Below are 56,900 nucleotides of genomic sequence, written 5' to 3'. Positions count from 1 at the left end.
TATCATTTCTGTAGGTGGAAAGGGGGCCTCATTGGGCGAAATGACGGCCATCGGCCTGCCCGTGCCGAAGGCGTTTGTGGTGACCGCCCAGGCGTTCCGAAGGTTTCTTATTGAGACCGGGATCGAAGAAGAACTCTTCCGCAAACTGGAGCGTCTGGACGTAGACGACAACGGAGCGCTCGAATCGGTCGCGAAGGAAGTGCAGGAGATCGTCCTCAGCGTCGAGATGCCCGATCACCTCCGTCAGGATATCGTCGAGGCATACGACCGGATGGGTGCGAACGGAACGGTCGTCGCCGTCCGTTCGAGCGCTACCGCCGAAGACCTGCCGGATGCCAGTTTTGCCGGCCAGCAGGAGACGTTCCTCAATATCCTCGGGGAGATCGACCTCCTTGACGCGGTCCAGCGGTGCTGGGCCTCGCTGTACGGCGCGCGCGCCATCTACTACCGGGCAAAACAGGGGTTCGACGACCGGAGCGTGAACATCGCCGTCGTCGTGCAGGAACTCATCCGCTCGGAGAAGTCCGGCGTCATGTTTACCTCTCACCCCGTCACCGGCGAACCCCTGACGATCGTCGAAGGCTCCTGGGGTCTCGGGGAAGCCGTCGTCTCGGGGAGCGTCTCCCCCGACAATTACGTCTTTGACCTGCGCTCCGAGCGGGTCGTCGACCGCCTGATCGCCGAGAAGGAGATCATGATCGTGCCGGAGGGCAAGCACGGGACGAAGACCGTCAACCTCTCCGCGAAACAGCGCACCGCGCCGGTCCTCTCCGACGCAGAGGTGGCGCGCCTCGCCACGCTCGGGAAGATTGCCGAAGACCACTACGGCGTCCCGCAGGACGTCGAGTGGGCGATCGTCGGCGACGTCTTCTTCATCCTCCAGTCCCGGCCGATAACCACGATCAAGCGCCCCGATATCCCGCACGGCGGGGCCACAGGGCAGCCGAAAGGCCCCCTCGGCGTGGTGCTGGTCGAGGGCCAGGGGGCTTCACCCGGCGTCGCGAGCGGCCGGGTCGTCATCGTGCGCGACGTCAAGGACACGAGCGGCGTCAAGGACGGCGACATCCTGGTCACCAAGATGACCAACCCCGACATGGTGCCGGCGATGCGGCGGGTCAGCGCCATCGTCACCGACGAAGGCGGCATGACCTGCCACGCGGCCATCGTGAGCCGCGAGCTCGGGACGCCCGCGGTCGTCGGAACCAAGAAGGCAACCAAGTTGCTCAAGGACGGCCAGGTCGTCACCGTCGACGGCGAGAAGGGCATCATCTACGAGGGTGCGGTCGCCCCGGCCGCGGCGGCGGCACCGGCAGCCGCACCGGCGGCGGCAGCGGTCGCCCCGGTCATCACCGGAACGCTCGTCAAGGTGAACGTCTCCCTCCCCGAGGCCGCACAGCGTGCCGCCGCCACCGGCGCGGACGGCGTCGGCCTTCTCCGGATCGAGCACCTCATCCTCGGGCTGAACAAGACCCCCGGCTGGTACATCGAGAACAACGCGGAGGAAGAGTTCATCGCCGAACTCTACGGCGGCATCAAGACCGTCCTCGATGCCTTCCCCGGTAAGCCCGTCTGGGTCAGGACGCTGGACGCCCCGACCGACGAGTTCCGGAACATGGAGGGCGGAGAGGAAGAACCGTTCGAGCACAACCCGATGCTCGGCTGGCGCGGCATCCGCCGCGACCTCCGGAGCCCTGAGCAGTTCCGCCTGCAGGTGGAGGCGTTCAAGAGGCTCTGGGCGGCGGGCTACGACAACCTCGGCGTGATGTTCCCCATGGTCAACCACCCGAACGAGTTCACCCAGGCCCGGGCGATGATGAAGGAGTGGGGCGTCGACGTGGAGAACGCGACCCTCGGCGTCATGATCGAGGTCCCGGGCAGTGCCCTCATGGTCGAGGAGTTCATCCAGGCCGGGATCCGGTTCGCCTCGTTCGGGACGAACGACCTCATCCAGTATACGCTCGCGATCGACCGGAACAACGAGAACGTCGCCGATATGTACCAGCCCAAGCACCCTGCGGTGCTCCGGCTGATCGACTACGCGATCAGCGTCTGCCGGGAGAACGGCGTCGAGTGCTCCATATGCGGTCAGGCCGGCTCCGACCCCGAGATGGTCACGTGGCTCGTCGAGCACGGTATCTCCAGCGTTTCGGCGAACATCGATGCCGTCCCCCGCATCCGTGAGGCCGTAGCGCGGAAAGAGCGGCAGATTCTCCTTGATGCGGCGAGAAGAAATGCGTGAAGTAGGTTGCCCTGAGGAAGACCTTTTCTCCTTCCTCTCGTCAAAGCGGCGGGAGGATCTCGGCTACCGGAATATTTTAAGTTCGATGTGCACGCCGCCCCACCCGGTCGCGGCGCGGGCGCACGCGATCTTCCTCGAGACCAACCTCGGCGACCCCGGGCTCTTCCCGGGGACGGCCGCGCTCGAGGACCTCCTCGTCCGGAGGCTCGGTGCCCTGATGCACCATGCGGACGCCGGAGGCTACGCGACGAGCGGCGGGACGGAGTCGAACATCCAGGCGTTGCGGATTGCAAAACGGCAGAAGTCGGTGAAGTCCCCGAACATCGTCATTCCGGCGTCGAGCCATTTTTCGTTCACGAAGGCCTGCGACATCCTGGGGCTCGAGATGCGGACGGTGCCGCTTGATGCCGGGTTCCGGATGGACACGGAGGCGGTCGACGGCCTGGTGGACAACGATACGATCGCGATCGTCGGGGTCGTCGGGACGACGGAGTACGGCGTGGTCGATCCCATTGCCCGGCTCTCGGAGATCGCCCTCGACCGGGACGTCTTCCTCCACGTCGACGCCGCGTTCGGCGGGATGGTCGTCCCGTTCCTCGACAGCCCCGTCCCGTTCGACTTCAGCCTCCCCGGCGTCTCCTCCATCTCCGTCGACCCCCACAAAATGGGGATGAGCACCATCCCGGCGGGCTGCCTCCTCACGCGGAACCCGGAATGGTTCGCGTGCCTCAACGTCGACACCCCCTACCTGACGGTGAAGCGCGAGTGCACCCTCGCCGGAACCCGGCCGGGAGCGTCGGTGGCCGCGGCGGTCGCCGTCCTCGAGTACCTGGGGATGGACGGCATGCGGGCGGTGGTCGCCGGGTGCATGGAGAACACCCGGAGGCTGATCGAGGGGATGGAGACGCTCGGCTACCCGAGAGCCGTGACCCCGGACGTCAACGTGGCGACGTTCTCCTGCGACCGTGCGCCCCCCGGGTGGCGGGTCTCGACGACCCGGAACGGGCATATGCGGATCGTCTGCATGCCCCACGTCACCCGCGACGTGGTCGAGCGGTTCCTCATAGATATGGGTGATATAGATGCTTGAACGCCTGATTCATTCGCTGGAAGCCTCTCCCGTCATGAAGCGGGGAGAGTACAACTACTTCATCAACCCGATCACCGACGGGGTGCCGCTCCTCGAGCCCGCGCTCCTCCGCGAGATCGGGTGCGCCATGGTGCGGAACCTCGACCTCAACGACGTCGACAAGATCGTCGTCTGCGAGGCGATGGGCATCCACATCGGCGTTGCCTTCTCGATGATGACCGACATCCCTCTCGTGGTCGTCCGGAAACGCCCCTACGGCCTCCCCGGCGAGGTCGCGGTGCACCAGGCCACCGGCTACTCGAAGGGCGAGCTCTACCTGAACGGCGTTGCCGCGGGCGACCGGGTCGTGATCATCGACGACGTCTGCAGCACCGGCGGGACGCTCCGCGCCCTCATCAGCGCGATTGGGGTGACGGGCGCCGAGATCGCCGACATCTGTGTGGTCATCGGCCGGGGGGACGCGGATATCGGCCGGCCGCTCAAGACCCTGGTGAAGATCGAGGTCTCCGAGACGCAGGTGCGTGTCGTTGATACCTGTCTCTGATCTCATCGGAAAGCTCCGCAAGCGCGGGGCGCGGTCGGTCGCCCTCCAGTTCCCCGCCGGGCTCGCCCGGCAGGCACCGGGAACGGCCGCCGCCCTCCGCCGCGAGGGTTTCGAGGTGATCGTCAGCGGCGATCCCTGCTACGGAGCCTGCGACCTCGCGCTCGATGCCCTCGCGTATGCGGACGTCCTGGTGCACTTCGGCCACGCTCCGGTCGAGGAGCGATCTAATGTCATCTACGAGCCCGTCCGGTTCGACTTCGACGTAACCGTGCTTGAGAAGGCCCTTCCTCTTCTCACCGGCCGCCGCATCGGCCTCGTCACCACCATCCAGCACGTCCACCTCCTCGACGCGATGGCGGCGTATCTCCACGATCGCGGCATCGAGGCGATCGTCGCCCCCGGCGACGGCCGGACGCCGATCCCCGGGCAGGTGCTCGGGTGCAACTTCGCCGCCGCCCGGGCGACGGGAGCGGAGGAGATCCTCTTCGTGGGGACGGGGGTCTTCCACCCCATCGGGATCCGGCTCGCGACCCGGGCCCGCGTCGTCGCGCTCGACCCCTACACCGGCGAGGCGCAGGAGGTGGACGCCGACCGCCTGGTCCGCCGCCGCGCCGCGGTGATGGAGAAGGCGCGGGACGCCGCGAACTACGGGATCATTGTCAGCACCAAGAGCGGGCAGCAGCGGATGGCCCTCGCCCGAAGGCTCGCCGCCCTCTCCGACCGGGCGTTCCTGGTCGCGATGCGCGAGGTCTCGCCTGCCGAGATGCTCGACCTCGGGTTTGGGGCCTACGTGAACACCGCCTGCCCCCGGCTCGCCTACGACGACCAGGTCAGGTTCCCCGTCCCGGTGCTGACGCCGCCGGAGTTTGAGATCCTCTGCGGCGCCCGGGACTGGGACGACTATACCATCGACGAGTACCTTGCTCCATGAACCTGCGGCACCTTGAGATGCGGCTCGAACGCCTCGCGGGGTTCGAGCGGCCGACTGCCCGGCTCGAGCAGTACCAGACCCCGGCGCCGGTGGCGGCCCGCCTCCTTCACCATGCCGCGATGCAGGGGGCGATCGAGGGAAGAGCGGTCTCTGATCTCGGGTGCGGGACGGGGATCCTCGCCTGCGGCGCGGCACTCCTCGGCGCCTCTCCCGTGACCGGGCTCGAGATCGACCCGGCGGCGATCGAGATCGCCCGGCGGAACGCGGAGACGCTCGGCGTCTCCGTCGAGTTCCTGGTCGCCGACGTCCGCGACCCCGGTGTCGACTGGGGGAGTCTCGCCTGCGACACCGTCGTGATGAACCCGCCGTTCGGAGCGCAGAAGGCGCATGCCGACCGGCCGTTCATCGACCGGGCGCTCGAACTCGCGGGCGAGGTTTACGGCATCTTCAACGAAGGTTCGACCCCGTTCGTCGCCGCCTACACCGAGGGCCGTGCGACGATCGAGGAGGTTATCCGGTGCGCATTCCCGATGAAGCGGACGTTTGCGCACCACCGCAAAGACCGAGTGGATATTACCGTAGAGGTCATACACTTGAGGCGGATCTAATACCGTGACCTCCAATATCAAATCTGTCTGGGGGCTCTCCGCCGCCCACCTGGTGACCGACCTCTACTCGCCCGTCCTCCCTGCAATCCTCCCGCTCCTCATCGCGGAGCAGGGCTACTCGTTCTTCCTCGCGGGGCTGATCGTCACGGTCTACAACCTCACGTCGTCGTTCGTGCAGCCGCTCGTCGGCTGGGTCTTCGATACCCGGGGGTTTGCCGTCCACATCGGCACGAGCGTCGCCATCAGCGCGATCTTCATCTCCGTCATCGGGCTGCTCGACAACTACTACATCGTGCTCGCGTCCGTAGCCGTCGCGGCGCTCGGGCACGCCTTCTTTCACCCGAGCGCGCTCGGCACCGTCAGCCGCCTGACCCGGGACGCGAGCCGGGGCAGGATCACCTCCTACTTCGTCATCGGCGGCAACCTGGGCTACGCCATCGGCCCCATCTGTGCGGGCGTCGCCGTCGGGCTGATGGGCCTTCCGGGCCTCGCCATGCTTGCCGTCCCCGGCCTCGCGATGGCGGTGGTGCTCCGGCGCATCCTGCCCGCTCCCGATCGCACCTCCGTTCCGGAACCCGTCGCCCCGGCCGTTCGCCCCTCCTACCGGGCGATCGTCCTCCTGGTCGCGGCCTCCGGCCTCCGGGCATGGGCGATCTTCGGCTCGGTCGCCTTCCTCCCCACCATCCTCACGCTGCGGGGGTTCGACCTCGTGACCGCGAACATCCTGGTCTCGGGCATGCTGATTGCCGGGGTCGCGGGACAGGTCGTCGGCGGCGCGCTCTCCGACAGTTACGGCCGTAAAGAGTACACGATCCTGGGGCTTGTTGCCGCCATCCCGCCGTTTGTCGTATTCCTCACGACCGGCGGCATCGTCTCGCTCGTCGCGCTGATGATCTTCGGGTTCATCCTCTGGTCGACCTTCGCCGTCACCGTCGCCATGGCGCACGAGATAGCCCCCGGAAACGTGGGGCTCGTCTCCGGCCTGATGCTCGGGCTCGCGGTCGGCGTCGGCGGGATGGGAGTCGCGGTCACCGGGTGGATCGCCGATATGACGACGCTGACGCTCGGCCTCACCACGATCCCGCTCGCGATCGTCCTCGCCGTGCCGCTCTTCCTCCTCGTCCCCTACCCCTGGAAGTCCTTCCTGCGGGGCCGGCTCCCCTCCCGGGGATGAGCCGCCCTATCCCTTAAGTACCGGGAGTGCCGATTCATCCCCGATGGTCACCCGGTTCCAGCGCTACCGGCAGATCGCCGATGTGCTGGTCAAATACGGCTTCGGAATCCTCGTCGAGGAGATCGTTCCCGGCGGAGAACGGCTGCGGGGGCTCGGGAAAACCCGGAAAGACGAACGGTCGGTCTACGAGCGGATCCGGCTCGCCATCGAGGAACTGGGGCCCACCTACGTCAAGTTCGGTCAGATCGTAAGCACCCGCCGGGAACTCCTCCCCCCGGAGCTGGTCGAGGAACTGCAGAAACTCCAGGACCGGGTCGCCCCGGTCCCCTACAATGAGATCCGGCCGGTGATCGCGCAGCATTGCAGGAACCTCGAGGAATGTTTCGATGTCATCGAGGCGGAGCCGGTTGCGTCGGCCTCGCTCTCGCAGGTGCACCGAGCCGTGACGCGGGACGGCCGGGTCCTCGCCCTCAAGGTGCAGCGCCCGGGGATCGCCGAGCTGATCGAGATCGATATCACGATCCTGCGGTCGCTCGCGAAGCGGGCGAACTCGCTCTTCCCCGATCTCCGGGTCTACAACCCGGAGGGGGTGGTGGAGGAGTTCGTGACCCAGATCCGGCGCGAACTTGATTTCACCCAGGACGGGATGAACGCGGAGCGCCTCAAGCGGAACCTCGCGGGCCTGCCGTGCGTGAGGATCCCCCGGATCCACTGGGACCTCTCCGGCCCTGCCATGCTTGCGATGGACTACGTGGAGGGTGTACGCATCGACGACGTGGAGGCGATCCGGTCCCTCGGTCTCATCCCCGAGGAGATCGCCGCGACGGGGTTTGAGGCCTACGTCAAGCAGATCTTCGTCGACGGTTTCTTTCACGGCGACCCCCACCCGGGCAACCTTCTCGTGACACGCCGGGGCGAGGTCGTCTTTCTCGACTACGGCATTGTCGGCGTCCTCCGCCCGGAGCGGCGGCGGGTCTTCGTGGACCTCCTCCTCGCCATGAGCCGGACGGACGTCGCCGGGGTGATCTCGGCGCTCAAGAAACTCGACGTCCGGATCGACCCGGCGGTGCTCGATGCGGTGAAAGACGACCTTTATGTGGTCCTGCTCGACTACCGGGAGACGAAGATCGAGCAGGTGAACTTCGGGACGGCGATCCGGGGCCTGACCGAGACCCTTCGCAGGTACCGTATCCGGGTGCCGTCGACCCTGATGATCATGATGAAGGTGATCGTCATGGTGATGGATATCGGCACCCGGCTCGACCCCTCGTTCAACTTCGATCAGAGGGTCCGGCCGTACCTCCTCGATATCGCTGCGGCGCAACGGCTCTCCCCGGATAACGTGACGGGTGCGGTGCAGTCGATCATCGGTGCGGCCGAGGGCCTCCTTGCCATCCCCGGGAACGTGAACGAGACGCTGAAGACACTCTCTGAGGGCACCGTTAAGCTCGAACTCGAGGACCACGACCTCGACGAGATCGTCAGCGTCATCGACCGGACGAGCGACAAGATCATCGTGGGGGTGGTGGTTGCCGCGGTCGTCGTGGGCTCATCGCTGGTGCTCCGGGTTGCCGATACCCCCATACCCGGGTATGTCTCGGTTCTCGCCACGCTGGGCTACGTCTTCGCGGTGATCGTCGGATTCTACGCGGTCTATAGCGTCCTCAGGCACAGCCGGGGTCTCCGACGGTAAGTGGCAGGGTGAGTGCGACGGTTCGTAGCGCGATGGTTCGTAAGAACCGGAGCGTGAGCACCGTCGCACTCCCCGCGAGCCGCCACTCCCAATGGCGATAGCCACCACGCAAGCCGTATCCGGAATGCAACCGACGATTGCGTATGAGTAGTGCCGGCACGAGTGGTGACGATTTGGAACTCAAGCACCGCCAGGCCGGATTTGCGGAGTACGGCTGCCGGGACGGAAAAAAAGTTATTCGCCCTTCTTGAAGAACAACCGGCAGTGGCAGGTTCCCTGCTCCTCGATCTCGTTCTCGTGGTAGACGCAGGGGCAGACGATGATCCGGTCTTTCTCGGGGTCGCCGCTCCGGAGCCTGCAGGGGCAGTATGCCTCCCCGAACCGCTCCTTGTTCCGGGCAAGCCCGCGGAGGACGGCATCGAGCTGCTTCTCGTCGACGTTCAAGATGAACCCTTTCTCCTTCGCGTACACCTTTGCCCTGGCCCGCGCCTCTTCGGTCCCTTCTTTACTCATAACAAAACTCCAATTATCCAACTTACCGGCGCCTGTATTCTTCGATATAGGCTATCATCGAATAAAGATTTTGACTTCGTCATCCGGCCCGTTCGGGTAACTCCCGGGAGTCGCGTTGCCGTGTTCGTCGGAGAGCCGGAACCCGACCCGGCCTTCGCGATTCAGCCGTGCGAACACCTCGCCGGGGGCGATCTGCCGCCCCCCCGCAGTGGTGGCGGCTGCGATGCGCCTCATGCGAGCTCGCCCCAGGGTGGGGAGAGGATCCGCTTCGCGACGCCGGCGTAGGTCTCCATGACGTCCCCCTTGCCGAACCGGTAGACGTCTTTATCGAGGGACGTCCCGGTCTCTTTGTCCCAGAGGCGCATCGAGTCCATGCTGATCTCGTCGCCGAGGACGATCTCGCCGTTGTACTTGCCGAACTCCATCTTGAAATCGACCAGGGTGATGCCGCGCAGGTCGAGGTACTTGCTGAGCAGCTCGTTTGTCGCGAGCGCCATCGCCTTGATCTGGTCGAGTTCCTCGGGCGTGGCGAGACCGAGAGCGTAGATCAGGTCGTCGTTCAGCATCGGGTCGTGGTGTGCGTCGCTCTTGTAGTCGATGACGATCACCGGCGGATCGAGCGGTTCTCCTTCCCGGAACGGGTAGTTGCGCACGATCGAACCGGCCGCGACGTTTCTCACGATCACCTCGAGCGGGATCATCGTGAGGTTCCGCACGGCGATGACGCCGGGCTCGATGCTCGCGAGGTAATGCGTCCTGATCCCGTGCTCTTCCAGGTACCTGAAGATGAAGGTCGATACTTCTGCGTTATATCTCCCTTTGCCCTCCAGGGTATCTTTCTTCTCGCCGTCGAACGCCGTGATGTCGTCCCGGAACTTCATGATGTATACCTCCGGGTCGTCGGTGCGGTAGACGGATTTAGCCTTCCCCGTGTAGAGGAGGTCAGCCTGTTTCATGGTCGGGTCTCCTGGTATCTGTTGTCCGGGATTTGTCATGAGGTTATGCACCCGTGCCCTGGCCGGGTGCGGTAATTCTCTCCGCGAGCTGCCGGATGAGGGGTTCGAGCAGGGGGGAGTACCAGCCCTTCTCGATATACTGCGGGTAGATGCAGAGCCGTTCGCGGAGTTCGGCATTCCCGGCGATCCGCCGGAGTTCGTCGATCTGTGGCCAGGGGTGCTCCGGGTTGACGTAATCGATGGTGAGCGGGGAGACCCCGCCGAGGTCGTTGACGCCGCACCCGATGAGGCGGGATGCGTCCGCAAGGTTCGGGGGTATCTGCACCGCCACGTCCGGGGGAAGGATCTCGCGTGCGAGGCCGATCGCCGCGCCGATCTCGTCGGGGCCGGGGACCGCCGCCCTCTCCATCGCGGTCCCGGGTTTCGGACAGAAGTTCTGGACGATAACTTCCTGGATATGGCCGTAGCGCTGGTGGAGGTCGGCGATGACCCGGAGCGACTCCTCGCGGTCGTCTGCCGTCTCGCCGATCCCGAGCAGGATGCCGGTCGTGAACGGGATCGAGAGTCTCCCGGCGTTCTCGATCATCTCTATCCGCACCGCCGGATCCTTCCCCGGGGAGTTCCTGTGCGCCGGAATATCCGCGGTCGTCTCGAGCATCAGCCCCATGCTCGCGTTCACCTCGCGGAGCCAGCCGAGTTCCTCGTAGGTGAGGATGCCGGCGTTGGTGTGCGGGAGAAGGCCGTGTTCGATGGCCGCGAGAGAGAGGTCGTAGACGTAGTCGAGGATATCCGCGTAGCCGAGCCGCCCGAGCATTTCGCTAAAGCCCGGCACCGCACCGGGCCGCTCCCCGAAGGTGAAGAGCGCTTCGGTGCACCCGAGGGCCGCGCTCGCTTCCAGCGTCCGGATCGCCTCGTCGGGCGGCATGACGCACCCTTCCTCGACGGGGGTGCGGAAACAGCAGTAGCCGCAGCGGTTCTGGCAGACCGTCGTCAGGGGAAGAAACGCGTTCTTCGAGAAGGTGATCACGCGCCGGTGCATGGCTATATGTCGGCATTCCCGCACATGAACTTTCGGTCGTGAGGGCGACGTGGCCTCGCGCGAAGCCGTGAAGGACGACTTTCCCGAAGAGCGCGACGTTCCGTAGGAACGGAGTTCGAGCACCGGAGGTACGAGGTGCGGGAGAAGAGTTCGAGCATAGTCGGGTGCGATGAACGCGAAGGGAGTTTCAGGCAACTATACTGGACTTCGCGTCTTCGCGTCTTCGCGTGAGCAGATCATCGAGGTAGCCGGCAGGTGCGAAGGTGCGAAAACCGAAGCGTGAGCACCCGAATGGGTAGGGGCCGGAGTTTTCGATTTAGCCCGGGCTGCCTTTTCCCGTCGCAGGGGAAACGATGCCTTTTTGATACTGCCCCGACAACCGTTTCTCAATGTACTTCCACGCGCTCATTCCCTTTAAGCCGGTAAACCCCAAGACGCGCCTTTCCTGCATCCTCGACCAGGAAGAGCGGGAAGCGTTCGCCCGGGCGATGCTTGAAGACGTGATCGCCGCCGTGCAGAAGTCCGGGTGCAGCGCCACCCTCCTCTGCACCCACCCCTTCAAACACGAGAACGCCCTCGTCGCCGTCCGGACGGAGTCGCTCAACGACGCCATCAACTGGGCGCTCAAGCAGTTCCACTGCCCCGCGCTCATCATCATGGCCGATATCCCCCTGGTGACGGCCGGGGACATCCAGCGGCTGATCCGGACCGAGAAGGACATGTCCATCGTGCCGGGGCGGGGCGGCGGGACGAACATCATATTCCTCAAGAAACCGCGGTGTTTCCGCGCCGACTACTACGGCGCGAGTTTCCTCGACCACATGCGGATTGCCGAGGAGTGCGGCTTCTCCGTCGAGGTGATCGACTCGTTCAGGATGTCGACCGATATCGACGAGAAGGAGGACCTGGTCGAGATCCTCATCCACGGAAAAGGGAGAAAGAGCAGGGAGTTCCTGGAGAACTCAGGGTTCTCGATCGCCCTTGACGAGAAGGGCCGGGTCGGCGTGCAGCGCGACCCCCATGAAGAGGCACTCTGAAGCGTCGATCGTGGCGACCCCGGCATAATCGCCGACGGGAAGCCCGACTCCCCGCACCACGGCCGCGGGGACGCACTCCCCTGCCTCTCCCATCACGAGTTCTGCGGCGGACGCGATGCAGTCCGCGACCGCTCTCTTCGTGACCTCAAGTTCGCGGCCGAAGAGGTCTTTTCTCCCGCGTTCGTCGACCACCGAGGGGATGCCCGAACACCCGATCGCAACCCCGGAGCATCCGAGCCGCATCGCGTGCGTCCGGGAGTCGACGACGATGACCCCGACGTCGGCCCCCGACCGCCCGGCGATCGCGGCACGGATACCCGCCGCGGACGCGTCCGGGTCAAGGGGGAGGAGGACGAGCGTGCCCGCCGGGGTGTTCGAGGCGTCGATCCCGGCGTTCGGCAGAAGCGTCCCGTTCTTCATGCAGAGCAGGAACCCGGGAATACCCCCGACGATCCGGTCGCTCTCCCGGAGCACCACCTCGGCGTGCCGGGGATCCATCTCGTACTCTTCGGCGAGCTGGAGGGCTTCTCTTGACGGTTCGACATCGTCGAGCCTCACGACCCGCCCTTCGGCGGTGGCGAGAGCGGACTCCGCCACGACCACCACGTCGCCCGTCTCGAACTTCCGGGCGGCCGAGCGTTCGACGGACGAGAGGAGGTGCGCCCCGACGTCAGCGCCGGGGCGGAACAGGGGGGTCGCAAGACCGTATACCGAGAATGAAGGTGTCGTCATGTCTGCCTCATCTTTGCATGCACCCGCAGGAGGTCGGCGGTCTCGGGGACGTCGTGGCTCCGCACGACGGCCGCACCCGCGTCGACGAGCATCGTCGTGAGCGCGAGGGTGCCTGCGAGCCGGTCTTCGGGCCGGCGGCCGAGCAGGTCGCCGATGAACGTCTTCCGCGAGATCGCGGCAAGCACCGGGCGGCCGAACTCCCTGAACGAGGAGAAGTTCCGGCAGAGTTCCCAGTCGTCCTCGCTCGTCCGTCCCGGAACCCACCGGCCGACGGCGGGATCGAGGACGTACTCCTCGATCCCGAGGCGCGCGCACCGGCCGACGACCGCTTCGAGGGCTTTCTGTGTGGCGGCAACTCCGGCGGCGTCGCCGGGCTCCCGACAGCTCGCCATCGCGAAGACCGGCAGCCCGGAGTCGGCGACCGCCCGTGCGTACCGTTCTTCGGCAAGCCCGGAGATATCGTTCACCGCATGGACGTCGTGGCGGAGGCAGACCTCGAGCACCTCCGGGTAGCGGGTGTCCACCGAGAGGGTGATCCCGGTCCCGTCGAGTTCCGAGAGGGCCGCGTCCACCCGTGCCGCCTCCTCGGCGACGGTGATGGGAGAAGAGCCCGGGGCCGTGCTCCGCGCCCCGAGATCGATCATATCGGCGCCCGCCGCCGTCATGGCGAGGGCGCGGTCGTAGACCTCTCCGGCCGGGATATAGGAGCCCCGGTAGAACGACTCGGGGCTGCAGTTGATGACGCCCATCAGGCGAACCGGAGCGTCGCCGCCGATCCGGAGGCGGTTTACCAAACAGTGGTGTTGTCGCATGTCCTCATCTTGGCCGCCATGAACGTGTTCTCCATCAGCGTTGCGATGGTCATAGGGCCGACGCCTCCGGGGACCGGGGTTATCGCTCCCGCCCGGTCTTTCACTGCCTCGAAATCGACGTCGCCGCAGAGTTTGCCCTGCTCGTCCTGGTTGATCCCGACATCGATGACCGTCGCGCCTTCCTTCACCATCTCCGGCCCGACAAACTTCGCTTTTCCAATCGCGCTGACCAGGATATCGGCGTTTCGCATCTCAGCCTCGATATTCTCGGTCTTCGAGTGGCATACGGTGACGGTCGCGTCGGCGTTCAGGAGCAGAGCGGCCATGGGCCGGCCGACGTCGATGCTCCGGCCGACGACGACCGCCCGCTTCCCCCGGATCGGGACATCGTATTCTTCGAGGATTGTCATGATCCCCTGCGGGGTGCAGGGCGCAAAGACCGGGGTGCCGGAGAAGAGCCTGCCGAGGTTGCAGGGCTGGAACCCGTCCACGTCCTTATCGGGCGCGACCGCCTCGATGACGCGGGTGGTATCGACTCCGGCCGGGAGCGGGAGCTGGACCAGGATCCCGTTGATGTCGGGATCGTTGTTGAGGCGCGCGACCGCCTCAAGCACCCGCTCCGTCGTGGCGTCCGCCGGGAGCTCGATCCCGACCGACCCGATCCCGACGCGCTCGCACGCCCGGTGCTTCATGCGGACGTACATCTGCGACGCGGGGTCTTCGCCCACGATGACGGTCGCGAGGCGCGGGTAGAGCCCGGACTCTTCTATTCTCTCTTTGAGGATCTCGAGCCTCTTCTCCGAGACCGCTTTGCCGTCGAGTATCATGCTACTTCAGGGTAGAGGGGATACTTGCTCGCAAGGGCAATAACCTCTTCTCTCACTTCGGTGATCGCCTTCTTCGAGGTCTTGTCCTTCGCGATATCCTTCACGACCCGGGCGATCCAGTGAGCGATCTGCTTCATCTCCTCCTCTTTCATGCCGCGTGAGGTGACGGCAGGCGTGCCGATCCGGAGGCCGCTCGTCACGAAGGGGCTGAGCTGTTCGCGGGGGATGGTGTTCTTGTTCACGGTGATCCCCGCCTCGCCGAGCGCGGTCTCGGCCGCAAGACCCGTGAGGTGCTCGCCGTTCGTCGAGACCCCGGTCAGGTCGAGCAGGATGAGGTGGTTGTCGGTGCCGCCGGAGACGAGGTCGAGCCCTTCCTCTGCGAGGACGTCGGCCATCGTCTTTGCGTTCTTGACGACCTGCCCGCAGTAGTCCTTGTACGCCGGGGTCAGGGCTTCCTTGAAGCAGACCGCCTTGGCAGCGATGGTGTGCATCAGCGGGCCGCCCTGCATTCCCGGGAAGATCGACTTGTCGATAGCGGCCGCATCCTCCTTGCCGCACATGATGGCGCCGCCGCGGGGGCCCCGCAGGGTCTTGTGCGTCGTCGTCGTCACGATATCGACGACCCCGACCGGGGAGTTGTGGTATCCGGTCGCGCAGAGTCCGGCGATGTGGGCGATATCGGCCATGCACCTCGCGCCGACGGTATCGGCGACCTCCTGGAAGGCCTTGAAGTCGATCTCGCGCGGGTAGGCGCTCGCGCCGCAGACGATCATCTGCGGTTTCACTGTCCGCGCGATCTCCTCGATCGCCGCGTAGTCGAGCGTCTCGGTCTCGGGGTCGACGCCGTAGTGGAAGATGGAGTACCAGCGCCCGGTGATGTTGACCGGCGATCCGTGGGAGAGGTGGCCGCCCTGGGTGAGGCTCTGGCTCATGATCTTGTCCTTGTAGCCGAGGTAGGCGAAGTAGACAGCCTGGTTTGCCTGGCTCCCCGAGTGAGGCTGGACGTTCGCGTGTTCCGCGCCGAAGAGTTCGCACATCCGGTCGCGTGCCAGGTTCTCCACGGCATCATGGAACTCGCACCCCCCGTAGTAGCGCTTGCCGGGGTAGCCCTCGGCGTACTTATTGGTCATGATCGAACCCATCGCCTCGAGAACCGCCTTACTGACGACGTTTTCAGAAGCGATCAGTTCCAACCCATTGACCTGACGCAGGCGCTCTTCCTCGATGAGGCCTGCGATTTCTGGATCGAAGTTTGCCAGATTAGACATGCAGAAAAAGGGTTGCTCCGTTGAGGTAATATGCTTTCTTTTATACGGGGCTGGTTACAGTTGTCCGGGAGGCATTCTTTGTACGGCCTCCTGAGACGCGGGCATGGGCGCCCGGGGGATGCGGCTCCGGCGTCATCCGCGACGGCAGCCGGGATTTCCCCGACTGCGTCCCGGATTAAATGTAATACTTCTTCATTCGGGGGAATCTATAGTAATATTATTACGTAATTATTATCAAGGATTAGTTTGAGGGAGATAATGGCGCAGAAGGATGCGAGGATACGGTTTCTTGAGCGGGAACTTGCGGAGCGCGAGAAGGAGATGGAGACGATGAAAGAGCGAGAACAGCCGCCGGTATCGGCGGCGGGAGACGAGCGCCTGCACGACCTTGAGCGGAAAGTGCGGGAGTTCGAGGACGTGATGAGGGGCCTGGCGGAAGATCGCGGGCAGTCCCGGGCGCCGGAGACGGGAGACGAGCGCCTGCGCGACGCGGAACGGAAGGTGCGGGAACTGGAGGCCGTGGTGAAAGGCCTGACGGAAGAGGTTCTGGACATCAAATCGATCGTGATGAAACTCGCCCGGGACGCGGATGAGCGCCGGAAGGCACCTGTGCCGGTCGAGGAGAAGAAAGCCCCCGTCACGCTCCAGGCGGAACCACGCGCCGCCGCCGAGCCGCGCCCCGTGCGTGCCGTGGAGCGGAAGGCTCCCGCGCGCCAGGTGGAGCGGCGGCAGCCTGCGCCCGCTCCGGAGGACGACCGGGATCTCGAGCTCATCATGCAGAACGACGGGACGCTGAAACCGGAGCCGAGGAGATCCTCCGAGTACATCGTCGCCAGCACCGGGTCCGGGATCGCCGCGGCGAAGGGCCGGGGGAAAGGCGGCAAACCGGCCGAACGCAAGCTCTTCGTCGAGCAGAAGGCACGTCCGGTCAATGACGTCATCCAGGCCGACGAGGACGACACCGTCGACCTCGATCGATAGGTAAGGGAGTCCCGTCCTTGTACATCACGCAGCTTGAGATCGACAACTTCAAGTCTTTCGCCAGAAAGACGAAAATTCCTTTTTTCGAAGGATTTACTGTCATCTCAGGCCCGAACGGCTCCGGAAAGAGCAACATCATCGACAGCATCCTCTTCGTCCTGGCCCTCTCGGGTGCGCGGGGACTGCGGGCCGAGAAGCTGACCGATCTCATCAACGTCAATTCCGGGAAGAACACCGCCGAGGTGACGGTCACGTTCTCGGACGGCACGGTGATCCGCCGCCGGATCAAGCGGACGCCGGCGGGATACTATAGTTACAACTATCTCAACAACCGCCTCTGCAAGCAGAGCGACGTCATCGAGTTCCTCGCGAAGATCGGGATCAAGCCGGAGGGCTACAACGTCGTGATGCAGGGCGACATCACCCGCATCATGGAGATGACCGACGGCGAGCGGCGCAAGATCATCGACGAGATTGCGGGTGTCGCCGAGTTCGATCAGAAGCGCGGACAGGCGTTCTCGGAACTCGAGGTGGTGCGGGAGCGGCTCGAACGCGAGGAACTCCTCTTGAACGAACTCGTGGCGCGGCTTGACGCGCTCCAGCACGAGCGCGAGCAGGCGATGGAGTACCGGCGATGGCAGGAGGAGCTCGAGCACCTCGGGCAGTGCCGGGGGGCGGCGCTCGTCCGGCAGAAGGAGCAGGAGATCGGCACCCTTCACGATCTCATGCGCGATCAGCAGACGGCGGTCGCACGCACCGAGGGCGAGGTCGAGGTCGTCAAGAGAGAGATCGAGGAGGCGCACGGACGCCAGCAGGCCGTCGAAGAGGAGATACACCACAAGAGCGGTCCCGAGTATCTCGAACTCGTCGGACGGCTCGAAGAGGCGCGAAGCGCGATCAAACTCGGCGAGAAGAGCATCGAGCGGCTGAAGGTCAACCGAGAAGAGAATGCCGAGGCTGTCCAGCGGGTCTATCTCGACAGCAAACGCGCCGAGGCGAAAGTCGAGGAGTGCGCCGCGCAGATCCGCAACCTCTCGATCGACCGGGCGAACCTCGCCATGGAACTCGCGACGCAGCGCGACGAGATGGCAGGGATCGAGGAGCGTATCGCGAGCGGGAGCAAGGAGGTCGAAGGGGTAAAAGACCAGCTCTTCGCGAAGATGCAGGATCTCGAGAGCAAGAAGGAACTCCGGTCGAAGATCCTCCGCGAGCAGGACCTCTTCATCGAGAAGAGCCGGATGCGGACGTCGGAGCGGGAACGCCTGGACGCGCGCATGGCCCAGATCGACGAGGAACTCACGAACAAGCAGGAGCAGGTCGCGGAGTACTCCTCCTGCATGGCCGACTGCGAGGCACAGAAACGCCAGATCGAGCGGGATCTCTCCGAGGCGGAGAGCACGCTCTTTGGGCGGCGGTCGGCGCTCGATCGGCTGAAGAAGGAGATCCGGGAGAACGAGCAGAACCTGATGCGTTACGAGGCGCAGCAGCAGGCGCACGGCGATGCCGGCGGGAAGGCGATGGAGGTCGTGCTCGGCATGGACGGCGTCCACGGCGCGGTCGCGCAGCTCGGGCGGGCGCCGCCGGAGTACGCGACCGCGCTCGACGTGGCGGCGATGGGCCGGCTCAGGTGGGTCATCGTCGATACCGACACGGTGGCGTCCGATGCGATCCGTTACCTGAAGGAGAACCGGCTCGGCCGGGTCACGTTCCTGCCGCTCAACAAACTTCGGCCCCCGATCCTCTCGCCGCTTGAGGCCGATCCGGGCATCGTCGGCTACGCGGTCGATCTCCTGGAGTTCGACCCGGCGTTCGACCGCGCGTTCCGGGTCGTCTTCGGCGCGACGGTGGTGGTGGACACCCTCGACCGTGCGCGGCGGCTGATGGGCCGGTACAAGATGGTCACTCTCGATGGCGATTTCGTCGAGAGGAGCGGTGCCATGACCGGCGGTTCCCAGGGAAAGAAGGTCCGCGGGTTCGGGGTGGCGGTCGACGACGAGATCGCGCGGGTCCGTGCAAAGCTCGCCGAACTCGAGGCGGAGGCGGGCGAGATCGAGGCGTCCATCGGTCGCTTTGCCGTGGCCGCGGAGGCGAAACGAGCGGAGCGGAGTTCGATCGACGAGCAGGTTGCGCGCTACCGAATGCTGGTGGACGAGTTCCGGAAGCGGATCGAGGTGCTCTCCGGCGAGAAGCGGACGCTCGAAGAGAGCCTGCGGGAGATGCTCGATGCCGCGAAGAACGGCGGCGAGGAACTTGCGCGGCTCGAGGGCGATCTCGAACGGATAACCGGCGAGATCGCCCGGGTCTCGGCGGAGATCGACGGTCTCAAGAAGATACTCGACGACACCGAGGTCCCGGAGCTCAGCGAGCGGTACGAGAGCATCCGCAAAACCGTCGAGGATATCGAGCGGCGGCTCCGCAACAAGGATGCCGACATCACCGACGCGAAGCGCGAGCGCCAGCACTTCGCGAACCGGATCGAGGAGCTTGCCGCGGAGCGGAGCCGCCTGGAGGCGAAGAACCAGGAGATCGATGACGAGATCACGGCCACACAGGAGCAGATCGAGGAGCAGCGCCGCCTGATCGTGCAGTTCGAGGCGCGCCAGAAGGAGTTCTCCGACGAACTCGCGGGCCTGCACGAGAAGCGCGACCGGGTTCTCGCGGAGATCCGGGTGCTCGACCAGCGCTCGCTCGAACTCTCGGGTGCGATGGAGCGGATCCGGATGCAGATCGACGCTCTCAATGAGCGGGAACACTCGCTCCTCGCGGAACTTGCGGTGCTCAGGGAGCAGGCGGGCGACGTGGAGACGGATCTCGATCTCGCCGCCATCGACGCCGGGATCGCGGAGGCCGAGAAGGCGCTCAAGAAGATCGGCGCGGTGAACATGCTCGCGATCGAGGAGTGCGACCGGGTCTCTGCCCGTGTCGAGGAGCGGACGGAGAAGAAAGAGGTGCTCTCGCGGGAGCGGATGATGCTCCTCGAACGGATCGAGAAGTACGAGAAGATGAAGTACGACGCCTTCATGACTGCGTTTACTGCGATCGACACGAACTTCCGCGACATATTCGCGCGTCTGACTGACGGAAGCGGGAGGCTCGTCCTCGACAACGAGGAGGATCCCTTCGCAGGCGGGATGACGTTTGCGGTCCAGCCCCGGGACAAGAAGGTGCACCTCCTCTCCTCGCTCTCGGGGGGCGAGAAGTCGCTCACCACGCTCGCGTTCATCTTCTCCATCCAGCAGTTCATGCCCGCGCCGTTCTATGCGCTCGATGAAGTGGATATGTTCCTCGACGGGAACAACGTCGGCCGCATCGCCACCATGATGAGCGAGCTCTCGGGGAACGCGCAGTCGATCATCGTTTCGCTCCGAAAACCGATGATCGAGCGCGCCGACCGTATCGTGGGCGTGACGATCCGCGCGGACAAGAGCACCTACGTGACCGGTGTGCAGAACAATGGATGAGGAACCTGTCGAGATCCTGGCCGGCATGGCCGAGCGGGGAGAGGTCGATCCCTGGAACATCGATATCGTTGATGTGACGGACCGGTTCCTCGCCGAACTCGACCGCCGGAAGGAACTCGACCTGCGGATATCGGGGAGGACGCTCTTTTATGCCGCGTGCCTGCTGCGCCTGAAGTCGGATTACCTCGATGGCTGGGGCGAAGAAGAGGACGAGGATTCGTTTGATGATGACGAGGAGGAGTCGTTTGATGATCTCGGGTTCGACTTCGAGTCGGGCGGGGAGACCGAGCCGATAGGCCGCCTGGAGCGGGAGATCCAGCGTCGTCTGGGGCGAAAGAACCTGCGGAAACGCCCGCCGGTCACGCTCTACGAGCTCATCAAGCAGCTCAAAACGGCGGAGAAGGAGCAGCGGCGCAGGCAGCGCAAACGGGTCTCCGTGCCGCGCGAGCCGGACCTCGATCTCGATGCCCGGGATGTGGTGGCGGTGGCGCACGACGAGGGGTACCAGGGTGCGGTCGAGGTCGTCATGAAGGAGTTCCGGCGCGCTGCCCCGAATGGGGATGTCCTGACGCTCGGCGATCTCTCCGGCGCCATAGGGCGGAGCCGCCGCGATATCTACATCCCGCTCCTCTTCCTGATGCTCGAGGGCAAACTCGCGCTCTGGCAGGACGAGTTCTTCGGTGAGATCTATGTCGGCGAGCAGATCCCCGACAACGATGCCGCAGAGGCCGATCACACTACTTCGCCATAGCCCTGAGGAAACTCCCGTCAAACTTTCAACAGCCTTTCGCGCTCAACGCGTGAGGTCGTTCTCCTCTACTGAAAACTCACGCAAAGGGTGACGTTTCGCCCTGAGCGGAGTTGGCGCACCGGAGGCACGATGGGTCAAAGGGCGTTGTCTTTCGCACCTGACGGTGCCCATGCTCCCCCCACAGGGGGGGCCGCACTCCGCACCTCCGGTGCTCGAACTCCTGTCCGAAACCTTTCGGGTTTCTCAAGCTCCGGCCCTGCGGGCCATCGCACCCTTCGGGAAAGTCGTCCTTCGCGGTTTCGCGCGAAAACGGAGTGCGACACTCCGGAGCGCGACTGCCGGGACGGCGCGACAGGCTGAAGAGCCGGGGTGTGAGCATCGTCAGGTGCGAAGGGTAGATGGGGGCGGCGTTATGTGAAACCTTAGATGCCGTGGTCCTGTTCTGGATCGGGACCTCTCATCCCCGATCTGATAGCGCCGTTCGCCCTATGCCTGCGATAATTATGCCCGCTCCGTGATCGATGGGACTGCGCGCATGGGATCTTACCCGCGCTCCTGCCTTCCGGCGAGGTCTTTTGAGGGGTGAATCCGGAGAGTTCGACAGTGCGATTCCACTTTTCTGAACCGGTGCGGGGTAAATGTATAAATACCTCCAGCATCAACATGTAATAGTCAAGTTGGGAGCAAAATCCGCGCGAATTCTGCACGGGATGTGCAGAACGTCCGGAGATCTCAACGTTTATGGGGGTCGAAGCCACGTGCTTGGATCCGACAAAGCAGGGAAATGTTTATATAGCATTGGTGACAACATAGTAAGGCTGTGTTGTCAGGACGTCGGATCGTGCAGCCCTTCCGGGGTGGTCTGATCTCGTGTCCCCTCAACCGCTGTGAGGGCCCGACAATTGATTCGGGTCTGATGCAGGGTGACAATGTTTATATGTCTGGAGATCCGACATATATTCTCACAAAATGAACTCATGCGCCCGCGATGCGGGCGCAGGGGCCGGGAATATGTGTTCAGTCTTCGGCCCGGAACCCGGGCAGGAACAATGTTTATATGTGATGACTCACAAACATATGTTCCTGCGCAGGTGAAACATCTGGGAGTTCGGAACGCAAATTTCCGGACAGTTCCCGGATCGGGCCGGAGATCCTTCGGGAATCTCCGGGGTGGATCCTGAAGCGGGATGAAAACGTTTATATGTGTTCAAACACAAACGTTAATTCCCTCACAGGTGAACTCTCGCGACCCGGTTTGGGCCGAGTTCCCTGTATTCAAAACGGATATGAAGGTTCGAGACTTGCTCTCGAATCCGATGCAGGAAACATATGTTTAAATACTTGTAAAATAAACATTGTTTTCCTGTTGATGGAGAACCGACGCAACCGCGCTGTGACGCGGGTTGGTTCTGACGTTGGCATTGGCAATGCGGAAATTTGTTCAGTAACCGCTAATTCCTCCCAAGTTTAGTAGTGTGCATTACTTCCAAATTCTGGTTGATCCTGCCAGAGGTCACTGCTATCGGGGTTCGATTAAGCCATGCGAGTCGAGAGGGTTCGGCCCTCGGCGTACTGCTCAGTAACACGTGGATAACCTGCCCTAAGGAAGGGGATAACCCCGGGAAACTGGGGATAATACCCTATAGGTTACAGATGCTGGAATGCTCTGTAACTCAAAGTTCCGGCGCCTTAGGATGGATCTGCGGCCGATTAGGTTGTTGTTGGGGTAATGGCCCAACAAGCCAGTAATCGGTACGGGTTGTGGGAGCAAGAGCCCGGAGTTGGATTCTGAGACACGAATCCAGGCCCTACGGGGCGCAGCAGGCGCGAAAACTTTACAATGCGGGCAACCGTGATAAGGGAACCTCGAGTGCCTGTATATGCAGGCTGTCCAGGTGTCTAAAACACACCTGAAGAAAGGGCCGGGCAAGACCGGTGCCAGCCGCCGCGGTAATACCGGCGGCTCGAGTGGTGGCCACTTTTATTGGGCTTAAAGCGTTCGTAGCTGGGTTATTAAGTCTCTTGGGAAATCCGGCGGCTCAACCGTCGGGCGTCTAAGGGATACTGGTAATCTTGGAACCGGGAGAGGTGAGGGGTACTTCGGGGGTAGGAGTGAAATCCTGTAATCCTCGAGGGACCACCTGTGGCGAAGGCGCCTCACCAGAACGGCTTCGACAGTGAGGGACGAAAGCTGGGGGAGCAAACCGGATTAGATACCCGGGTAGTCCCAGCCGTAAACGATGTGCGTTAGGTGTATCGACGACCACGAGTCGTCGAGGTGCCGAAGGGAAACCGTGAAACGTACCGCCTGGGAAGTACGGTCGCAAGGCTGAAACTTAAAGGAATTGGCGGGGGAGCACCACAACAGGTGGAGCCTGCGGTTTAATTGGACTCAACGCCGGGAATCTCACCGGATAAGACAGCGGAATGATTGCCGGGCTGAAGACTCTGCATGACTAGCTGAGAGGAGGTGCATGGCCGTCGTCAGTTCGTACTGTGAAGCATCCTGTTAAGTCAGGCAACGAGCGAGACCCACGCCAACAGTTGCCAGCACGATCTCCGGATCGGTGGGGACACTGTTGGGACCGCCTCTGCTAAAGGGGAGGAAGGAATGGGCAACGGTAGGTCAGCATGCCCCGAATTATCCGGGCTACACGCGGGCTACAATGGGCAGGACAATGGGTATCGACATCGAAAGGTGAAGGCAATCTCCTAAACCTGTCCGTAGTTCGGATTGTGGGCTGTAACTCGCCCACATGAAGCTGGAATCTGTAGTAATCGCGTTTCAAAATAACGCGGTGAATGTGTCCCTGCTCCTTGCACACACCGCCCGTCAAACCACCCGAGTGGGGTTTGGATGAGGCTGCGGTCGTTGCCGCAGTCGAATCTAGGTTCCGCAAGGGGGGTTAAGTCGTAACAAGGTAGCCGTAGGGGAATCTGCGGCTGGATCACCTCCTAATGAAATTACTTGGGTCAAGCGGTTGCTGGACAAAACGTAAAATTGCCGATGTCAACGGGAGATTCGGGCTCATAGCTCAGTTGGAAGAGCGCCGCCTTTGCGAGGCGGAGGCCGGGGGTTCAAATCCCCCTGAGTCCACTGGGCAGGAAGCATCCCTTCCTGCCTTCGATGCACCCGGAGATGTGAATCACCGGGGAAGGGCTGAAGGTCTTTTGACCTGAGGAGGCTGTGTATAGGTGCGTACTCTGGACGTTAAATGAGTTCAGCGGAACGGCGATATGCCTGTCAGTGGATGGCTCGGTTCGAGTGCCGAAGAAGGGCGTGCCAAGCTGCGATAAGCTCCGGGAAGACGCATGGAGTCTACGATCCGGAGATTCCCTAATGGGACATCCCAACACTTCGGTGTTGATCCGTAAGGATCGGGAACCCCCCGAATTGAAACATCTTAGTAGGGGGAGGAAAAGAAATCAACCGAGATGTCGTTAGTAGAGGCGATCGAACACGACAGAGTTCAAACTGAATCCCGCAAGGGAGATGTGGTGTCGTAAGCCTACCGTCCGGATACCAAGGTCAAATGGAAGTCCTCTGGAATGTGGTACCAAAGAGGGTGACAGTCCCGTACATGTAAACCGAGGTATCCTGGTAGTGTCTTGAGTACCGCGGGTTGGAATTCTCGCGGGAATCTGGGGGTCATCAACCTCCAAAACTAAATACTACTCGAAACCGATAGCGTATTAGTAGCGTGAGCGAAGGCTGAAAAGTAACCCTTGAAAGGTGGTTAAAAGTGCCTGAAACTGATAGGTGATGGTGAGTTACGGCGCGAAAGGATCTTCCACGTGAAGGAACCCGTCGCGAGGCGGTAGTACGGGCGTGGTTGCCGGTGTCGTAACCTACGTTTTGAAGAACGGGCCAGAGAGTTTATTCTGCAGGCGAAGGTTAACCCAAAAGGGGAGCCGAAGGGAAACCAACAGGTCCGTAGCCTTCGGGCATGGGACGACGTATTAAAAGTGCGTGGAGTCTGCAGGATAAGACCCGAAGCCTAGCGATCTATGCGTGGGCAGGTCGAAGCGTGCCGAAAGGCGCGTGGAGGACCGCAAGCGGTTTTGATATGCAAATCATTCGCGTGACCTGCGTATAGGAGTGAAAGATTAATCGAGCTGGGCATCCGCTGGTTCCTCTCGAAACATGCCGTAGCATGACCTGGCTGGAGATAGACGGTGAGGTAGAGCACTGATTGGGGGAGCTGGGGGAGAAATCCCTCACCCTCCTGTCAAACTCCAAATTCCCCGTCGTCGAAGAAGGCTGGCAGTCCGCATTACGGGGTAAGCTTGTAATGCGTAAGGGAGACAACCCAGACCGTGGTTAATGTCCCTCAATGTAGGCTAAGTGTCAACACTGAAAGGCGTCCCAGGCCAAAGACAACTGGAAGGTGAGCTCAGAAGCAGCTATCCTTTAAAAAGTGCGTAACAGCTTACCAGTCGAGGTTTGGGGCACTGAAAATGGACGGGGCTAAAGCCTACTACAGATACCACGGACCACGCGCAAGCGTGACGGCGTAGAGAGGCGTGCTGCCTGGGCAGAAGCAGGGGCGTGAGCTCCTGTGGACCGGGTAGTAATGAGAATTCTGGCATTAGTAGAAGCAAAGTTGGGTGAGAATCCCAACCGCCGGAGGGGCTAGGTTTCCTCGGCAATGTTCGTCAGCCGAGGGTTAGTCGGTCCTAAGGTGTGTCGTAATTCGAGCACATCAAAAGGGAAACAGGTTAATATTCCTGTACCATTCATCCGTAGCGGTTTACCGCCCTGACGCTTCGGGATATACCGGGCAGGGCCGTCGCCCTGTCTAAGCGTTCAAACTCGTGGAGTACCGCCATGGTGAGAAGCGAGCGAAGGCGTGATGGAGTAATCCGGTAAATTCCTGGAGTCCGTGAAAAGGGGGATGAATGTCCGTACCGAGATCTGACACAGGTGCCCCTAGCTGAAAAGGCTAAGGCGTGTCGGTTTAATCGTGTTAAGGGAACTCGGCAAATTAGCCCCGTAACTTTGGGAGAAGGGGTGCCTGCCTGGCGATCAGGCAGGTCGCAGTGACCAGGGGGCTCTGACTGTCTAATAACAACATAGGTGACTGCAACTCGGAAACGATTAGTATAGTCACTGATTCCTGCCCAGTGCGAGTATCTGAACACCGGGTTCAACCGGACGAAGGACTCGTAAACGGCGGGGGTAACTATGACCCTCTTAAGGTAGCGTAGTACCTTGTCGCTTAATTGGCGACTTGCATGAATGGATTAACAAGAGCCCTACTGTCCCTAACACGAGGCCGTTGAACATTTTATCCTAGTGCAGAGACTAGGGACTCCAGATGGGAAGTGAAGACCCCGTGGAGCTTTACTGCAGCCTGTCGCTGTGTTACGGTATTCCTTGCGCAGCGTAGATGGGAGGCGTCGATCCACCCCTTCCGGGGGGTGGGGAGCCAACAATGAGACACCATCCTTGGTTTACTGTAACACTTACTCTAACCTGAGGACAACGATAGGTAGGCAGTTTGGGTGGGGCGCCACACCCTCGAAAAAATATCAAGGGTGCCCTATGGTCAACTCATGTGAGTCAGAAACTCACAGGAGAGTGTCAAGAGCATAAGTTGGCCTGACGCGATTTCGCATAGCAAGAAATCGCGAGAGGAAACTCGGGTCTAACGAACCAATGAGCCTTATTGATGAGGGCCATTGACGACAGAAAAGCTACCCCGGGGATAACAGAGTCGTCGCCGGCAAGAGCACATATCGACCCGGCGGCTTGCTACCTCGATGTCGGTTCTTTCCATCCTGGCCGTGCAGCAGCGGCCAAGGGTGAGGTTGTTCGCCTATTAAAGGGGATCGTGAGCTGGGTTTAGACCGTCGTGAGACAGGTCGGTTACTATCTATCTGGAGTGTTAGGAGTCTGAAGGTAAGATGGAAATAGTACGAGAGGAACTTTCCGTCGTCGCCTCTGGTCGATCGGTTGTCCGACAGGGCAATGCCGAGCAGCTACGCGATAAGGGATAAAAGCTGAAAGCATCTAAGCTTGAAACCTGACCTAAAAAGAGACTCCGTTGAGGACACGGGTAAAAGACCCGCTTGATAGGTCCGGGATGTAAGCACGAAGGCAACGACGTGTTCAGTCCGCGGATACTAACGTCCGATGCCGTCCGCTGAACTCAGACGAAATCCGGAGTACGCACCAAAACACCTCAAGTGAGTAATCCTTAAATAAAAAGGAGAACTAAACTATTGAGGTAGCACAGCTTGCCAAGGTGGCGGAGCGGCCACGCGGTTGACTGCAGATCAACTACACCCCGGTTCAAGTCCGGGCCTTGGCTTCCATTCGGGCGCGAAGCGGCCGATTGGGGAGAAAACCCCACAGGGGTTTTCGACTCGACCGACACTTCATACCTGGATGTAACTGGTAATAGCGGCCATAGCAGAGGGGAAACACCTGGACCCATTCCGAACCCAGCAGTTAAGCCCTCCCACGTGCCGTGTGGTACTGAGGTGCGCGAGCCCTCGGGAAGCCCGACTCGCTGCTATTACCTCCCTTTACTCTGAAAACTGTTCTTAGAGTTTCAACTCTGTTCTTCTTCCGTGCGAACGCTCGCAATCGATCGTTCTTCTTCTGCGTAACGCACGTTATTACGTCGATACGAGTACAAAACTGAAAACCAGGGGTGGAGAAGAGCGGGAAGAATCCCTTTCGCCCCGTTGAAGCGCCTCCCTGGACATCCGGCACGATGCCCGATCGGGCTCTTCCCCGTTCCCGGCGTTCGCGGTGTTCCGCGGTTTGGTTTGATGGAATTGAGGTTTTACAATTGGATCTCAATGATGCGCCGCCACTGCGGTGGCACCATTTTATCTGTTGACTGTGTTGTATATTTAACTTTTGTTCTGTGTCGAACTATTTACCTTTACTCGTGCGGCGCACATCATGCTATCGGCGGCGCCTCTGAAGATGGTGTCTTCGGGACGGTTACGCCGTAAGGCTGGCGTCTCTCCCGTACCCGGGAGAGGATCTCCGACAGCACCTCCTCGTCGGTCGGGAGACCCGAGGAGAGAACCTTCTTCATCCGGATCGGGACGGAGTCCATCCGGTAGCCCGTTCCCTCGCAGTCGATGCCTACGCACGCGACCGGAATATGGAGATCCGCAAAGGAGGTGCTGAGCGAGACGAACGGATCGATGACGATGGTCGGGATCGTTGCGAGGTGTTCGTTGCACCTCCTCGGCAGGTGTGCCCCGGGGTCGGCGCCGATGATGAGGCATGCATCGGCCTCGCCCCGGCGGAGCAGATCGACCGCCGTCGTCTCGCCGGGGTTGTAATACGGTGTGCCACGCGAGAAGTCGACGCCGTAGGGGTAGCCCGTGAGGTATGAAAACGTCTGGTTGGTGCCGTTGACGTTCCAGTGCCCGCGCATGGGTGTCAGGGTGAACTTCGTATGGCGGTTGAGTTCGTCGACGAGCTGGATGGCGTTCCTGACGTTTTTGTACCTGCCGGGAGACTGCGTCAGGCCTATCCCCGTGAAGAGCGCCCCGAACCGGGTGTTCCTGCAGAGGTCGGCGAGCCAGATCAGCCTCTCCCGCAGGACGCCTCCGACGGTTGCAGGAAGGATATCCGCGTGACCCCTGAGGATTGCCCGGAGGGCTGAAAACACGGCGTAATCCGCGCCCGGCTTGACCCGTATGAACTCGTCGGCAATCTTCGCGGTATCGGTCTCCCTGATGTCCACGACGACAAGAGTTCGGTCGTGGTGCCCGTTGTCCCGGTACTTCCCGTTGACGAACGTCGTATACCGGGAGAGGTGGCGGGGGTGCGACTCGATGGGGTTCGAGCCCCAGTAGATCACGACGTCGGCCCGGTTCTTCACCGCACCGAGCGTGCATCCCGGGTGGCCTGCCTCCTGGATGCCCATGATTGACGGGCCGTGGCAGATCGACGAACAGTTGTCGATGACGCCCCCGATCGCTTCGGCGATATGGATGCCGATGCACTGCGCCTCCGCGGACGTCCCGCTCCACCCAAAAAGGAGCGGCCGTTCGGCGTCGGCGAGGACCTCCGCGGTACGGCGGATCGCCTCTTCGAAGTCGATCGCTTTCCAGGTACCTCCATCGTTCGAGATCGGGTGCGTGAGACGGCTCTGCGACAGGAACTTCTCCGAACCAAGCGAGCATGCGTTATCGACCGATCTGACGGCCCCGCCCCCGACCTTCACGACGAGGTCGTCGCAGAGGCACCCGCAGAGCGGGCAGACAACATCGCGGATGGTCACGAGATCCCCGTCTTCCCCGCCGACGGGCGCCGGCACCGGAGGGCATGCGGCACCGCCCTCCTCGATGAGGATATCCCAGCCCGATCGCGGGGGCCTCCGGGTCAGGGTCACCGTCCCTTCCAGCCATTTGTAATCCGGAGCACCGGTTCCCCGCGTGGTCGCGTGCAGGATTGCATTTGCGTGCGGCCCGCAGGGGATGAATACGGTTCCCGAGACGAGATCGTCGCAGGGTGTGGCACTGAACACCTCTTCTCCCGTGCCGGTCGAGAGGAGAAGATAGTCGCCTGCCGCGGCCCCGAGTTCCAGGAGATCGAACGGGTTGACGAAACAGCGTGCCGTTTCATCGGAATATTCGGGCATGTCTTTGTAGTAGAGTTTTCTGCCCTGGGCGATCGTCCTCCCGCTCGTGATGAGAACGTCCATAGAAGTTCAATCATACCTCCGCGTGGATAAGGGTTATGAAAATATGTTTACTTTCCCGTAATGGTAATGAGGTGATTGTTCTGGGCGGCGGCCCACCGGCACCCGGGCAGGTCCGGTTGCGCTCACGCGCCCGCCCGCCATCTGCATGCTGCATGCTGCATGCGGATGCCGGTTAGAGCCCGGGTCCCGCACAGGGTCTCTTCAAAAACAGCGTTAAAGTTGGTCGGGCAGGGCCGGCGACGCCGATCCTGCCCGGCTTCCATGGCGTCTCCAGAGCACCCGGGCGACGTTTACCCGGTGCGTTTCCCTCATCTTCTCCCGGGTGCCCTGTGGATTCATTACGTTGATGCTTGGAGAGAATTTCAGGGCGCGATCGTTACTTCGTCGACCTCTCAACAGCGGGAGATGCTGCTCTGGTATTCCGGTTCCTCGCTTGCATTCCGTCGATCTCATGATGCACCGCAAGCACGGTGGCATCGTACTGATAATATATATCTAAACTATTTAACATTATGTATTTGTTGAGTATATTTGATTAACTTGCTCGTGGGGTAACCACCCCCGGAGGGTGCCCGGGTCTGGAAGCGGTCCCGGCCGACCGCCAGAGCTCCGAAACGCTCTCGTTCGCACTACACACCCGGACCGCCGCTCTTCCTGTACGGTGTGCAGTACCCGCGAGGGCGCCTCTTCGTCGGTCGGTAGACCAGTGCCGGAAACCTTCTGCAGCCGGATCGGGATGGGGTCCATCCGGCAGCCTGTTCTTTTCACACCCGACCTCCACGCATGCGACCGGGATAGGGGTTCGCAGATGCGATGCTCTGATCGTGACTGTGCAACACCGGCAGGTCACATCACCGCAGTCTGTGCCGCCGCCTCTTTCTCCTGCTGGAATGTCTCGGTGAGTTCAAAGAGGTTGCCTCTGCTGAGGTGCTGCTCCGCCAGGGCGAAGACTCTCTGCTCCTCCGTTGTGAAGTGCGCTTCCACATCCTCCCTCAGTTCACGGAGCTCCGGCAACCAGGCGTCGTCCTGGAGCGAGATTCTCTCGAAGCGCGCAAGCGCCGCACGAACCTCGTTATGCTCGTCGAGCGACCGCCGTATCTCCTCCGGAACCCTGTCCTGGAGATGTGCATACAGGGTAACCTCCTCCGCATGCATGTGCCCCGGCAGTTCCCGGCGCAGCGTGATGCACCGGACGTCCCGGGTCTCGGGATTGCTCTCGAGTTCGTCGAAGAGCGCCCTGATGAGATCGTGATCCTCCCGGATCAGTTCAAGAACCTGCGGCATACGCGTCCTCCGTCCGGGGGAGAATAGGGGAAGAGGAACTTAACGGTTTCGCCCGGACGTTCCCGGCCAAAAAAGAGAGGTGCCGACACATTCACCCGGTTGCTCAGCGTGCCGCCATCGGCATCGCGCTCTTCTTTGCCTCTTCGTAACTGCTGCCGAGACTCAAGAGTTCGGCGCTGCTCATCTTCTGCTGCATCTCGGGGAAGATATGCTCCTCCTCCTCGCTGATATGGTGTTTCACGTTCTCCTGGATCACCGTTATCTTCGCCACCCAGACATCCTCCTCCGACGTGGATGCGCTGTCGAGCTGGGATAAGAGCGTCTTGACCGCGTTGTGCTCCTCGATCGACTCGAGGGCTATCTCCTTCATCCCCGAGTCCATGAGTTTCGGGTATACGGCCTGTTCCTCCCCGATCATATGCGATATGAGGTTCTTCTTCATGGTAGTGTACTTCTGCTCCCGGTTGCTCGTGCCCGTGCTTGAGAGCTCCGAGAGTTGCGAGAGCACCATCTCGTGCTCCTGCTTCAGGATATCGATAACGTTCTGTGCCATCGAGTCACTTCCCCCCGCTCGTGCAGGGAAGCCATGAGGAGCGAGACGGATATATATACGTTATGCGGAGTCCCGTCCCGCGGCCTTTCCGCTCTTTCCGGCAGCGATCCCTCCGGCTGGATGGCGTATCGTGCCGGTACCCGGCAGTCGTTGCCGGATGTCCGTGAACCACCCCGGCCTGAAAGGCGGTGTCTTCCCACTCCGCCTCCTTCATCCCCGCAAGATAAATGCTGCAGGCGCATAGGATTGTACATGTCGAACGAGGACCGGGACAGCCCGGCTCCCGGAACGAAACTCCGGCGCGAACTCGGCCTTCCCGCGGTCACCCTCTCGGGCGTCGGGATCATCCTGGGGGCCGGGATCTATGCCCTGCTCGGAGAAGCGGCCGGAATGGCCGGAAACGCCGTCTGGCTGACCTTCGCCGTCGCCGCCGCCATCGCCGGCTTCAGTGCGCTGAGTTACGCCGAACTCTCGTCGATGTACCCCCGTGCGAGCGCCGAGTTCGAGTACGTCAGAAACGCCTTCGGGAGGAGGCTTGCGTTCGTCGTCGGGTGGCTGATCACCTTCTCCGGCATCCTCGGGGCCGCGACCGTCTCGCTCGGGTTCTCCGGTTACTTCTCGGATCTCTTCGGCTTCCCGGCACTCCCCTCCGCCGTCCTGCTCCTCCTCGTCCTTGCCGGGATCCTCCTCTACGGTATCAGGGAGACCGCCCGGGCCGCCATCGCCATGACCCTCGTCGAGGTCGGGGGGATCGTCATGGTCATCCTGATCGGCCTCCCGTATCTTGGACGGGTAGACTACTTCGAGATGCCCTTCGGGGTTCCGGGTCTCCTGCAGGCCTCTGCACTCGTCTTCTTTGCCTACATGGGGTTTGAGGAGATCGTGAAACTCTCGGAAGAGACCAGAAACCCCGAACGAGCCATCCCCCTCGCCCTGACGATCGCGCTTGCCATCTCCGTCGTCCTCTATATCCTGGTCTCCCTCGCCGCCGTCTCCGTCGTCGGGTGGGAGCAGCTCGCCGCGTCGAGGGCGCCCTTTGCCGACGTCGCTTCGGTCGCCCTCGGTCCTGCGGCGTTCACCGTCATCTCCGTCATCGCTCTCTTCGCCACGGCAAACACCGCCCTCCTGATGATGATGGCGTCATCCCGGATCATCTACGGGATGGCCTCCTCCTCCTCGCTCCCGGCAGCCCTCGCCCGGGTGCACCCCCGGACGCGGACGCCGTGGACGGCCATCGTCGCCGTTCTGCTTGCTTCCATCGCGTTCCTCTTTGCTGGCGAGATCGACTTCGTTGCAAGCATCACGAACTTCACGCTCTTCGTGACGTTCGCCGTCATCAACGCGTCCGTGATCCTGCTCCGCTACCGTGCACCGGACGCTCTCCGGCCGTTCCGGGTACCGGGCAGCATCGGCAGGCTCCCGGTCATCCCGGCCGTCGGCATCGTCTCGACCCTCCTTCTCCTCATCCAGCTGGAGTCTCTGGCGCTGATGGTCGGCGGGGTCATGGTCGTTATCGGTGCGCTGATTGCCCTGGCCGGCGAGTAGGGGTCATACGGAGCTAAATGTGAGTTCCCCGTAGGGGAGGGGCATGAGAAGAACGATGAGCCGGAGGGTTCCACAACAATGGGTCCCCATGGAAAGGCGGGTTGATGGGTGCCCGTGCTCACCCGTCGAATTAGCCCGTTCTTTCCTCGTCTGCCCGGTAGCGCTCGATGGGCCCGACCGCTTCCAGTCTCCCGTCCGAGAGGACGGATATGGCGCCGTGGCCGCACGCGACCCGGCACCGGCGGCCGGTCGGGGCGAGTTCCTCGTCCAGGTTCCGGATCAGTTCGAGCAACGCCTTCCTCTCCCGGCGTGCGCAGTCGCTGTCGACGTTGACCGAGGTCACCAGGAAGTCGGCGAGCGAGTTGTAGCGTCTCCGGGCCTCGTCGAGGCTGCCGAAGTTGATCAGCGTGTCGGCGGTGAAGATGATCCCGTGCGTGGGGCAGAAGAAGTAGACCTGGCCGTGCATGTGCCCGCCGAGTGACTCGAGCACCTCGAACTCGAGGTCGTGAACCGTAAAACGTGCGAGGACGGGGAAGATCGAGCGCATGCCGAGCCTCTCCGCCGGGAAGATCTCGGGGTCGTTCGGGGGAGTGAAGTGCGAGAAGAGGTTAATGACGGTCGTGTAGACCTCTTCGAGGATCGAGGACTCGCTGCGCGACCCGTATGCCCGGTTTGCCCGGCGGATGATCTCGAGCGACCCGGTGTGCGTATACGCTTTCGCGTCAAAAAGCCCCCCCGCCCCGCAGTGGTCGGCATCGGCATGGGTGATGTAGATCCTCCGGATATTCCCGAGATCTCCGAGCCCGTAGTGCCGGAACATCCGGACGGCGTCCTCGTGATAGATCCCGTACCCGGTATCGATCATCACCGTCTCGTCCGGGGCGCGGAGCAGGAAGATGTTCCCGCCGCCCGGCATCTGGAAGCAGAAGACCTCGACGTCGTCGGTGAGGCCGATGCGCTGTACGTCGGCGTAGAACCGGTCGCCGGTGGTGTCCCGGAGCGTCCGGCCCGTGAGCAGGATGGACTCGAAGACCTCTCTCGGGTCCTGGCCGAGACTGTTGAGTTCCTGGACGATGTGGTTGACGTCCTGGAGGAGCGAGAGCAGGAACTCGTCCTCCGCCGTCCCGATCAGCCCCCGCACCGCCTGGGCGAACCGGACGTAGAAGACGGTGTCGTCGAGTTTCTCGCCGGTGGTGTCGTACTCCAGGATCTCAAGCCGGTAACGGGACTTCAGCCGGTCGAGCAGGCTCTCGACGATCGCGGTCTCCTCGACGTTCAGGCTGATGGTGACTCTCCCGGGGTCCGGCCTCCGGTCGTCGAAGTCGATGTAGGCGATGTTCGCCCCCGCCCCGGTGACGTAGGTGAGCAGTTCGAAGAGGGAGCCGGGTTCGTGGGGGGGGTATACGGAGAGTTTGAGGAACCCGAGCGTGGGGAGCGACTCCTGGAGGTAGCCGAGCGCGTGAAGGTCTCTCTTCATCAGGGAGTAACTCTCCGGTTCTGCGGCCACCTCAAAAAAGACCGTGGCGGGATCGATCCTGCGGTCGTACTGGATGCGGATGATGTTGCCCGCATAAGACTTGACGATCTCGGCCGCGCGATGCAGCGCGCCCGGTTTGTCGGGCATTCTGGCGACAAAAGAGTATTTATTCACCCGGTTCACCTTATGGTTTATAGAGGTGAGCGGCCGTCCTATAAGCACTTTTTTGTGCGTTGCGGCACCCTGAACGAGAAAATGGGGGGTTTCTGTGCCTGCACACCGCCCCATCGCGGCCGGTCACGTCGCTATGATCTTCTGATGCACCGCCTGCGCCCAGGCGCGGACGGCCCCCCAGTCGCGGAAGTCCCCGGTCGTTGCCCGGATCATCTTGACGATGGTGCGGTCGGTGAAGGAGAGGCCGCTGCTCTTCAGTCTGCCCGGGAAGATGCCGACCTCCACCGGGTTGACGAGCAGCCTGACTGAGTCCATTGATGCTTCTGCTTTCCTGAGGATCTCGGGGCTTCTGTCCGTGACCGTGAGGCCCACGGTGAAGTAGGCGACCGGGATGGTGCGCAGACGCTGCTGGTTTCTCTCGATGAATACCTGCGGTTCCGGGAGCCATTTCCCCATGTATATCGGGCTCCCGATGACGGCGGCCCGATACGGGGAGAGATCCTGGACTTCCCCCACCGGCCGGACATCGACATCGACGCCCGCTTTGCGGAGTTCGTCGCCGATCGCCTCCGCCACTTCTGCGGTAGAGCCGTAGCGGGTAGCGTAGGCAACAAGAATCCTCTCTGTCATGAGTAGTTACTTCGTGTTCGACCGGTCTTATTCGTTGCGGGCCGGGTTATCTTCTTATGGGTTGATCCCCCTTTAGGTTCGATGGCGACTAGAGATGAGGATGCCGAACGTTGGTATCACAGAGGTCAGGCTCTCTGCACCACCGGATGTTTCACCGATGCGGTCGTCTGTTACGATAAGGCACTTGAACTCTCTCCCGACGATCCCGTCCTCTGGAGGAGGAAAGGGTTTGCTCTCATCAAGGCCGGGCGCTACGACGAGGCGGTCGCCTGTTTTGATAAGGCGCTCGCCGTAGACCCCGACGATGCGACGGCATGGCAGCGGAAGGGCTACGCTCTCGCGCACCTCGGGGAGCACGGCAGCGCGGTCGCCTGCTGCGATCGGGCGCTCAGTCTTGACCCGGAGCACATCCTCGCCTGGCAGAGCCGGGGCTGGATGCTCGGGGTGATGTGCCGCTACGACGAGGCGGTAGAATGTTACGAGACGGTTCTCTCGATCGACCCGGAACGGGGGTCGGCGGCCTGGCACCGGGATCGGATGCGAGAGAGGCGGGGTCTCGCGGCGCTCGAAGCAGAGATCCGGGAGGCCGGGCGGGTCGTCGAGGTGCCGGCCTGCATCCGTGACGTGGCCCGGGAGCGGGACTACGGGAACGTGGATCTCGCGCGGGCGGTGCTCCGGGAACTGGTCGGGCGGGCGGAGAGGGCGGCGATTCAGCGGGGGTGAGTGCGGCCGGTTCCCCCGGAATCTATCTTTTATCCATCTCGCGCTCTTCGAAGGCCTTCGGTCTTCTCAAGTTCCGGACATCCCGCCCGTCGCACTTCGCGTGAGGCATCGTTACTGTCCCTGTACCCTCCTCGCGCAAAGGCGTGAATCATCCTATTCGGCACGCAACGCCTCGATCGGGTCGAGGTTCGACGCTCGCCACGCCGGGTAGACCCCGGTAATGATGCAGATCGCGGCGCCGACGGCCATAGCCATCGGGACGTAGACGATGCTCCCGGGCGCAAAGAAGTGCTCGGCGGTGCCGACCATGCCAAGCACGACGATATAGCCGATGACGATGCTCGCAATAGCACCGATGACCGCTCCGACGAGCCCGAGGATCCCTGCCTCGTAGATGAACATCCGCAGGATCTCGGTTCGCTGCGTCCCGATGGAGCGGAGGATCCCGATCTCGCGTACCCGCTCGTTCACCGACATCATCATGACGTTGAAGATCGAGACCGCGGCAACGAGGAGCGAGATCCCGGCAATCGCCATCACGAACGTCGTCATCGTGGAGACCGTCGAGGTGATGCTCTCCATCATGCGGCTGCTGTCCTGGACGGTGACCGTATCCTCTTTCCTGTTGAGTTCGTCTTCGATCGCCTCCGTGACCGCATCGATATCGTTTAAGTCGTTCACGACGACGTTGACCTGGTCGTACTCACCTTCGCCGCCGTAGATGCCGGTGAAGAGTTTCTGGGTGCCGACGATCGCCATATCCGTGGAGAGATCCATCGACATGCCGCGCTCCTCGAGGATGCCGACGACCCGGACGGTCGTGGTGGACCCCTCGTCGGGGTCGCCGATATCTATCTTGCTCCCGATCTTGAGGTCAAGCCGCTCGGCAAGCGTCGGCCCGACCACCACCGAGGTCGTGCTCTTGGGGTATTCTCCCGTCTCGACGGTGAGGATCCCGCGGATGATCTCCGCATCAAGGCCGTAGATGGTCGCTCTTCCTTCTTCCGACCCGACCTCGATCCGGTCGGATTCCGACATGACGGTGTAGGCGGTCCCGTACTTCGCGACGATGCGCTGAATTGTCTTGAACTCGCTTTCCGTGATCGCATCGTCGTCGGAGGAGCCCCCGCTACCTCCACCACCCGGTCCTCCCATCATGCCGCCCCCGCCTCCGCGGTATGCGGTGACGGTAAGTTTGTTCGCCATATCGGAGAGTTCCTCCGTGACCGAGAGCGTCATGTTCGCTCCCATCATGCCGATCGAGGCGATGGCGACGACGCCGATCACGATACCGAGGGCGGCGAGGACCGATCTGAGGAAGTGGAGCCTGACGCTCCGTACCGAGAGCGCGAAGATGATGTCGTTTCCGATCATGCGACCATCCCGTCCCGTATCGTGATCGTCCTGTCCGCGTACCCGGCGGTCTCCGGGTTATGGGTCACCATGACGATTGTCCGGCCCCTGCCGTGGAGACCCGCGAGGATTTCCATGATCTGGAGGCTCGTTTGCGAGTCCAGGTTGCCGGTCGGCTCGTCGCAGAGGAGGATGGCCGGGTCGTTGACGAGCGCCCGGGCGATCGCGATCCGTTGCTGCTGGCCTCCCGAGAGTTCGCTTGGCTTATGTGCCGAGAGGTTTTCGTCGATCCCGACCTGGGCGAGGAGATCCCTCACCCGCCCGGTGTCGTCGTTCTTCCTGTGCTTCATGATATAGGGGTATTCGACGTTCTCGTAGGCGGAAAGAAGGGGGATGAGGTTGAACTTCTGGAAGATGTAGCCGATGGAAGAGAGCCGGAGGCTGGTCAACTCCCGGTCGTCCATCTCCCTGGTGTTCTTCCCGGCGAGAAAAAGGTCGCCCGACGTGGGACGATCGAGGCACCCGATCTGGTTGAGGAGGGTCGACTTCCCCGACCCCGACGGCCCCATGATGGCAACGAACTCCCCCTCGTCGATCCGGAGGGATATCCCTCTTAACGCCGTGACGTCGCCTGAAGGGAGGGGGTAGACCTTTTTGACGTCGTCGAGTTCGATAACCGGACTGCTCATCTATCTTCCCCCGGGTTACTTGCGGAGCCGCTCAAGGATCTTCCCTAAGTAACCCTTCCGCCATGCGGCGACGACAGCCACGCCTCCGATGATCACGAGGAGGATCTCCGCTACCGGGATCTGCGAAAACCCGCTGCCGAACGATCCGAACATGCCCATGCCCCCTCTTCCACTCTGGGGGCCGCTGGTCATCCCGGACGGCATCTGGTTGCCGGTGCCGGCCTGCGGCGCCTGCCCTGCGGAGGAGAGGGAGACGGTCACGGTCTCGCTGAAGGTTTTGCCGTTCTCGTCTTTGTACTGGACGAGGAGTGGGATGGAGGACGCGCCCTCGGCGCTGCACGTGACCTCGAAGCTCGAGAAGTCGTCCGGTTCCAGTCCGCCGACGACGTAGACCGGGTAGGGGTCGGTCGGGGTCGCCGGGTCATCGACGGTGATCTTGACAGAGTACGCATCTTTCAGGCCGGCGTTGGTCACGTCGCCGGTCAGCGTGATCGCGCCGCCGCTCTGCGACATCTCGATGTTATTGACCACCATATCCGGTTCGACCGTTCTCTGACCGATCTCGATAGGGACGGTCAAGATGGCGTGGTGCTCGTTGATCCCGTTCCGGTAAGAGACATCGAAGGTGAGTTCGGTCGACTGTGATGCCAGGATCCGGAACGAGGCGTTCTTCTCCTCGTCCGGCGCGAGGGCGCCGAGGAAGACGGCCGTCTGGGTACTCTTGACGTCTTCGCCGGTCGGGGTGACGGTTACGCCGTTCACGCTGTTCCCGCGGGGGTTACCGACGGAGAGAACGATGGTGTCTTCGCTGTTTGCCGGGTAGGTCTCCGGGGCGTCGACGATACTGACCCGGATCTCGGTGCTCTCAACCGTCACCGGAACGGAGTAGCGGACGCTCCCGCTCTCCCGGAGGTCCAGGTAGAAGGTCGGGTAGTAGATGCCGTCCGCGGTATCGGCCCGCACGGTGAACGTGAACGACATGGTGTTCCCGGGGCCGATGATGCCCACCGAATCGTAGGTCTTGTCGTTGACGACGGCAATCCCGTTGGGATAGAGTTCAGCCCTGCTGATGGCAACGCCTGTCTCCCCGGTGTTCTTGATATCGACCGTTACCGTGCCCATATCCCCGCGCATGAGCGCGTCGGGGTTGACGGTGACTCCGGTGACCGCGATCTGTTCCTCAGCCGACGCATTGGCCGCCGCCGCAGCACCCACGATTGTCGAGAGAAGGAGGAGCAGGATGCAGAGGTTACGCATCATCCGCTCTGCCTCCGGGGCATGGAGGCTCCTCTACGGCATCGGCGCTGTTCCGGTATCGTTCTGGCAGGTTTCATGGTCTTCTCACTCACTTTTGATATGCTGCTCTGATGTCGCGCCCTTCTCGGAATCTGCGGGAAGGACTGCCGGACAATGTAAGGTACATTTTACATATTGTTATTTATAACTTACCAATAGTGATATATTTTGAACAAAATGGTGGGTCGACTCGACATCTTTCGTGAACGGGCACCGGCCTATGGGTACGTCTCGGTTCGTCCCGCCGAACCACCGGCTTCCATGGATCGTGCGCCGGCATGGTGGGTTATGCAGGATCTACGATCAAAGGACGCACGAAATCCGGGATAGAAGAGGGGAGGCGATGGCCGGGGGCAGGCTGCCTTATTTGTTATGGTGAGTCGGGGTTGTGGGCCGGAAACGCCCGGGCAGCGCCCCCGGTCTTGGGGGTTACTTCCGCTCCGTCGCATCGCCGTAGAGGAAGATCTCCTCGATGGCGACGCCGAAGAACCTGGCGATCTTGAAGGCGAGTTCGAGCGAGGGGTCGTACTTCCCCTTCTCGATGGCGAGGATGGTCTGCCGGGTGACCCCGAGCTCGTTTGCGAGCCCTTCCTGGGTAAGGTCGTGCATCGCCCGGTAGACCTTAATCCTGTTCTTCATCGGTATCCCATTCTCCGTACTTGCGGGCGTAATACATCCTGAACCCGACGTAGAGGAAGATCATCAGGCAGAGCAGCGCCATCTGAAAGAGAGCGAAACCGCCGATGAACGGGAGTTCGAGCACGTCGGGTGGGGCCGTTCCGGGAGGTCCCGGGTGGGGCGGGCGCAACCCGAGCGGCCTTGAGAACGCAACGACCGCACTCCCGAGACTGATCGCAAAGAAGGCCACCCAGAAGACCTCCAGTGTCCGGAGCGCCGCCTTCTGTGTGATCATCGCCGTCCGTTCGTCCTCTATTCTCTCTTCGACCGCCCTTCGCGCCGCATACAGCAAGAGGACGCCGAGGACGAACGCGACCTGGATCAGGATCGGTCTCTCGAGCTCCACTGAGAGCCAGAAGATGCCGACCTCGGCGAGCGCAACGATACCGGCCAGAAGATAGAACGTGTTTCGCTTCATAGCAGTCTGTGTATACAAGCTTGGGCATTTCGTTATTAATGTTTAACTTCAGGGTCAGCAGGAGATCCCGCCGTCCTGACAGACGCCCTGTGCGATTATCCGGATTGTTCTCCGCCTGACACTCTGCCGGGAAGGGTTCTATGGTGCCCTTCCTCCCCTTTTGCGCCGGCATGGGCGCCGATATCGCCTGGGCCGGCAATGAGCGAGACGGTGCACGGTGTGCATTGACGGGTGAGAGAGGGGCGGGCTGGGTACAGGGTATTTATTTTACAGAAAATGCGGGACGTTATCATTAAATGGATTTCCTTCCTTAATCCTGTTAACCGAACAGGACTAAAAACAGGAACTCCATGACACCTCCGTCCGCACACCCCGGTTCGATTCTCGAAGAAACCCTTGGAAAGATCCGTGAGATCCTCGGAAGCGATCTTGACTCCATCACCGTGGAGCGGGTCGTGATCGGGATCTTCTTTACCGGCGTAAAACTCAGCGACGGCTCCGGTGGCCTCTGCTTCACCCCGATAAAAGAGATCCCGGAAGCGGTCTGCTGTCCCAGTTCGGCCCGCGCCATGCCCTACCCCGGACGGTTTGTGGGGCGAAGCGTCGCGGAGTTTCTCCGCGACCTCCCCCGTGCGCCCCCGCTCAAAAAAGCGGTCGGTATTGCCATTCTCAACGCGCTCTCCGAATCCTGCTGGAAGCACCGGCCCGACCACATCCGGGAGACCGGGCGGGACATCCTTGCTACCGTGCCGCTGCCCGGGGACGGGTACGTCGTGGTGGTGGGGGCGCTCGTGCCGATCATCCGGCGGCTCAAGGCGCGGGGAAAGCCGTTCGGGATCCTCGAACTCGACCTGCGCACGTTGAAGCCCGACGAACTGCCCTACGCCATCTCTCCGGATAACGCGGATGCAGAAGTCCGCAGGGCCGACATGCTCGTCATCACCGGCACCACCCTCATCAACAACACCCTCGAACCCCTGCTTGCTCTCGCCCGGCCCGGTGCTTCGATCGTTGTCGTCGGGCCGACCGCCAGCATGCTTCCGGATGCATTCTTCCGGCGCGGCGTAACAATCCTCGGGGGGGACAGCGTCACCCGCCCCGACGAGGTGCTCGATACGATTGCAGAGGGAGGCTCCGGGTATCATTTCTTCGGCAAATCCGCGGAGAAGACGACCGTCTGCCGGTCGGACACCCCCTGAACGAAACATTTTGCAGGCCGATCTTTTGGAGCGGAAACGGATCCGTCTCCGGGGCACCGGCCCGATCATCCATCAGCGTCTGCGCCGGCAGGCGATCCTGCCGCTCTGTTCGACCGATCCTTATTTCCGGTAGTATGATCTGTTAATAAAATATTGTTAACTGATCTGAAAATAAAAGTGTATTTATTTAACTTTGAAAAAGAATCAATACCATACATGGCTGATGCAGAACCGACGAGATCACCTCTTACAACACCGACCGGCGCTGCAACGGAGACCCGGTTGCACACGGCCGGTACAGCATCGGCCCCATCCGTATCGGACCGAGAGCTGCCCGACTACCGGCTCCGGTTTATCCTTCTGCTGCTCGCCGCCGTTTTCTGCGTCATCGCCTCGTTTGCCGTCGGCAGATTCTCGCTCGGCATCTCCGACGCCGTTCTCATTCTCCTCTCGCCGGCCGTTCACTTCGCCATGTCGATGGATATCCCGGTTCTGGGCGATATTGTTCACATCCTTCTCTCGCCGGTCATTCCCGTGGCGGAGACCTGGGACGATGCGATGTACAGCGTCGTCTTCAACATCCGCCTGCCGAGAATCCTCGCGGCACTTCTCGTCGGGGCCGCCCTCTCGACGGCCGGCGCCGCATATCAGGGAATGTTCCAGAATCCTCTCGTCTCTCCCGATATCCTCGGGGCATCCGCCGGTGCCGGTTTCGGCGCAGCCCTTGCCATCTACTTTTACCTCGGGACCGGGGCGATCACGGTCTTCGCCTTCGCCGGGGGTCTTGTTGCGGTCGGCACCGCGTATGCGGTCAGCCGCCTGACGAGAGGAAACCCCACCCTCGGTATGGTCCTGGCCGGCATTCTTGTCGCCAGTCTCTTCTCCGCATCCACGTCCTACATCAAACTCGTCGCCGATACCAACGATCAGCTGCCGGCCATCACCTACTGGCTGATGGGCAGCCTTGCCGGCGCGACCATGGAGGACGTGTACTTTGCGGGCGTGGTGATCGTCATCGGCCTCATCCCCCTTTACCTGTTCCGCTGGAGGATGAACGTCCTCACCCTCGGCGAGGACGAGGCGAAGAGCATGGGGATCAACACCAACCTGCTCCGGCTGATCGTGATCCTCTGTGCAACCCTCGTTACGGCGGTCGCCGTCTCCATCTCCGGCATCATCGGCTGGGTCGGCCTCGTGATCCCGCACTTCTGCCGGATGATCTTCGGCTACGACTACCGGAGGATCATTCCTGCGGCAATCATTATGGGCGGCGGATTTCTTCTCCTGGTGGATAATTTCGCCCGGACGATAGCAACCACCGAGGTGCCGCTCGGCATTCTCACCGCGTTCGTCGGAGCGCCGATCTTCGCCTATCTGCTGATGATGGGAGGGAAACGGTCATGAGCCTGGAGATATCTCATCTCTCCTTTGCCTACGGCAGGCGTACCCGCCTGGTACTCGACGATGTCTCGTTCTCGGTGAAGGAGGGAGATCTCCTCGCCGTGCTCGGGCCGAACGGCGTCGGGAAGAGTACGATGTTCCGGTGCATTCTCGGATTTTTGCGAAACTACCGGGGCAGCATCCGGCTGAATGGTCTGGATATCAAGACTCTCGATCATAAGGAGATTGCAAAGCATGTCGCCTACATCCCCCAGTCGACGCATCCGGTCTTCAACTACACGGTGCTGGATGTGGTCCTGATGGGCCTGACCAATCAGGTGCGTCTGCTTGGTACGCCGAACCGGGGCCACATCGATGAGGCGTACGCGGCGATGGAGAACCTTGGGATCGCTCATCTCCGGGATGCAGGATACGGCGAGATCAGCGGCGGCGAGCGGCAGCTTGCCCTGGTCGCCCGGGCGCTTGTGCAGAAGGCAAAGATCCTGATCATGGACGAGCCGACGGCAAACCTCGATTACGGCAACCAGTTCCGGGTGATGTGCCGGATATCGGATCTCGCGAGGGACGGCTATATCATCATCCTCTCGACCCACAATCCGGACCATGCATTTCTGTACGCGAACCGGACGCTGATGATCTACGGCGGGAGGGTGATCGCCGACGGAACGCCGGAGGATGTTCTGGATGCCGACCTGATCAAGGATGTCTATGGTGTGGATGTACATATCGAGGATTACCAGTACGGCTCACGCCGCCACAACCTCTGCATCCCGATCGACGGCGGCATCGGGAAGCACGGGTAGCATGGCCGTTAACTTATTTTGCTTTAACTGATTGAAATTGTAAGGTATTATATTTTATTCCATCAAATCCAGATCATAGTTGTATGAGTTCCCGTTTTCGGGAGGTGCACATATGAAGACAGTAATAAAAATGCTCGTGGTTCTCGTTCTCCTCTCCGGCACCGCCGTCGCATTCTGCAGCGCCGCCGAGGAGACCCGGACATTCGTCGACGATGTCGGCCGGGAGATCACCCTGCCGGTCAAGATCGACGCGGTCTCGCCGTCCGGCCCCCTGGCCCAGATCGTGCTCTACTCAGTGGATCAGGACCTCTTCGTGAGTGTCTCCAGCGAGTTTACCGATGCCCAGGCGAAGTACATCGATCCCCGGCTTCTGACGCTTCCGGTCACCGGCCAGTTCTACAGCTCCAAGGCCGCGACCATGAACCCCGAGTCGATCATGGAATTGAACAAAAACCTCAACATCGACGTGGTTCTGGACATCGGCGAGGCAAAGGAGACCATGAAGCCGGATCTTGATGATATCCAGTCGAAGACCGGTGTGGCGTTCGCGTTCGTCACCCAGAACAAGCTCGAGGAGATCCCCGCTTCCTACGTGAAACTCGGCGAACTTCTCTCCCGCCCGGAGCGCGGTCAGGAACTCTCCGACTACGTCTCCGCGCTTCTTGCCGAGTTTGATACCGGCATGAAGGAGGTCGGCGACAATAAAAAGTCCCTGATCTACGTGACCGCCATCGACGGCAACTCCATATCCATGATCGGAAAAGGCTCGTATCATGCCGAAGTTATCGATTATGTCGGCAACAACCTCGCAAAACCCGCGACGACCGGCGGGCCGGGCGACGAGTACACGATGGAGGATATCCTTCAGTTGAATCCCGATTACATCATCGTGGGGTACGTCGACGGGCACGCCTACTATAACACGATCATGACCGACCCGATGTGGCGGTCGCTCTCTGCGGTCAGGAACGGCAACGTCTACGAGGCGCCGTACGGCCCGTACAGCTGGATGGGCGGTCCGCCGTCGATTCAGCGGCTGTTGTCGATGATCTGGCTCGGGAACCTGATGTACCCGGACGTCTTCGACTATGATATCGACTATCGCGTCAAGGAGTTCTACACGCTGTTCTTCAGGTACGACCTGACGGATGCGGAGCTGGACGACCTGATGGTGTATGCAAAACCCGCCCCGGCATCCGCGTCGGCACAGGCAACCACGCAGGCCCCGGCCCCGCTCTTCGGCGTTCTTGCAGGTCTCGCCGCAGCAGCGGCTGTTGCCGGGAGGGGGCGCAACCGGTGAAGGATAGCGGCATGATGGTCGACTACATCTCTCTCTGGAACGAGCAGCATGAGGCGGCGAACCGCCAGAAGCAGATCCAAAACGACGGCAGAAGTTTCTGGGAAGACCCGGCAAACATTCGCCGCTTTGTGGACCGGCTGCTGAACGGCGACCGATCGCGTATCGTTGACCAGATTGCGGCGATGCAGATCCCTCCCGGGTCCACGGTGCTCGACATCGGGGCGGGTCCGGGGACTCTTGCCGTCCCCCTTGCTCTCGCGGGCTGCGACGTCACGGTCGTGGAGCCGTCCGCCGGGATGCGGGCCGCGATGAAGGAGTACCGGGAGTTCTCCGGGGCTCCGGAGATCCGCGAGATCCCCTCCCGGTGGGAGGATGCGGACCCGGCGGAGGTGGGGACGCACGATGTCGTCGTCGCTTCGTTCTCGCTAGCGCTCGACGATATCGGCCCTTCCCTCAAAAAGATAGACTCGGCGGCGAAGCGGTCGGTACACCTGTTCTGGTTCCTGACGCCGCCCGCGTGGACCGGGGCGAACTTCAGTCTCTGGCCGCGACTGCACGGAAGCGAGTTTGCTGCCGAACCGACGGCGGATCTCCTCTGGAACTGTTTGTGCCAGCTCGGGATCTATCCGGATCTAACGGTCGAAGGCGTGGAGAAAGGGCAGCGCTACCCGACCGAAGAGGAGGCTGTTGCCGACTACTGCCGGCGTCTCTATGTCCGCGACGACCGGCAGCGGGAGATCGTTGCTTCCTTCGTGCATGAGCGGATCGTGCGGACGAAAACCGGGTTCTGTATTCCGGGGGTCTCGAAGACGGCCCATATCCGGTGGGAGAAGTGACCATTCCCCGGAGCATGAGATAGATCCGGTCACGTTTTGTGATTTCCATGAGGTTGTATGCGGTATGAAAGCCCCGGTGCCTCCGGCACCACGATTGACTACGTCTGTTTGTGGGACGAACAGCATGCCCGTTCTCTTGCGCAGAAGGAGAAGATGGGCGAGGATCGCGGGAAGTTCTGGTCGAACCAGGATGTGGTCGACCGGTTTGTCCGGAATCTTATCTTTGGGGATAAGTCCCGTATCGAGAACCAGATCGCCGGGATGCAGATCCCGCCGGGTTCGTCGGTTCTTGATATCGGTGCAGGTCCCGGGACCCTTGCGGTTCCTCTTGCCCTTGCGGGCTGCAGGGTTACGGTTGTAGAGCCGTCGGCTCCTATGGGTGCGGCGATGGAGAGATACCGCCGGCTGGTGAATGCTCCTCCGATCCGTGAGATCCGCGGCTGCTGGGAGGACGTCGGCCCGGAGGAGGCGGGGGTGCACGACGTCGTCGTTGCTTCACGGTCTCTTGTCATGGGCGATATCCGCACCAGTCTTCTGAAGATGGATGCGGCGGCGAGACATGCGGTGCACCTCTACTGGTTCTTCTCCTCCCCATCCGCTTCGGGAGGAAACGCCGAGCTCTGGCCGGCACTGCACGGTGAGCCGTACTACAGTGAAGCGAACGCCGATATCCTGTGGAACGTCCTCTGCCAGCTGGGCATTTATGCGAACGTGCAGGTTGAAACGAAGAAGAGAGGCCAGCGATACGCCGGGTTTGAAGAGATGCGGGAGGATTATTACAAGCGTCTTTCCGTAACGGAGGACTGGCAGCGGGAGATCGTCGATGTGTTTCTTCTCGAACGGGCGGTCAGGGACGGTTCTGAGTACGTTGCCCCGGGCCGTTCGCGAACCGCCCATATCTGGTGGGAGAAGGGTGATCCCACCCCGGATTAGTCCGCTTCCGTGTAATACGATCCCCGGGCGCAGTTGCCGCACAGGATCGTCTCTTCCGCCACAATCTCTTTGTTGTCCAGGATCGTCTCGCCGCACCTGCTGCAGCGGGTCCGGTGCTTCGGGAAGCCGGGGAGGTCGCCTTCGGGGATCACGACCCCGACTCTCTGCACCTTGAAGAGATCCTCCTCCGGTGCGTCGCGCAGCGCGGTTGCTGCCTCGGGGCCGGGATTCTCCGTCCGCTCCTTCTCCCGGGCCGAGACCCTGACGGCATCCTGTGTCGCGAGGTTGATGAACGTGGCGGCAAACTTGCCGTAGGGCCGGTATTTCAGCGTGCGACGACCGAGCGAGCACCCCGTGATCGCCTGGACTGCATCCGTAATGCAGCGGTCGATCTCGACATACACGATAAGATCCCTGTTTCTCACCATCGGGTCCATGTGGAGTTCCCGCATCCCGATCATCGTCATCCGGGTCCCGAGCACGATCCCGGGGCACATATCACCGTGGAACTCTTTTGCCCGTGCCAGGAGGAGATCGATCTCAGCCATCGTTTCTCCCGCCATCCGTTCCGGCAACGTCATGCGGTATATATCTCAGGTTGGTAAACAAATATCTTTTGATATTTCGGAAAAATTAACAGTATGTTCTTATCGGATTTTCCGCAGGAACCATGCCGGTCGGGATTTTTCTTGCAACCTTTGCGGCTGTTTCATGAACGCCCGGTGCGACCCGGGATGGGTTTCGGCGGCAACGCGAACCGGCTTCTCCTCACCGGGCGCGGCACCTCCCGTTTCAACCCGGACGCCCCCTCATGGCGGCGAGAGGCCGCCCGGCGGCAGTTCTCGAAGGAACCCAAAGACCCCCGGGTATCCGGGATTCCGAGAGGAAAAGACCTCGCCGGAGAGGAGTGCGCAGGGGTCGGATGAAGGGAGTTCTCAAAAGAGGGGATAAGGGTATATCTGCCCGGAGGGAGTAAACAAAAAACAATTAACTTTTGAGAAATGTAAACAGAATGCGATTGACTTATATACGTTGAAAGCCCACCCCAAGGCGTAGTCCTCTGAGCGCTTGCTTCGGGGATACGGAGGTTTAAAATTATGCAACGCAGAACAGATTTGAAAAAAAAGGATGATGCGGTCTCGCCCGTCATCGCCGTCATGCTGATGCTGGTGGTGACTATCATCATCGCGGCCGTGGTGAGCGGGTTTGCGGGCGGACTGGTGGGCTCGCAGAAAGCCGCCCCGTCGGCAAGCTTCGATGTCAGCCTGACGGATAAGAGTATCGACCTCACCGTACGGTCGATCTCCGAGGAGGTCTCCTCCAAGGACATCATGATCGTCCTCTCGAATGCCGGAGATACGCGGAAGCTGGTGCCGGGATACCACACAGTGCCATTCGGGTTTAACATCGTGGAATGGCAGGATGTAAAGGGTTTCAAGGATCAGGATAACGTTACCACTGCTGCTGACAACCCCTCTATTTCGGCGACACAAGCAGCAAATAGCACAAACTCAAAACAGTGGTTTGGAAACTATACCCTGAAAGCCGGTTCAAGGATGAGTGCCTCTGATGGTGCGTTTATAGATGTTTACAGTGGTATCAAACCGGAAGGTTTCACTAAATCTAAATTCTCTAAGAATGAGATCATCGGTGGTTGGACCCTTGCTCAGTGGACGAGCGTATTTGGAGACACAGCGACCGCCGATAATCTGGGTTCAGATCCTACTGTCCTTAAACTAAATTCTGGTTCTACGATTGGTGATGCCGATCTTGCTGCGCATTTATTTAGCAAGGGGCTTGCAACTAGCGGAGAGGCTGGCGCTACCCTTACGAGCTCCATCTATGCAGAAACCACTGATACTAACTGGGTGTTCGGAGCTACAAGCGTGTATGGCGATGGTTATGGAGGTATCACCGAAATATCTCCCGGCGACCGCGTCACCGTGACGATTGTCCATACCCCGTCGGGTCAGACCATGTTTATGAAAACCGTTACGGTGAAGGAGGCATAACGATGAATGCGAGAGAAGAATCACGGGATGCAGCAGTATCGCCGGTCATCGGCGTCATGCTGATGCTTGTCGTAACCATCATCATCGCAGCGGTGGTCTCCTCCTTTGCGGGAGGGCTGGGTACGACGAAAGACGCTACACCGACGGTTACCTTCAAGGCCGACCTGAGCGTGGCGGATGGTCTTACCATAACGTGCCTTGGCGTCAGCCCCGGCAAGAACGTGGATTTCGATGTCTGTGTCGGCGACACCAACTACTATAAAGTTGGAGGGGGCACCACGTCTACCTTTACCCCGGGGACAGGTATCAACATTCCTTCATTTGCACAGGGACAGCAAATGAGTCTTGACAAGGGATTTACCGATGCGTTTGGAGCCTTTGACGGGTATGAAGGGACCGGGACGTATGTGCCGAATCCGAGCTTTATCGGAAAGACCTACACTATCCAGCTGATCGACAAGGATTCCGGTATCATCGGGAAGGCATACGCAGTTCTCACGGCATAACTGCCCGATCATCGACCCGAACCAATTTTTTCGGGGGCTCATGCCCCCACATCTCAGGCAGCGACCGCGGCATACGTTCTCTGTCTTATTGCTCCGTTGAGATCGCCGGTGAAGTGCCTTGGTCGCGAGAGATCTGCAGAGCCGTGCAGCAAGGGATCACCCTCAGATCAGCCGGAACACCACAAATCAATCAGCGCCGGTTGAATTTTCCGGCAATCTCCCGTGCCGCCCTTCAATTCGGATCTCCTCACCACCAGCGCACATCAACTAAAATTAATTTACAGTGCCATTTTGTTAACGATAACTATAAACATTAATCTCATCAAAAATCCATACCCTGATATCATGTCAACAGAGAAACGACGCCCTTATTCCGCACCAATGTCCCGCAGGATGAGGGCACTCGCCTTCCTGTGCAGTTTCCTCATCACGTCCACCGTGTCCGCGAAGGAGTATGTCCTCAACGGCGCTTCCATCGAACAGTTCAAAAACGGTATCCGCTACGACGGGGAGGATGAACTCATCATCGAGATCGAGGACGACATCACCATCGCCGGCGGCGGCAATGCCGGCATCGAATCTGCGGCTCCGGTAACGATCAGGAGCTCCGCGGGCAGAACGCTCACCATCGTCGTGGACAGCGATGAAGAGTTCCTCTACGGAATCAAGGCTCCCTCCATCACGATCGAGAGCGGAAATATCGATATAACCGTCCACGGCAAGAACAGCAGCGGCGGCAGCAATGCCTACGGTATCTGTGCGGAATCGGGCAACGTCACGATCTCCGGCGGATCGGTATCCACGACCGTCGAGACCGCAGCCCACAAGAACAAAGGAATCTACGCCTTACGGTTCATCAACATCGCCGGCGGTCTTGTAAACGCCTACCAGCGCGGCGGGAGCAACACCTTCGGTCTCGACGGAGGCGAGGTGGAGACGGAGAACGCGGACGACGGCGTTATCATCTCGGGCGGACAGGTTGTAGTAAACTCGAGCGGGGCCGCGGCCAGAAACTACGGCATCGACTCCAAGTTCGGGACCGTGAAGATCTCCGGCGATGCCGTCGTTTTCATTCGCGAAGATGAGAGCGGCAGAGCAGACAACTTTGCGTACAACGAAAACGTCACCACCATCTCCGGCGGCAACGCGGTGGTGTTCGCATCCGTTGGAGGGAACTACATCCTCCGCGAAGACGCGGTTCTCACGCAGAATGCAACGCTGCTCCCCGGCGGGACGTTTGAGATCCCGGCCGGCCGGACTCTCGGTGTTTCCGGAGGGGCGTATCTGGCGCAGCCTGAAGGTGCGACCCTCCTCTTCGACGAGGGCTACGGTGCGTTCGGGTATGCCGGCTCCATCCCTGAGAGCGGGACGGTGATCTACGCAGGCGAAGAGCCGATACAGCAGGCTTCCGTTCCGGTGGCCGGACTGCTTGCAGGGCTGGGCGCTGCGGTCCTTCTGAGAAGGAGACAATAACACCTTATTTTTAAACCTATCATGGTGCCCGGAGCCCCTCCGGAAAAATACGAAACGTTCAGGATCGGATACGGATGACGGATGAGCGGGAAGTCTTTGAGAAGGTAGAAGCGCAGGTCCGGGCGCTTACGGGGTATACCGCCGTCCGGAGCATCCCGAAGGGGTTCTCGTTCGAACGGAAATATCTCCTCTCCTGCGGCGATGCGAAACGGTATCTGCTCAGGATCGCCCCACTCTCCGATCCGGGGGTCCTGCCGTATAAGCTGGCGGAGTTCGAGGTCATCCGGCAGCTCCGGAACTACTCCTCACTCGTTCCCGGCGCGCATGCCTTCGGTACTTCCGACGATGGGAGCCTGTGCTTCATGGTGCTGGACTTCATGGAGGGGACCGACGGGGAAGCCGCACTGGGCGGGCTGGCACTGCAGGACCAGTACCGGCTCGGGGTGCAGGCAGGGAGGGAGCTGAAGAGACTGCACGCGATGCCGGCACCGAAAGACTTACCGGACTGGCCCGGGGCCGTCAGCGCGAAATACGCCCGCAAGGCTGCCGCGTTTGACGCACAGTCCCTCCGCCCTCCGGGGATCGACCGGGCGCGCCTCTCCCGGTATATCCGGGAGAACATCTCTTGCATTCACGGCGCCGGCAGGACGTTCCTTCACGGCGATTACCATCCGGCGAACCTGATCGTTCGCGACGGGCGGCTGACCGGGATCATCGATTTCAACCGGCATGACTGGGGCGATCCCGTCCATGACTTTCTGAAGATGGCTTTCTTCACCCGCGCCATCAGTATTCCGTTCTCCGTGGGCCAGATTGACGGGTATCACGAAGGGCCGGTTCCCGCACTGTTCTGGAAGGGATATGCGGTGTATTGCGCCCTGACGATCGTTCTCGATCTCCTCTGGGCGCACGATTATGCCCGTAAAAGCGGTTTGCCGGGCGAGATCGGGCGATCCGAGGCGAGGGTACGGCGGGTCTATGCCGACCACCAGGCTTTGCGATGGACATCCCGTGCTGGTACCGGGAGTACGAGGGATGAGGGAGCGTTCCGGCGGGAAAGGAGGGGCGGTGCGGGTTCGGTCTTTTTTTGCAATCGCCAGGAGAATTCGGGTTGCTGTCGAGGCCGGTGACCGCATGCCCGGGTGCCGCGAGGCGGCGGATGCATGAACACCGGTAGGTGCGAATAACGACTTCCCGAAGGGAAAGGGTTCGAGAAACTCGAAGAGTTCCGATGGGTGCCTCCTCCCGGTAGCGGTGTTCTGGGATAACCTCGCATATTATCCTCATTAACAAAACGATTTTATTAAATATATAATATTAACATAAACTTGGTGGCGGTAGCGTAACGAAAGTTCCGTAATCGTACACTGAATATGCACAGTCGGGAGACCGTGAAGAATCTCATCCCTGTCTCCTCGACCCGGCGATGGTGCTGGAAGCATTCCCGCAGGCCGGAGCCGATGCATACGAGCGGACCAATGCGAAGGCATACCGGAACGGCTACAGGTGCGCGGGGGTGTCTCCCGGCAGGATCATCTACGGGTGGGAAGCGACTGCTTGGGGCGCACGGACGCGACCCGAACGCTCTCAAAGTGCTACAGAAGCATATCCCGAGACGGAAGGCTGGATCGAGAGCTCGGTGGACGATGCCGTCCGCGTGGGTGACTATGGAGAATGTCAAAGCGTTGTGGAGAGGAGAGGCATGAGAAGAATATCATCGCCCGGCAGGCGCGCCGGACTGCTCCAGCGGAGCAATAAGCAGACGCACCTGCCGCAGCGCAGTACAGATAACCGCAGTGCCATGCACGTCCGAACCCCCGCCCTCCTCCTGATCGCTCTCCTTCTCGTCGCGTGCAGCGGGTGCATCGCCCTCGAGAAGGACGACGGTCCCGATCCCGCCGAACCGCCGTGGTCGGGTGCAGCTCAGCCGTCCCCGGATAAAACGGCCCCTGCTCCTCCCTCGACAGGGAGTCGGAACACGGTGGTTCCGGTCGATCCGGTGCCGGTGCAGCCCGGCGAGCACCTCCCGAACCCGAACACGGCCAATGTCACGCCCATTCCGATGACCCGGATAGACACCACAAGGCCGGTTGCCGAGAAGACGAAGGTCTTCGAGGAACAGTATACCCTCTACCATTCCGCCAGGGGGCTGCAGGTGGACGTCGTCGACGTGCCGTTCATCATCACCTTCTCCGCGACCCCGCGGCATCCCGAACCGGACGCGAACTCCCGGCTCGTCGTCACCGTCCGCGACCCCGAGACCCTCCGGCTCATCGCCGACGAGGGTTACCACGGGATATACGGGAGCGCCCGGGAGAAGTCGATCACGCTCTACCGGGCGGGACGCTATATCGTGACCCTGGACGGGCGGTTCGTCGATGTGAAGGTGACGATGGGCACCGAGAAGATGAACGTCCCCGGATAGGCCGGCTCTCTCCCTTTGTCCTCCTTCCGTCAATCCGGCAGTTATGGTCTCGCACGAGGTGACCGTTTAGAGTTCCCTTTGCAAACCTTTTCACAAAGCACAAGGAGACCCTGGAGAAGAACCGTGCACGGCTTCCCACCGGTTATCGCCACGCACTGCCCCCGCCCCCCGGGGGGCGGGGGAGGAGCGCGAAGCGCGGGCGGGGTGGGGGCTACATAGTTCGTCATGGGCTGGATATTGACGGCGCTTTCAACGATCCCGGCCGGCTATGCGCCTTCATCGGGCGGAGACGACGACCCGGACCAGACGCAGCGTCACCCCGGGTGCCTGACCGTCGGCGAAGGTGAGCGTCACCAGGCCGTCTTCGGAAGAGGACGTGCAGTCTTTGACGTTGTTGTAGGTTTCATTCATCGCATGGAACGCCGCGTTGCAGTTCTCCCACAGCGATGCATTCAGCGGGACCGGGAGGGCCGTGTTGACCGCAACCCCTATTTCCGGGTCGGCGGTCAGGTTGATCGGCATATCCTCCACCGTAGCATCCAGCGAAAGCGTTCCGATGCCGTTTCCGCTCGCGAGGTTATCGTCCCCGGGCTCGAACGTCACGAGCGATATCCGGACGCCGGTGCAGTTGCCCCCTGCGCCCTCGTGCTCGATCCCGATGAGCGATCCGGCGAACCCCGAGGTCTTCGCTGCCTTGCGAACTTCCTCCATATCCGCGTATTCGAGCGGCGTCTGGAGGACTCCGTCGGTGACGTTGGTGTAGCCGTACTGCCAGGCATACCCCTGGTCACGCCAGAAGTTGCTGATCGGGGTGTAGGAGAACCCCGTCATGTTGCAGCAGTAGGTCGTCCCGTTCAGGGTCACGTTCGCAACCGGGCCTCCCGGGTCCTCGAGGACCCGGAGCGTCCCCCCCGACCTGACCGGGTCGAGGATCATATCGCCCCCGCCGAGGGGGATGCGTTTCGAGAGGCGCATATCCTGTTTAAGCGCCGCGGCGGCGGTCATGTCCGACCCAAACGCGAGGAACGACTCCTCGACCGCGTGCAGGTGCTCCACCTCCGCCTGCTGCTTGAGCGAGGGGATGACGACGGCGTTGTAGGCCGAAAGGAACGTCACCAGGACGGCGAGGAGGAGCATCGCCGCGACGACCGGCGAGACGGCGCGATCGTCCATTCACCGCACCTCCCCGGTGAAGAGGACCGCCCGCGGCATGACGAGGCGCACCGTCTCGTCGCCGGCGACCGTCCAGTTCACGACGATGCTGCTCCCGAGGTCGAAGACCTGCTTCTCAGGCGACAGGACGAACGTATCGGAGCGGTACTTCCGGGTCGCGGTGGTGTTCGAGACGACGATTTCGAGGTCGGCCGCCCGCACCCAGTCGCCGCCCTTATGGTAGAGCGTGACGTTCTCCGTTGTATTCGTCATCATGACGGTGACTGTCGGCGCCCGCTCGGTGGGGAGGAAGTTCCCGAGCGATACGGCAAAGACAGCGACGAGGAGGAGCACGAGGGAGATCATGAGCATCTCCCCGACGACTTCGGATACCGCTTCATCGTTCATAGCGCACCCCCGATGAGCACGACAAAGACCACGACCGTCGCGATGAGGAAGACGATGCTGTGCTTGAACCCGGAGAGGATGCTGTTTGCGCTGAGCTGCCCGGCCATGATGCCCGAGAACGCCCCGAGGATGATAGCGACGTGGAACATGTCGGTCGTGTTCCCGGCGATGTCCAGGGCGACGTCGAACTTCGCGAAACTCGACACGAACCGGGTGTTGAGTTCGAGGGCGGTGTAGAGGTAGACGCCGAAGGAGAGGTAGACGACGGCGATGTAGGTGAACGCCGAGTTGAACCGCTCCCGTTTCATCTTGAGATAGTGTTCGAAGTCGCTGATGGCGACCATGAGCGTCTCCCTGAGGTGATCGGTGATCTCGCTCGCTTTCACCACGAGCGATATCGCGCGTTTCACCGAGACGAGCCCGATCCGCTCCTCCATCCGGACGAGGGCGTTGCCGATGCTGACGCCCCGCCGGATCTCCTCGGAGGTGATCTGCAGCTCCGAACTCAGGAGCCCGAGTTTCGTGTTCGCGATCCGGTGGATCGCCGACTGGAGCGTCATCCCGATATCCTTCATATCGGCGAGTTCGCGCAGGAACTCCGGCATCTGGCGCTCGACGCTGTTGACGTACCACCGCCTCCCCTCGTAGGCGATCATCACGGGGAAGAGGGAGACGCAGACGATGATGCAGACGCCGACCTCCAGGGTGTACATCGGGAACCACGCGTCGAAGTAGCCGAGCAGGAGAAGCGCGGTGGCGCCGCCGCCGCAGAGCATCGCGAGCACGAGGCTCCAGTCGTAGTTCGAGATGTAGTGGCGGAACGGCTGCTTCAGCGCCTTCATGATCCCGAGGGTGCGGCTCCGTGCCTTTAAGGCCTTGATCAGCCGCGGGTCGACGTCTCCTCCCGGGTCCGGGATGTCGAGGCGCTCGCGGTCCCCCCGCTCCTGCCGGCTGATCTGGAGGTTTTCAGCGGGGAGGAGGGTATACAGGATCCCGATCATCACAATCGCCCCGGCAGGGATGCCGAGGGTGATCAGCGGCATCCAGCCCGCGAGATCGCTCTGGCCGGCGAGGTTCTGCGAGAGGATCATGATCATGATGACGATCGGGCCCGCAACGAACGCCGTGACGTAGACCTCGGCCATGATCTCGATGGTCTGGAGCGCCATCTCCTGCTCGCGCTCCGCGACGTCCCTGAAGAACCCGGAGCGCGCCCCGAGGAACGCGGTGATGTCCCCCCCGCTGTCGGAGAGGAGGGCGAGGTCGTTGAAGAAGTCGGCGAGGTTTGGCGACGGGGTAGTGTGCTGGAGGTTCTTCATCGCCGTGTGAAGGTCTTCTCCGAAGAGTTCCACGTCGCGCACGATCATGCCGAACTCTTTTGAGACCTCCCCGAAGAGGTCCATCTCCTCGTAGACCTTGCGGATGACCTCGTAGAGGGTCATGGTGGTGGAGAGGGCTTCCATGTAGGTGATGGCGTAGGGGAGGTCGAGGTCGATCTTCGTCTTCCTCCCCTGCGCGATGAGGAAGGGGTAGGTGTAGAGGGCGCCGGAGACACCGGCGATCAGGACAAGGAAGAGAACGATCTTTGTGACCGCGTCGGGAACGACGGAAAAGAGGAGGATCCTGTACCCGGCGTGGGTGAGATAGGCGATGCCCGCGAGGTATACGGCCGCCGCACCGGCGGTGGCGAGGAGAACCTGCCGCAGGTAGGCGGGATACGGGATGGGGATGTGCGCCATCCGCAGCGCCCTCCGGAGTTGGCCGCCGTCCGGGAGGGGCAGGTCACTTGGGACCGACATCTGCGCCTCCTCCGAATGCGGCTATTCGGCGGATCAGGTCGTCCACCCCGATACCGCCGTCCGCGTGTATCCGTGCGAGGAACTCCGCGCGGCGCGCAAGTTCCCTCTCCAGTTCGTCGGCCGACCACCCGCGCCGTCTGGCGATGTCGTCGAGGACCCGCGAACCGCAGCCTTCCCGGCAGAACCGGTCGGTGAGGGGATCCCAGCGGTAGAGGCAGTCGTGGACGATCTCCCTCCCCCGCTCGACCCGGATCTCGTGGAGCGAGTCGCACCGCCTGGCTGTTCCGTCGTTCAGGTAATGGAGGGACTGGATGACCATCAGGTCCAGCGCCCCGAGCATCGCGGTCGGCACGTTGATCGGGTCGCTGACCAGGCGGTTGATCGCCTCGTCGATGCTGCCGGCGTGGAGGGTCGAGAACGTCGTATGCCCGGTGTTCATCGCCTGGAAGAGCGTCTGGGCCTCGCGGCCGCGGACCTCCCCGACGATGATGAACTCGGG

The 56,900-nt window shown here is 61.6% G+C and carries 48 protein-coding genes, 2 tRNA genes and 3 rRNA genes (2 of these 53 only partly in view); 30 read left to right on the top strand and 23 right to left on the bottom strand.

The annotated features are described in order from the left end of the window. The 7 genes in view from ppsA to MchiMG62_RS10960 are tightly spaced (at most 43 nt apart) and all read left to right on the top strand, a layout consistent with a single transcriptional unit that may run on beyond the window. Nucleotides 1–2,239 carry the 3' portion of a phosphoenolpyruvate synthase gene (ppsA, locus tag MchiMG62_RS10990; RefSeq protein WP_280636154.1) on the top strand. The gene continues 50 nt to the left of window position 1, outside the view, so only the last 2,239 of its 2,289 coding nucleotides appear in the window; the start codon falls outside the window, past its left edge; it ends in the stop codon at nucleotides 2,237–2,239. After that, nucleotides 2,232–3,329 carry a tyrosine decarboxylase MfnA gene (gene mfnA, locus MchiMG62_RS10985; RefSeq protein ID WP_221056988.1) on the top strand — a complete coding sequence of 366 codons (1,098 nt, stop codon included), beginning with the start codon at nucleotides 2,232–2,234 and terminating at the stop codon, nucleotides 3,327–3,329. The genes ppsA and mfnA overlap by 8 nt, the downstream gene beginning before the upstream one ends. Then, complete coding sequence (hpt, locus tag MchiMG62_RS10980; protein WP_221056987.1) at nucleotides 3,322–3,873, top strand: hypoxanthine/guanine phosphoribosyltransferase; 552 nt, start codon at nucleotides 3,322–3,324, stop codon at nucleotides 3,871–3,873. The genes mfnA and hpt overlap by 8 nt, the downstream gene beginning before the upstream one ends. Next, on the top strand, nucleotides 3,851–4,804 hold the full coding sequence (dph2, locus tag MchiMG62_RS10975) for a diphthamide biosynthesis enzyme Dph2 (RefSeq protein ID WP_425331889.1): 954 nt from the start codon (nucleotides 3,851–3,853) through the stop codon (nucleotides 4,802–4,804). Before hpt ends, dph2 begins: the two co-directional genes overlap by 23 nt. Beyond that, complete coding sequence (locus MchiMG62_RS10970) at nucleotides 4,801–5,412, top strand: METTL5 family protein (protein ID WP_221056985.1); 612 nt, start codon at nucleotides 4,801–4,803, stop codon at nucleotides 5,410–5,412. The genes dph2 and MchiMG62_RS10970 overlap by 4 nt, the downstream gene beginning before the upstream one ends. Before the next feature lie 4 nt (nucleotides 5,413–5,416). Next, nucleotides 5,417–6,586: an MFS transporter gene (locus tag MchiMG62_RS10965; RefSeq protein ID WP_221056984.1), complete on the top strand. Its 1,170-nt coding sequence runs from the start codon at nucleotides 5,417–5,419 to the stop codon at nucleotides 6,584–6,586. 43 nt (nucleotides 6,587–6,629) lie between these two features. After that, nucleotides 6,630–8,279, top strand: coding sequence for an ABC1 kinase family protein (locus tag MchiMG62_RS10960; RefSeq protein ID WP_221056983.1), 1,650 nt, complete (start codon nucleotides 6,630–6,632; stop codon nucleotides 8,277–8,279). A 234-nt stretch (nucleotides 8,280–8,513) separates the two neighbouring features. On the opposite strand, the gene MchiMG62_RS10955 is transcribed toward MchiMG62_RS10960, so the two are convergent. From MchiMG62_RS10955 to cofG, 4 genes are read right to left on the bottom strand one after another with little or no spacing between them, the layout of a single operon-like run. Next, a complete protein-coding gene (locus MchiMG62_RS10955) occupies nucleotides 8,514–8,792 on the bottom strand; it encodes a ferredoxin-thioredoxin reductase catalytic domain-containing protein (RefSeq protein ID WP_221056982.1) in 279 nt (92 codons plus the stop codon). 54 nt (nucleotides 8,793–8,846) lie between these two features. Then, a complete protein-coding gene (locus MchiMG62_RS10950; protein ID WP_221056981.1) occupies nucleotides 8,847–9,026 on the bottom strand; it encodes a hypothetical protein in 180 nt (59 codons plus the stop codon). Next, nucleotides 9,023–9,748, bottom strand: a complete 726-nt coding sequence (purC, locus tag MchiMG62_RS10945; protein ID WP_221056980.1) for a phosphoribosylaminoimidazolesuccinocarboxamide synthase — start codon at nucleotides 9,746–9,748, stop codon at nucleotides 9,023–9,025. The genes MchiMG62_RS10950 and purC overlap by 4 nt, the downstream gene beginning before the upstream one ends. A gap of 43 nt (nucleotides 9,749–9,791) precedes the next feature. Beyond that, nucleotides 9,792–10,787 carry a 7,8-didemethyl-8-hydroxy-5-deazariboflavin synthase CofG gene (gene cofG / locus MchiMG62_RS10940; protein ID WP_221056979.1) on the bottom strand — a complete coding sequence of 332 codons (996 nt, stop codon included), beginning with the start codon at nucleotides 10,785–10,787 and terminating at the stop codon, nucleotides 9,792–9,794. 389 nt (nucleotides 10,788–11,176) lie between these two features. Between cofG and cofC the strand changes: the two genes are divergently transcribed. After that, on the top strand, nucleotides 11,177–11,824 hold the full coding sequence (cofC, locus tag MchiMG62_RS10935; RefSeq protein ID WP_221056978.1) for a 2-phospho-L-lactate guanylyltransferase: 648 nt from the start codon (nucleotides 11,177–11,179) through the stop codon (nucleotides 11,822–11,824). Here cofC and cofE read toward each other — a convergent pair. The 4 genes from cofE to glyA are packed head-to-tail and all read right to left on the bottom strand — an operon-like array spanning nucleotide 11,750 to nucleotide 15,463. After that, nucleotides 11,750–12,556, bottom strand: a complete 807-nt coding sequence (gene cofE / locus MchiMG62_RS10930) for a coenzyme F420-0:L-glutamate ligase (protein ID WP_221056977.1) — start codon at nucleotides 12,554–12,556, stop codon at nucleotides 11,750–11,752. The two genes, cofC and cofE, sit on opposite strands and share 75 nt — an antisense overlap. Beyond that, the gene (gene folP / locus MchiMG62_RS10925) at nucleotides 12,553–13,368 is read right to left on the bottom strand and encodes a dihydropteroate synthase (protein WP_221056976.1); all 816 of its coding nucleotides are present in this window, start codon (nucleotides 13,366–13,368) and stop codon (nucleotides 12,553–12,555) included. The genes cofE and folP overlap by 4 nt, the downstream gene beginning before the upstream one ends. After that, nucleotides 13,344–14,195, bottom strand: coding sequence for a bifunctional methylenetetrahydrofolate dehydrogenase/methenyltetrahydrofolate cyclohydrolase FolD (folD, locus tag MchiMG62_RS10920; RefSeq protein WP_221056975.1), 852 nt, complete (start codon nucleotides 14,193–14,195; stop codon nucleotides 13,344–13,346). Before folD ends, folP begins: the two co-directional genes overlap by 25 nt. After that, nucleotides 14,192–15,463, bottom strand: a complete 1,272-nt coding sequence (glyA, locus tag MchiMG62_RS10915; RefSeq protein WP_221056974.1) for a serine hydroxymethyltransferase — start codon at nucleotides 15,461–15,463, stop codon at nucleotides 14,192–14,194. The genes folD and glyA overlap by 4 nt, the downstream gene beginning before the upstream one ends. Nucleotides 15,464–15,721: 258 nt before the next feature. Between glyA and MchiMG62_RS10910 the strand changes: the two genes are divergently transcribed. The 8 genes from MchiMG62_RS10910 to rrf all read left to right on the top strand — a co-directional run bounded on the left by MchiMG62_RS10910 (nucleotide 15,722) and on the right by rrf (nucleotide 27,180). Beyond that, nucleotides 15,722–16,444 (top strand): DUF7518 family protein, encoded by a 723-nt coding sequence (locus MchiMG62_RS10910; RefSeq protein ID WP_221056973.1) that lies wholly within the window; start codon nucleotides 15,722–15,724, stop codon nucleotides 16,442–16,444. Nucleotides 16,445–16,461: 17 nt separating this feature from the next. Then, complete coding sequence (gene smc, locus MchiMG62_RS10905; RefSeq protein ID WP_221056972.1) at nucleotides 16,462–19,905, top strand: chromosome segregation protein SMC; 3,444 nt, start codon at nucleotides 16,462–16,464, stop codon at nucleotides 19,903–19,905. After that, a complete protein-coding gene (locus MchiMG62_RS10900) occupies nucleotides 19,898–20,656 on the top strand; it encodes a segregation/condensation protein A (RefSeq protein WP_221056971.1) in 759 nt (252 codons plus the stop codon). Before smc ends, MchiMG62_RS10900 begins: the two co-directional genes overlap by 8 nt. 1,490 nt (nucleotides 20,657–22,146) lie before the next feature. After that, nucleotides 22,147–23,613 (top strand): 16S ribosomal RNA (locus tag MchiMG62_RS10895). Nucleotides 23,614–23,680: 67 nt separating this feature from the next. Further along, a tRNA-Ala gene (locus MchiMG62_RS10890) sits at nucleotides 23,681–23,753 on the top strand. 126 nt (nucleotides 23,754–23,879) lie between these two features. Continuing rightward, nucleotides 23,880–26,805 (top strand): 23S ribosomal RNA (locus tag MchiMG62_RS10885). Nucleotides 26,806–26,898: 93 nt separating this feature from the next. Next, a tRNA-Cys gene (locus MchiMG62_RS10880) sits at nucleotides 26,899–26,970 on the top strand. A gap of 88 nt (nucleotides 26,971–27,058) precedes the next feature. Continuing rightward, nucleotides 27,059–27,180 (top strand): 5S ribosomal RNA (gene rrf, locus MchiMG62_RS10875). The 16S, 23S and 5S rRNA genes sit together here with 2 tRNA genes alongside, the layout of an rRNA operon. Before the next feature lie 390 nt (nucleotides 27,181–27,570). Here rrf and MchiMG62_RS10870 read toward each other — a convergent pair. The 3 genes from MchiMG62_RS10870 to MchiMG62_RS10860 form a co-directional block, all read right to left on the bottom strand. After that, entirely contained in the window at nucleotides 27,571–29,334 is a 1,764-nt protein-coding gene (locus MchiMG62_RS10870) for a formylmethanofuran dehydrogenase subunit B (protein ID WP_342367212.1), read from the bottom strand. An 846-nt stretch (nucleotides 29,335–30,180) separates the two neighbouring features. Beyond that, on the bottom strand, nucleotides 30,181–30,618 hold the full coding sequence (locus MchiMG62_RS10865) for a hemerythrin domain-containing protein (protein WP_054847979.1): 438 nt from the start codon (nucleotides 30,616–30,618) through the stop codon (nucleotides 30,181–30,183). Nucleotides 30,619–30,721: 103 nt separating this feature from the next. After that, nucleotides 30,722–31,171, bottom strand: coding sequence for a hemerythrin domain-containing protein (locus tag MchiMG62_RS10860; RefSeq protein WP_221056970.1), 450 nt, complete (start codon nucleotides 31,169–31,171; stop codon nucleotides 30,722–30,724). A 252-nt stretch (nucleotides 31,172–31,423) separates the two neighbouring features. Between MchiMG62_RS10860 and MchiMG62_RS10855 the strand changes: the two genes are divergently transcribed. Continuing rightward, nucleotides 31,424–32,716, top strand: a complete 1,293-nt coding sequence (locus MchiMG62_RS10855) for an APC family permease (protein WP_221056969.1) — start codon at nucleotides 31,424–31,426, stop codon at nucleotides 32,714–32,716. Between the two features lie 130 nt (nucleotides 32,717–32,846). Here MchiMG62_RS10855 and MchiMG62_RS10850 read toward each other — a convergent pair whose 3' ends face one another. Both MchiMG62_RS10850 and MchiMG62_RS10845 read right to left on the bottom strand, forming a co-directional pair. Further along, the gene (locus MchiMG62_RS10850; protein ID WP_244987696.1) at nucleotides 32,847–34,340 is read right to left on the bottom strand and encodes an MBL fold metallo-hydrolase; all 1,494 of its coding nucleotides are present in this window, start codon (nucleotides 34,338–34,340) and stop codon (nucleotides 32,847–32,849) included. A gap of 150 nt (nucleotides 34,341–34,490) precedes the next feature. Then, on the bottom strand, nucleotides 34,491–34,997 hold the full coding sequence (locus MchiMG62_RS10845; protein ID WP_221056967.1) for a flavodoxin domain-containing protein: 507 nt from the start codon (nucleotides 34,995–34,997) through the stop codon (nucleotides 34,491–34,493). An 81-nt stretch (nucleotides 34,998–35,078) separates the two neighbouring features. On the opposite strand from MchiMG62_RS10845, the gene MchiMG62_RS10840 reads away from it, so the two are divergent. Continuing rightward, on the top strand, nucleotides 35,079–35,720 hold the full coding sequence (locus MchiMG62_RS10840; protein WP_221056966.1) for a tetratricopeptide repeat protein: 642 nt from the start codon (nucleotides 35,079–35,081) through the stop codon (nucleotides 35,718–35,720). Nucleotides 35,721–35,873: 153 nt separating this feature from the next. On the opposite strand, the gene MchiMG62_RS10835 is transcribed toward MchiMG62_RS10840, so the two are convergent. From MchiMG62_RS10835 to MchiMG62_RS10815, 5 genes are all read right to left on the bottom strand, one after another. Continuing rightward, on the bottom strand, nucleotides 35,874–37,094 hold the full coding sequence (locus MchiMG62_RS10835) for an ABC transporter permease (RefSeq protein ID WP_221056965.1): 1,221 nt from the start codon (nucleotides 37,092–37,094) through the stop codon (nucleotides 35,874–35,876). Then, the gene (locus MchiMG62_RS10830) at nucleotides 37,091–37,762 is read right to left on the bottom strand and encodes an ABC transporter ATP-binding protein (RefSeq protein WP_221056964.1); all 672 of its coding nucleotides are present in this window, start codon (nucleotides 37,760–37,762) and stop codon (nucleotides 37,091–37,093) included. Before MchiMG62_RS10830 ends, MchiMG62_RS10835 begins: the two co-directional genes overlap by 4 nt. 15 nt (nucleotides 37,763–37,777) lie before the next feature. Continuing rightward, complete coding sequence (locus tag MchiMG62_RS10825; protein WP_221056963.1) at nucleotides 37,778–39,022, bottom strand: COG1361 S-layer family protein; 1,245 nt, start codon at nucleotides 39,020–39,022, stop codon at nucleotides 37,778–37,780. A gap of 465 nt (nucleotides 39,023–39,487) precedes the next feature. After that, on the bottom strand, nucleotides 39,488–39,697 hold the full coding sequence (locus tag MchiMG62_RS10820) for a helix-turn-helix transcriptional regulator (protein WP_221056962.1): 210 nt from the start codon (nucleotides 39,695–39,697) through the stop codon (nucleotides 39,488–39,490). After that, nucleotides 39,681–40,154, bottom strand: a complete 474-nt coding sequence (locus tag MchiMG62_RS10815) for a DUF2178 domain-containing protein (protein ID WP_221056961.1) — start codon at nucleotides 40,152–40,154, stop codon at nucleotides 39,681–39,683. Before MchiMG62_RS10815 ends, MchiMG62_RS10820 begins: the two co-directional genes overlap by 17 nt. A 350-nt stretch (nucleotides 40,155–40,504) precedes the next feature. Between MchiMG62_RS10815 and MchiMG62_RS10810 the strand changes: the two genes are divergently transcribed. The 6 genes from MchiMG62_RS10810 (at nucleotide 40,505) to MchiMG62_RS10785 (ending at nucleotide 46,626) form a co-directional block, all read left to right on the top strand. Next, nucleotides 40,505–41,353, top strand: coding sequence for a DUF364 domain-containing protein (locus MchiMG62_RS10810; protein ID WP_221056960.1), 849 nt, complete (start codon nucleotides 40,505–40,507; stop codon nucleotides 41,351–41,353). Between the two features lie 216 nt (nucleotides 41,354–41,569). Further along, nucleotides 41,570–42,757: a FecCD family ABC transporter permease gene (locus tag MchiMG62_RS10805; protein WP_221056959.1), complete on the top strand. Its 1,188-nt coding sequence runs from the start codon at nucleotides 41,570–41,572 to the stop codon at nucleotides 42,755–42,757. After that, nucleotides 42,754–43,557 carry an ABC transporter ATP-binding protein gene (locus MchiMG62_RS10800; RefSeq protein WP_221056958.1) on the top strand — a complete coding sequence of 268 codons (804 nt, stop codon included), beginning with the start codon at nucleotides 42,754–42,756 and terminating at the stop codon, nucleotides 43,555–43,557. Before MchiMG62_RS10805 ends, MchiMG62_RS10800 begins: the two co-directional genes overlap by 4 nt. Nucleotides 43,558–43,669: 112 nt before the next feature. Continuing rightward, entirely contained in the window at nucleotides 43,670–44,857 is a 1,188-nt protein-coding gene (locus MchiMG62_RS10795) for an ABC transporter substrate-binding protein (RefSeq protein WP_221056957.1), read from the top strand. Then, nucleotides 44,854–45,693: a class I SAM-dependent methyltransferase gene (locus MchiMG62_RS10790; RefSeq protein WP_244987695.1), complete on the top strand. Its 840-nt coding sequence runs from the start codon at nucleotides 44,854–44,856 to the stop codon at nucleotides 45,691–45,693. Before MchiMG62_RS10795 ends, MchiMG62_RS10790 begins: the two co-directional genes overlap by 4 nt. 57 nt (nucleotides 45,694–45,750) lie before the next feature. Continuing rightward, nucleotides 45,751–46,626, top strand: a complete 876-nt coding sequence (locus MchiMG62_RS10785; RefSeq protein WP_221056956.1) for a class I SAM-dependent methyltransferase — start codon at nucleotides 45,751–45,753, stop codon at nucleotides 46,624–46,626. Here the strand turns inward: MchiMG62_RS10785 and MchiMG62_RS10780 are convergent. Next, nucleotides 46,623–47,174 (bottom strand): FmdE family protein, encoded by a 552-nt coding sequence (locus MchiMG62_RS10780; RefSeq protein WP_221056955.1) that lies wholly within the window; start codon nucleotides 47,172–47,174, stop codon nucleotides 46,623–46,625. The two genes, MchiMG62_RS10785 and MchiMG62_RS10780, sit on opposite strands and share 4 nt — an antisense overlap. A gap of 186 nt (nucleotides 47,175–47,360) precedes the next feature. Here MchiMG62_RS10780 and MchiMG62_RS10775 point away from each other — a divergent pair, with 186 nt between their 5' ends. The 6 genes from MchiMG62_RS10775 to MchiMG62_RS10750 all read left to right on the top strand — a co-directional run bounded on the left by MchiMG62_RS10775 (nucleotide 47,361) and on the right by MchiMG62_RS10750 (nucleotide 53,042). Next, nucleotides 47,361–47,552: a hypothetical protein gene (locus tag MchiMG62_RS10775; RefSeq protein WP_221056954.1), complete on the top strand. Its 192-nt coding sequence runs from the start codon at nucleotides 47,361–47,363 to the stop codon at nucleotides 47,550–47,552. Between the two features lie 171 nt (nucleotides 47,553–47,723). Continuing rightward, nucleotides 47,724–48,638 (top strand): type IV pilin domain-containing protein, encoded by a 915-nt coding sequence (locus MchiMG62_RS10770; protein WP_221056953.1) that lies wholly within the window; start codon nucleotides 47,724–47,726, stop codon nucleotides 48,636–48,638. 2 nt (nucleotides 48,639–48,640) lie between these two features. Further along, complete coding sequence (locus MchiMG62_RS13265) at nucleotides 48,641–49,144, top strand: type IV pilin N-terminal domain-containing protein (RefSeq protein WP_244987694.1); 504 nt, start codon at nucleotides 48,641–48,643, stop codon at nucleotides 49,142–49,144. 393 nt (nucleotides 49,145–49,537) lie between these two features. After that, nucleotides 49,538–50,617 (top strand): hypothetical protein, encoded by a 1,080-nt coding sequence (locus MchiMG62_RS10760; RefSeq protein WP_221056952.1) that lies wholly within the window; start codon nucleotides 49,538–49,540, stop codon nucleotides 50,615–50,617. 74 nt (nucleotides 50,618–50,691) lie between these two features. Beyond that, nucleotides 50,692–51,747: a phosphotransferase family protein gene (locus tag MchiMG62_RS10755; RefSeq protein WP_221056951.1), complete on the top strand. Its 1,056-nt coding sequence runs from the start codon at nucleotides 50,692–50,694 to the stop codon at nucleotides 51,745–51,747. 572 nt (nucleotides 51,748–52,319) lie between these two features. After that, complete coding sequence (locus tag MchiMG62_RS10750; RefSeq protein WP_221056950.1) at nucleotides 52,320–53,042, top strand: hypothetical protein; 723 nt, start codon at nucleotides 52,320–52,322, stop codon at nucleotides 53,040–53,042. A gap of 276 nt (nucleotides 53,043–53,318) precedes the next feature. On the opposite strand, the gene MchiMG62_RS10745 is transcribed toward MchiMG62_RS10750, so the two are convergent. The 4 genes in view from MchiMG62_RS10745 to MchiMG62_RS10730 are tightly spaced (each overlapping or abutting the next) and all read right to left on the bottom strand, a layout consistent with a single transcriptional unit that may run on beyond the window. Beyond that, on the bottom strand, nucleotides 53,319–54,215 hold the full coding sequence (locus tag MchiMG62_RS10745) for a transcription elongation factor SPT4 (RefSeq protein ID WP_221056949.1): 897 nt from the start codon (nucleotides 54,213–54,215) through the stop codon (nucleotides 53,319–53,321). Next, nucleotides 54,216–54,602: a type IV pilin N-terminal domain-containing protein gene (locus MchiMG62_RS10740; RefSeq protein WP_221056948.1), complete on the bottom strand. Its 387-nt coding sequence runs from the start codon at nucleotides 54,600–54,602 to the stop codon at nucleotides 54,216–54,218. Next, nucleotides 54,599–56,401, bottom strand: a complete 1,803-nt coding sequence (locus tag MchiMG62_RS10735) for a type II secretion system F family protein (protein ID WP_221056947.1) — start codon at nucleotides 56,399–56,401, stop codon at nucleotides 54,599–54,601. Before MchiMG62_RS10735 ends, MchiMG62_RS10740 begins: the two co-directional genes overlap by 4 nt. Beyond that, nucleotides 56,385–56,900: the 3' end of a type II/IV secretion system ATPase subunit gene (locus MchiMG62_RS10730; RefSeq protein WP_221056946.1), read on the bottom strand. 1,095 nt of this gene lie beyond the right edge of the window; only the last 516 of its 1,611 coding nucleotides appear in the window; its start codon lies off the right edge, out of view; it ends in the stop codon at nucleotides 56,385–56,387. Before MchiMG62_RS10730 ends, MchiMG62_RS10735 begins: the two co-directional genes overlap by 17 nt.

It is taken from the genome of Methanoculleus chikugoensis, assembly GCF_019669965.1.
In the GTDB taxonomy this organism is placed as follows: Archaea; Halobacteriota; Methanomicrobia; order Methanomicrobiales; family Methanoculleaceae; genus Methanoculleus; species Methanoculleus chikugoensis.
The sequence above is the reverse complement of the archived record's forward strand: the minus strand, read 5'-3'. Positions and strand labels throughout refer to the sequence as shown.

Bases quoted from the DNA above. Each gene is read 5' to 3' on its own strand.
- cofG (WP_221056979.1), bottom strand. From the start codon at position 10,787: ATGCACCGGCGCGTGATCACCTTCTCGAAGAACGCGTTTCTTCCCCTG.
- MchiMG62_RS10775 (WP_221056954.1), top strand. From the start codon at position 47,361: ATGGGTTTCGGCGGCAACGCGAACCGGCTTCTCCTCACCGGGCGCGGC.
- MchiMG62_RS13265 (WP_244987694.1), top strand. From the start codon at position 48,641: ATGAATGCGAGAGAAGAATCACGGGATGCAGCAGTATCGCCGGTCATC.
- MchiMG62_RS10845 (WP_221056967.1), bottom strand. From the start codon at position 34,997: ATGACAGAGAGGATTCTTGTTGCCTACGCTACCCGCTACGGCTCTACC.
- MchiMG62_RS10750 (WP_221056950.1), top strand. From the start codon at position 52,320: ATGAGAAGAATATCATCGCCCGGCAGGCGCGCCGGACTGCTCCAGCGG.
- MchiMG62_RS10830 (WP_221056964.1), bottom strand. From the start codon at position 37,762: ATGAGCAGTCCGGTTATCGAACTCGACGACGTCAAAAAGGTCTACCCC.
- MchiMG62_RS10865 (WP_054847979.1), bottom strand. From the start codon at position 30,618: ATGCCGCAGGTTCTTGAACTGATCCGGGAGGATCACGATCTCATCAGG.
- MchiMG62_RS10740 (WP_221056948.1), bottom strand. From the start codon at position 54,602: ATGAACGATGAAGCGGTATCCGAAGTCGTCGGGGAGATGCTCATGATC.
- MchiMG62_RS10840 (WP_221056966.1), top strand. From the start codon at position 35,079: ATGGCGACTAGAGATGAGGATGCCGAACGTTGGTATCACAGAGGTCAG.
- MchiMG62_RS10795 (WP_221056957.1), top strand. From the start codon at position 43,670: ATGAAGACAGTAATAAAAATGCTCGTGGTTCTCGTTCTCCTCTCCGGC.
- MchiMG62_RS10810 (WP_221056960.1), top strand. From the start codon at position 40,505: ATGACACCTCCGTCCGCACACCCCGGTTCGATTCTCGAAGAAACCCTT.
- glyA (WP_221056974.1), bottom strand. From the start codon at position 15,463: ATGTCTAATCTGGCAAACTTCGATCCAGAAATCGCAGGCCTCATCGAG.
- MchiMG62_RS10800 (WP_221056958.1), top strand. From the start codon at position 42,754: ATGAGCCTGGAGATATCTCATCTCTCCTTTGCCTACGGCAGGCGTACC.
- MchiMG62_RS10900 (WP_221056971.1), top strand. From the start codon at position 19,898: ATGGATGAGGAACCTGTCGAGATCCTGGCCGGCATGGCCGAGCGGGGA.
- MchiMG62_RS10910 (WP_221056973.1), top strand. From the start codon at position 15,722: ATGGCGCAGAAGGATGCGAGGATACGGTTTCTTGAGCGGGAACTTGCG.
- folP (WP_221056976.1), bottom strand. From the start codon at position 13,368: ATGCGACAACACCACTGTTTGGTAAACCGCCTCCGGATCGGCGGCGAC.
- MchiMG62_RS10855 (WP_221056969.1), top strand. From the start codon at position 31,424: ATGTCGAACGAGGACCGGGACAGCCCGGCTCCCGGAACGAAACTCCGG.
- folD (WP_221056975.1), bottom strand. From the start codon at position 14,195: ATGATACTCGACGGCAAAGCGGTCTCGGAGAAGAGGCTCGAGATCCTC.
- MchiMG62_RS10770 (WP_221056953.1), top strand. From the start codon at position 47,724: ATGCAACGCAGAACAGATTTGAAAAAAAAGGATGATGCGGTCTCGCCC.
- MchiMG62_RS10950 (WP_221056981.1), bottom strand. From the start codon at position 9,026: ATGAGGCGCATCGCAGCCGCCACCACTGCGGGGGGGCGGCAGATCGCC.
- MchiMG62_RS10960 (WP_221056983.1), top strand. From the start codon at position 6,630: ATGGTCACCCGGTTCCAGCGCTACCGGCAGATCGCCGATGTGCTGGTC.
- hpt (WP_221056987.1), top strand. From the start codon at position 3,322: ATGCTTGAACGCCTGATTCATTCGCTGGAAGCCTCTCCCGTCATGAAG.
- MchiMG62_RS10745 (WP_221056949.1), bottom strand. From the start codon at position 54,215: ATGGACGATCGCGCCGTCTCGCCGGTCGTCGCGGCGATGCTCCTCCTC.
- MchiMG62_RS10850 (WP_244987696.1), bottom strand. From the start codon at position 34,340: ATGCCCGACAAACCGGGCGCGCTGCATCGCGCGGCCGAGATCGTCAAG.
- MchiMG62_RS10860 (WP_221056970.1), bottom strand. From the start codon at position 31,171: ATGGCACAGAACGTTATCGATATCCTGAAGCAGGAGCACGAGATGGTG.
- MchiMG62_RS10970 (WP_221056985.1), top strand. From the start codon at position 4,801: ATGAACCTGCGGCACCTTGAGATGCGGCTCGAACGCCTCGCGGGGTTC.
- MchiMG62_RS10815 (WP_221056961.1), bottom strand. From the start codon at position 40,154: ATGAAGCGAAACACGTTCTATCTTCTGGCCGGTATCGTTGCGCTCGCC.
- MchiMG62_RS10785 (WP_221056956.1), top strand. From the start codon at position 45,751: ATGCGGTATGAAAGCCCCGGTGCCTCCGGCACCACGATTGACTACGTC.
- mfnA (WP_221056988.1), top strand. From the start codon at position 2,232: ATGCGTGAAGTAGGTTGCCCTGAGGAAGACCTTTTCTCCTTCCTCTCG.
- purC (WP_221056980.1), bottom strand. From the start codon at position 9,748: ATGAAACAGGCTGACCTCCTCTACACGGGGAAGGCTAAATCCGTCTAC.
- MchiMG62_RS10755 (WP_221056951.1), top strand. From the start codon at position 50,692: ATGACGGATGAGCGGGAAGTCTTTGAGAAGGTAGAAGCGCAGGTCCGG.
- MchiMG62_RS10780 (WP_221056955.1), bottom strand. From the start codon at position 47,174: ATGGCTGAGATCGATCTCCTCCTGGCACGGGCAAAAGAGTTCCACGGT.
- MchiMG62_RS10870 (WP_342367212.1), bottom strand. From the start codon at position 29,334: ATGGACGTTCTCATCACGAGCGGGAGGACGATCGCCCAGGGCAGAAAA.
- MchiMG62_RS10825 (WP_221056963.1), bottom strand. From the start codon at position 39,022: ATGATGCGTAACCTCTGCATCCTGCTCCTCCTTCTCTCGACAATCGTG.
- cofE (WP_221056977.1), bottom strand. From the start codon at position 12,556: ATGACGACACCTTCATTCTCGGTATACGGTCTTGCGACCCCCCTGTTC.
- MchiMG62_RS10820 (WP_221056962.1), bottom strand. From the start codon at position 39,697: ATGAAGAACAGGATTAAGGTCTACCGGGCGATGCACGACCTTACCCAG.
- MchiMG62_RS10835 (WP_221056965.1), bottom strand. From the start codon at position 37,094: ATGATCGGAAACGACATCATCTTCGCGCTCTCGGTACGGAGCGTCAGG.
- cofC (WP_221056978.1), top strand. From the start codon at position 11,177: ATGTACTTCCACGCGCTCATTCCCTTTAAGCCGGTAAACCCCAAGACG.
- MchiMG62_RS10955 (WP_221056982.1), bottom strand. From the start codon at position 8,792: ATGAGTAAAGAAGGGACCGAAGAGGCGCGGGCCAGGGCAAAGGTGTAC.
- MchiMG62_RS10760 (WP_221056952.1), top strand. From the start codon at position 49,538: ATGAGGGCACTCGCCTTCCTGTGCAGTTTCCTCATCACGTCCACCGTG.
- MchiMG62_RS10735 (WP_221056947.1), bottom strand. From the start codon at position 56,401: ATGTCGGTCCCAAGTGACCTGCCCCTCCCGGACGGCGGCCAACTCCGG.
- MchiMG62_RS10805 (WP_221056959.1), top strand. From the start codon at position 41,570: ATGGCTGATGCAGAACCGACGAGATCACCTCTTACAACACCGACCGGC.